Source organism: Arthrobacter glacialis (assembly GCF_002909415.1).
Lineage (GTDB): Bacteria > Actinomycetota > Actinomycetes > Actinomycetales > Micrococcaceae > Specibacter > Specibacter glacialis.
This window is the reverse complement of the sequence record NZ_PPXB01000016.1, coordinates 57,672-112,888: the sequence shown is the minus strand read 5'-3', so window position 1 is coordinate 112,888 and position 55,217 is coordinate 57,672. Positions and strand designations below refer to the sequence as shown.

The window sequence follows — 55,217 nt, the reverse complement described above, 5'->3', positions numbered from 1 at the left end:
CCGCAGGCTCCTCAAACGACAGCGGCTCGATCGACGGAGCTCCGGGAATGGGCTGCTTGGGAGTTGTCATAGTTCCTCCGTTGAATGGAGTGGATATTCTCAACACCTCCAACCATGAACGCCTCCCACGACGCCGTCAAGGCCCCCGTTCCGGTTCTTCGCCGGGCGCAGGCACTCTGACACACCGTTCCAGGACACGTTCTTCAATGGGAGCTAAAGGTCATCCAACGCCTACCGCCTGCCGTGCAGGGCGGCTGCCATCTGAGCACCCTTGCTTACCGACCGTTGCAACGCATCGAAGCTGGCCAAATACTTGATAAACTGCCTTGTTTGTTTCAGCCGGGATTCTCAATGGCTACTGGCTCAAAGTTGAATGCTTACTTCAGCCCATTCCCGCGTTGGCGGCAATGCTCCTAAGCCCAGGCAACGCAGGCGAAGTCCCTGATGCTCCGAAAAGGGCGGTACGACGACGGCGGAGGTGATTGGTTGTCCGGGGAAGCGGTATCTGTGAACTTTTTGAAGACCTGGGCGACCTCCTCGGTGGCAGGCCAACGGGTGCTGCTGGCGGCCAAAAATGCCTTGGCTGTCGGTCTTTCCTGTTTTTTTGCGCCCCACATGCACGGAGCAGTGGACGAATACCCGTGCTACGCGCCCTTGGGCGCGTTGGTCAGCATGTATCCCACTTTCATGGGTTCGGTGCGTTCGGGACTGCAGACACTCGTTGGCTTGCTGCTGGGCATCATGCTGGCCGCCGGGGTGCTGTTGTTGGGGATATCGAACATTCTCACGATTTCTTTGGCCGTGGGGGCAGGCCTGCTCTTTGCAGGTCTGCCCCGCCCGGGGCCGGCCGCGACTATGTGCCGGTGGCGACCCTGCTGGTACTGATCATTGGAGGCTAGGACGCTGACACATTCTCCGTGGGTACGGCGTCCAAATGGCCATGGGAGTACTAGTGGGCCTGGCTGTAAATGTCACCATTTTCCCTCCACTCACCTTGGATGCTGCTCGCGCCCAGATTTCCCGTGGGCGCCTAGTTCTCATCGAGCAGCTCAAGGACGCAGCCAAGACGCTCGTTCAGAAATGGCCCCGGAACATGAGGATTGGGCTGGCCGCCGACACGAACTGGCCCTCTTGGAGAACATAACCTTCTACATTCGCGATCTGTCGGAGGGGGCTCACTGCCGCCATCTGGGACGGGCCCTCGAGCTGCGCCTCCAGGCTGAGCTGCGCGAACCGTTGAGCCGCTGTTTGGATGCGACCGCGGACGTACTGCGGGCGTGGGAAGAGGGAGAAATAATTTCGGCCAATTTGGACTCCGCCAACGATGACTTGGCCGCAGTCACCGACAGCCGCGACACCGGTTCGGCAGCGCTCACACCAGTTGCCGCCGTCGTACTTGATGTGCAGCGCCTTCTGGCCGCTCTCAGACACCGGTTATGTCCTGACGGGACCAATCACCCGGATTAATGAGGCCAGGAATGAAAGTAGGGAGGCGGTCTCGCCGTCCCGAAGCCCTATTGCCAGGTCCCAAGAGTTACACAGTTTCCTTGGAAAAGGTGGGGCGTCTGACCCGCCGAAGTCGGCGGTAGCTGGAATTCCTGCTGGCGGCTCGATACTGTGGGATTACGTTGGCCGTTGAAGATCGGCCGGTTTGAGAGGAATTCTAATGGTTTCCAAGAAAACTTCCACTGCAACGTTTACGGTTCCGGGCCTATCCTTGAAGAGCGGTCACCAGGTGGCAGCCACCCTCCAAGGCAGGCTGTATGCCTTGAATGACCTGCAGCTTACGTTGAAGCATGCCCACTGGAATGTGGTGGGCCGGGATTTCATTGGTGTCCATGAGATGCTGGACCCGCAAATTGAACTCGTTCGGGCCATGATTGACGAAACTGCCGAGCGCATTGCCACGTTGGGGCTATCCCCCAACGGCCTTCCCGGCGCCTTGGTTCGTGAGCGTGATTGGGATGACTACGCCATCGGGCGTGCCTCCACCACCGAACACTTGGCAGCCCTGGATCTCGTTTATGACGGCGTAGTCTCAAGCCACCGAGATGCCATCGCAGCCACGGGGGACCTGGACCCCATTACTGAAGACATGTTGATCGGCCAAACAGCGCAGCTGGAACTTTTTCAGTGGTTCATGCGTGCGCATCTGGAAAGCAGCGCCGGCAAGTTGAGCCACGGCAATGCGCCTACCGAAAAGGCCGCGGCAGCGAAAACTAAGAAGTAGACAGCACCCCATCGGCTTGCGGCTCTCACCGGCCGTGAGGAAGCATCCCGCACTGCACATGCGCGTTCTCTCAAGGAGGAATCATGGGTTTCATCGGTTGGATCGTTTTGGGTTTGATTGTCGGATTCATTGTTAAGTCCGTCATGCCGGGGAGGGTCGATGGCGGCTGGGTCACCAGCCTTGTTCTGGGCGTGGTCGGTGCCATTGCCGGTGGTTGGATCGGAGATCTGCTCTTCGGTGGGGGCAAGATGGAATTTTGGAACCTGGGTTCCTGGATCCTCGCCATTGTCGGCGGCTTGGTCGTCGCAGGAATTTACGGCGCAATTACCGGCCGTTCCAAAACCACCGCCTAACCGGCCCGGTCCAAACCCATGTCCGCAGCTTGGTGGTGGCCCCGCCTTCCCCAACCGTCCAACGACGCAGCAAATCCAGCATTTGACCACACTTCGATGAGCTTGGATCTGAACACGGAATCTATTCACAACAGGAGGATAAGGCACATGTCCCAGAATGAAAATATTCACAAAGTCATGGAAATTATTGAGCACCATCGGATCTGCATGCTGACAACTGTGGGTGATGATGGTGCGATTATGGGCTGGCCCATGACAGTCACCAAGGTTGAGGACAATGGCGAACTGTGGTTTTTTAGCTCTACCGGCACGGGTCCCGTAGCAGCGATTGGCACCGAAGCCCGAGTGAATCTTTCCTTCGGCGGAAAGAATGAATGGCTTTCGGTTCACGGCTCGGCAGTCGTCATTACCAGCGAGCCCAAGGCCCGGGAGTTGTGGAATGAGGCCGCGGCCGCGTTCTACCCCAACGGTCCGGAATCCAAAGATCTGGTCCTCGTGCGTGTCCGTCCCGATGGGGCACAATATTGGGAGGCCCCAGGTGGAGCCATCTCCACCATCTTCCAATGGGCCAAGGCACGGCTCACCGGTGAAGTGATCGACGCCGGGGAAAGCCAAAAGGTTGAACTGTAGCCACTATTTTCTGCACCGAATCCTTTTCAACTAAGGAGAACATCATGAAAGCCAAGCTAACTTTTCTTGCCGGAATGGCCGCCGGGTACGTGCTGGGGAGCCGCGCGGGCCGGACAAGCTACGAAAAAATCAAGGCATGCGCTACGTCGATCTGGAACAAGGATTCGGTTCAGGAAACTGTCACCACCGTCCAGCACGCCGTCAGGGAACATGCCGTGGAAGCTGCGCACAAACTGCTCCAGCACACTAAACACACAGGTGCCTCCACGGAAACAGGCCATGTGGACGCGGACCCCGGCAACACTGGAGGAAAGCCGTTGGACATTGCCCCTGAAGTCTCTGACGAATTCCCCGATGCTGCCCTGTCGGGCGGAGAGGCCCAGAAATGGGGGAAGGGAAGAATGTCCGGGTCTTAGCGTCTGGAAACGGACAGCTGATGCTGAAGCCAAGCACAACCGCCGGGACAAGACAATACCGAGCCTGGCCTGGACCTTGATTTGGAGCCCCGCACTGACCGTGGCGATGAACCCTTCCTCCTTGCCGGCCGCCAGGCTTTTATCATTGGCGATGTCTGCCGAATCGGCGCCGGAGCAGTCATCGCCTTTGCCAAGGGAATGAGGCGACGTCGCCTGTCTGGTCTGGCACTCTTGCCTGACGCAGTGCTATTCGTCCAGACTTTCGCTTATACCAATTACCGCCCCGGAGTCTGCGGTACTTGACGGGGGTCCAGCTGATGCCTCTAGATTTGCTGGGGCCGCTGCAGTACTACTGAAAGGAAACAGCAATGACGGAACTGACAGCTATCGCGATCGTCTGCACCCTCTCCCCTCCCCGAAGCCCTCCAGCAGTGAGCTCATGGCGCAGCATGTCTTGGGCGAACTGAAGAAGTATGGCGTCGTGACTTCCTCGGTGCGCATTGTCGACCACAACGTTAAGCATGGGGTTCAGATTGACATGGGCGGTGGCGATGATTGGCCCGCGATCAGGACGAGGATCCTTGCCGCGGACATCGCGGTTCTTTCTACCCCGATCTGGATGGGTCACCCTTGCAGTGTTGCCCAGCAAGTGTTGGAACGCCTTGATGCAGATCTCGCTGAAACCGACAGCCAGGGCCGGCCCATCATGTTCGGCAAGGTAGCCGTCGTTGCCGTCGTGGGAAACGAGGACGGCGCCCACAAGGTCATTGCGGACATGATGCAGGGTCTGAACGACGTCGGCTTCAGCGTCCCAGCCCAGGGTGGGACTTACTGGGTTGGGGAGGCCATGCAAACTGTCGACTACAACGACCTGGAGAAGGTTCACGATGCCGTCGCCTCAGCCGTTGGGGTGCTTGCCCGCAACGCCGCCCACCTAGCACGGGTGCTGCAAAGCGAGCCATACCCGGCGAAGTAGGCCAGGGGAAACACTATGCACCGGCTGTGGTCCAAGCAGGTTCACGCAAAAATTGCTGGCTGCGGCGCAAGGGGAGGCCTAAAGTGAGGCTAGTGGGACTCGCAACAAATTCAACGAGCTTTTGATCCGCAAGGGAGGCGTAGCGTGGGCGATCCTGTACGGTTCCGTGGCTGCCGCAAGTATTGGACGTCAGCCTGGTCATGGCGACTTCTTGTTCCGGTGGTGCTGCTGGCGGCCGTGTCCGGGTGTGCACCCTCGGGAGCAGGCCCCGCCAGTGCGGCTCAAGCATTCTATGCCGCACTGGACGGCCACGATCTGGCGGCTGCGTGTGCACTTCTGGCCCCGGCGACCATCAAATCCTTGGCCAAAGACGGAGACGGTTCCTGTCCCACCGGTCTCGAGGACGCTGGACTGGCTGCCGTGGGTCCCGATGGCCGCGCCCCCTCCGCGACCCAGGTGTTCGGCCGCAGCGCCCTGGTCAGTCTCGGTGCGGAAAATGTGTTCCTGACCCAATCCGGCACCCGTTGGCTGGTGGACGCCGCCGGTTGCACCGCCGTTGAGGATGCACCGTTTGATTGTGAAATTGGGGGCGGCTGAGAGTGAAGGCACAATTTATTGGCTATCTATTCGTCGTGGTCCTGGGCTTGGCCTTCATCTTGGCCTTGGGCTGGCTGCATTGGTAGGGGAAAAGCGTGAAGACGTGGATGCATCACAACAGTCTGGGCCTGTTCTTCGGCACCATCTTTATCTTGGCCCTTGCGGGCCAGGCACTCACCGGCCATGCCTTGTTCAATCAGGAACAGGTCGCCGCCGGACTCGACCCGATCACTTTAGGCCAGTATGTTCTGTCCTCGAGCTTTGGGGTGGATGTGGCCGAAAACTGGCAGTCGGAGTATTTGCAGTTCCTGCTGTACATCAGTGTCACGATTTGGCTTGTTCAAAAGGGCTCCCCTGAGTCCAAGAAACTGGACCAATCGGGCCCGGGCACAGACAAGGACCAACTGGTTGGCCAATATGCCCATCTCGATTCACCTGCTTGGGCCCGGGTTCACGGGTGGCGCCAACACCTGTACGGGAACTCGTTGGTGTTGGCGATGGGCGGCATCTTCTTCCTGTCCTGGCTTGCCCAGTCCGTCGCAGGGGCCAGCGCCTTCAACGAACAACAACTTCAGGACTTGCAGGCCCCGATCAGCTGGGCACTGTATGTGGCCTCCCCCGAATTTTGGAACCGCACCCTGCAGAACTGGCAATCCGAATTTCTCGCCGTCGGCTCCATGGTGGTGCTGTCCATCTATCTGCGCCAGCGCGGGTCCCCGGAATCAAAACCTGTCGGATCGGCCCATGAAACCACCGGAACCACGGGATAAATCCACACCAAAAAAGCCTCAACGAGGGCTTGACTGATGAACCGCGACGGTGCCATGGTGGGGGCATGCCGTGAACCAAGCATGAAGCCTCCAATGGCCGCCCCCGACTAAGGAGTTTGCATGAGCACCAAAGATGCCTCGCCCACCGGCGGCAGCCCGCAAGGTGGCTATGGATCTCCCACTCCGGGAGACGAAATGCCGGATTCCCCAGCGACAAACTTTGACTCAGCAGATCTCACAGACGACTTAGCAGACCTGACGTCGAGTCAGCCGAGGCGCTGGTGGAGCCACTCGTTCCATCGGAGAAAGATCCACAGACACCGGCGGTTTCCGAAGCAGACCTCAGACACGCCCGGTACGTTGAAGCCCCGGACTGACAGCCTGCACCACCAACCCAAGCCTGAGTGGGCGGCAGCGAGTGCATGCCAGATGGTTACGGGTTGGTGACTGGAAAATTGCTTCCCGCTTGGCTACGGTGAAATGACGACGGTCGTTGCAGATCGACCGGTTTCGAGAGGAGTTCTAATGGTTTCCAAGAAAACTTCGAGCGCGAATTTTACGGTTCCCGGCTTGACGCTCAAGGATGGGCATCAGGTGGCCGCCATCTTGCAGAGTCGCCTTCACGCACTCAATGACCTGCAATTGACACTCAAGCATGCGCATTGGAATGTGGTGGGACGGGACTTCATTGGGGTCCACGAAATGCTGGATCCTCAAATTGAACTGGTTCGCGCCATGATCGATGAAACTGCCGAACGCATTGCGACACTGGGTGTCTCCCCCAGCGGCCTCCCTGGCGCCTTGGTCAAGGAACGGGACTGGAACGATTACGCCATCGGGCGAGCTTCCACCACCGAACATCTGGCCGCGTTGGACATCGTCTACGACGGCATCATTTCAAGCCACCGAGATGCAATAGCGGCCACAGGAGAGCTGGACCCCATCACCGAAGACATGCTGATCGGCCACAGTGCCAAACTTGAGCTTTTCCAATGGTTCATGCGCGCGCACCTCGAAAACAACACCGGCTCACTGATCCACGGCAACTCTGCGACCGAAAAGGGCGCCGCGAAGTCGGCAAGAAACTAGAGCCAAGATAGTTGTTGGGGGACAAACAAAACCAAAAAATAGGTAACTCTCTCAAGGAGGAATCATGGGATTCATCGGATGGATCATTCTTGGCTTGATCGTAGGAGCCATCGTCAAGGCAGTCATGCCGGGGAAGGTCGGCGGCGGCTGGATCACCAGCCTGGTTCTGGGCGTGGTCGGTGCCGTCGTTGGTGGATGGATCGGTGATCTGCTGTTCGGCTCCGGGAAGATGGAGTTCTGGAATCTGGGTTCCTGGATCCTTGCCATCGTCGGCGGCCTCGTCGTCGCCGGCATTTACGGGGCCATAACAGGCCGCTCCAGAACCAACACCACCAACGCCTGAGCGTACAGACCCGGCAGCGGCAGCCCGTGCCAGGATAAGTCTCTGAATGTCTCTGAGCAGGGTTCCTGTTCAGAGACATCCAGAGCACCTGGGGGGCCAACACGACCAATGAGGGGTAGAACATGAAAGGGATATTGGCATTCGCGGCCGGAGTTACCGCGGGATAGCTGCTGGGATCGCGAGCCGGACGAACAAGCTACGAGCACCTGAAAAACGCTGTCAAGTCTTTCTGGGCCGCTGACAGTGTGCAAGACGTGGTGACCACCCTCGAACACATGGGTTGGCGAGGAACCGAGAGCGCTTCGACGTCGACCGTTTCCGATGTCATCTCAGACCCGGCCCTCAACGAAAAACTAGGCCAAGACTGGGCCGGTGACGGTGGAGCCACACCGAGCGGACCGGCAACCTCTTCAAGCTGATCCAGTAGCTTTTGACCAGCACTTCACCACTGGGGCAGCCCCTTGTGGCCGGATGAACTTTACTGCCAGGTTTCCCAAGATGCCCCGCTCCAAAAGCACTACTCCGAACCATGACATGTGCGGGGGCACACGATGAACGGAGGCAGAATCCAATGCCGATTTTCACTTCCCTAGATTCCCGGGAACCGATCAGCGGGTCCCTGCTGTCCATGCTCAACACGCTTCCGGGTGAGGACCCAGATATAGGCACGGACCTGCTCTTGGATACCGTTCGCTCGGTCCGTGATGCCCCCGACATTCTCTCCGATGAAGATCTACAACTTGCGTTGCTGATTCTGTATTCACTTCATTACGGAGGCCTAGGTGACTGGGATCCGCGCTGGGAATGGCAGGCCAAACCCCTGAGTATCCGGTTGGTGATTGAGGAACGCTTCGAGAGTGTTCTGCGCGGCCTCCTTCCTGTCCCCGATCTGCCACCGGCCGAGGCTGAAGCTGTCGCCGCCGAATTGTTCAAACTCACTGCCGAGGACAGTGGCCCACGTGTCTCGAAATATGTTGCCCGGCAGGCCAGTGTGGAGCAGGCACGGGAGTTCGTCGTGCGTAAATCCTTGTATACGCTCAAAGAAGCCGATCCCCACTCCTGGGCCATCCCCCGCCTCCAAGGACGCGCAAAGGCCGCCTTAGTGGAAATACAAGCCGACGAGTACGGTGGTGGACGGCCAGATCAGGTGCAGGCCACCATTTTCGCTGGCACCATGCGCGGTATGGACCTTTCAGATGCTTACGGATACTACGTCAATCATCTTCCGGCATTGACCCTGGCCTCCTTCAACATGATGTCAATGTTCGGTCTCCACCGTCGACTCCGCGGCGCCATTACCGGCCACCTGGCTGCCTTCGAAATGACCTCTTCAATTTCCAACCGTTTCTATGGCAACGGGTTCCGTCGGCTCGGCTATGGCGCAGATGTGACCTGGTACTTCGATGAGCATGTTGAGGCCGATGCAGTGCATGAACAAATTGCCGGCAGGGATTTGGCCGGAGCCCTGGCCGAGGATGAGCCTGACCTCCTCCCAGACATCATTTTCGGTGCACAAGCCTGCCTGTACATGGACAGCCTCACCGGAGCGCATCTGCTTGATACGTGGAACCGGGAAGAAAGTTCCCTTCGACAGCCCCTGAGCGAATCTGTGGCCCTTCCGTGAGCAGCCAACAGCGCTCGTCACCGAGCATCACAGCATGCCCTGACGGACTACTACTGATTCGGGGTGACATCGAATTGCTCACAGGGACCGGGGATGAAATCACCCGCAAACGCAAGACCATCGCCCTGTGCCGCTGTGGGGCCTCGACGATCAAACCTCATTGCGACGGAACCCACAAGCTCATCAACTTCACCACCGACAACCCGCAAGAACCAGCCGCGAAGCCCACGGAAAAGTCAACCACTGGTTCGAGCACTACCGTCCTGCAGGAGACAGTAAGCGATGAACTTGGAACTGAGCGACGCACACCAAGTAGCTGAATCCATTGGAGAGATCGCAGCTGCGAAAGGATCCACGATCGCTGTGGCTGAATCGCCCACCAGCGGGTCCATCGCCATGTGCCTGGGCGCTGCCGAGAATGCCGCGCAGTGGTTTAGCGGCGGCGTCACCCCGGGCCGTGTAGCCATCGAGAAGGCCCAAGGTGTCAGCCGCCTTACCGGCGCCGACGTCAGTGTCGCCGTGACTGGTGTGGGTGGCCCTGAAACAGCCGAAGGAAAGCCCGCCAGGACTGTCTTCATTGCGGTTTGGGACGGAACCAGGGCTCGTGTGGAAGAGCATCATTTTCTCGGAGCACCCGAAGCGGTGGTGGAACAAACAGTCCTGCACGCGCTGCGTCTGCTTCGGGACGCCCTCATCAACGCTGCAGACGCCATCCCACACCAGACTGGTTAGCACTGGCAGCGTCGCCGGGCACCGTTGGTGTGGCCGACCCCAACATATCCCGCAAGTTAGCCGACCAAAGGAAGCACTGATGACCCAAGACCAGTACACCTTTCAAAACCCTGTCACCCGTTACCCGAGCATCAGCCCGCCAGAGCAAGACCAGCCCGAACCAGGCCTGGACCGCGATTTGGAACCCCACACGGATCGCGGGGAACATTCCTACCGCGGCACAGGGCGCCTTGCTGGCCGGAAGGCGCTCATCACGGGCGCCGATTCCGGGATCGGCGCCGCCGTCGCCATTGCCTACGCCCGTGAAGGCGCGGACGTCGCCTTGTCCTACCTTCCAGCGGAAGCAGCGGACGCGAAAGTAGTTATGCAACTCATTCGCGACAGCGGACAAAAGGCCGTCCCACTGCCCGGGGACATCTCCAATGCTGGAGCCGCCCGATCCTTGGTGGCGGATGCCGTGGCGCAGCTCGGCGGTCTGGACATCCTCGTCAACAATGCCGGGAAACAAATTTCAATGGACAGTCTTGAAGACCTCAGCGACGAACAATTCGAGCAAACCTTTGCCACGAATGTCTTCGCCATGTTTTGGATCACCAAAGCCGCCCTGCCCCACCTGCCCGCCGGTGCCACCATCATCAACACCACCTCCATCCAGGCGTACAACCCCTCCCCCAACCTCATCGACTACGCCGCCACCAAGGCGGCCATCAACAACTTCACCAAGGGACTGGCCCAGCAGTTGGCCTCGCGCGGCATCCGCGTCAACGCCATCGCCCCCGGACCCTTCTGGACAACCTACCGAGCTTGCCCCTGCCTACGTCTTCTTGGCCTCCCCGGAATCTAACTACGTGCTCGGTGAAACACTGAACATCAATGGGGGAACACCCACACCATAAAAATCCGATGAAACGGCACAGTCAGGTGGCAGAGCAGATATCGCTGCTCGCCTCACGTCCAAAGCCTCCGCACCCCTGGGCACCGTGGGGTCGTCGCCGGCCCCGTCGTCGTTCTGGTGCTCTGGGCACTCAGCGGATTGATTCTGGGACTCTCCGATACGTGGCGGCTCATCATCAACACCAGGACCACGACGATGGCGTCTCAGATAGTGTTTATCATCCAGTACTCACCAAACTGGGACGATCTGGCCCCCAGCCTGAAACTCGAGGCCTTGGTGCTGGACCTCAAAACTACCAACTCCAAACTCTTTGGGGCCGAAGAAGACATCAAAAGGATCTGCAACATCAAACGGAACAGCTGTGCGAAGGGACAATAGATCAAGCCGCTGACGACCAAACGGAAGAATGCGGCTGGCAACGGCCGTTCATAGGTCTGGTCACGCAATGCGGCACCCTTTTGCCGGTGCCGCCGATTCTTGGCAGGCGGCACCAGACCGGTGTGAACGCGTTCCGAAGTGGACGTTTGAAACAGAATTCCTGCCAACCAAGCTCTCCGGCGAAGAGATTCCTCGGGCATCATGCCTTCACCTTCAAAAGACTTGAGGGAAGCTGTGGTCCGGGAACATTTCGTCCTCTGGCGGGACTGTTGTGAGAGGGTCAGGAGGCGTAGGCTCACTGTCATCGACTAAAAACTCTAGGAGGAACGCCATGGGTATCGGCGACAAGTTTGATGCAGCCAAGGACAAAGTCACAGGGAAGATCAAGGAGGGCGTTGGTAAGGCCACCGATGACAACTCCATGATCGTGGAAGGCAAAGCCGATCAGGTCAAGGGGGCCGTGAAAGATAAGATCGCGGACACCAAGGCCCACCTGAAAGACGATGCCCATAACCGACACACGGACGACACCGAAGGCGGGGCGACCACTAGGGCCGGCTCGTAGGACTTAGGCCAACTACAGGAAAGCCCGACCAGCCTGAGAGCTGTGTCTCGGGCTTTCTGCGCTGTCCAGTAAGGATGATGATATGCCAGCAAGGAAGAATCCGAGCCTGAAAGACCCGGAACTTTATGAGGAGTTGCGCGAGGACGGCGCTTCACAGCAGAAGGCTGCAAGAATCTCCAACGCTGCGGCCAAGGAAGGACGCTCGACAATCGGGCGAAAAGGCGGAAAATCCCCGGCCTACGAAGAGTGGACAGTTGCTGATTTGCGCGTCAAAGCCAAGGAAATTGGTCTCACAGGATACTCCTCCCAGCGCAAGGCAGAATTGATTGAGTCACCAAGAATCTCCTAATAGCTACCAGGCCAAGTAGGGAGCTCCGGATCATATGGGATTGGATTCACCGGCAGACGACGTTGGTAAATTGGCTGCGGACAGTGGGCGGGATGAAACCCGCAATGAACAACGTGACCGCCAATGGGATGATTTGCTTCAAGAACTTAGAGTCATGCAAACGGGGACCCAAATAATTGCTGGCTTCTTGCTGACGCTTCCTTTTCAGTCACGATTCACCGAACTCGACCAAACAGCAACCATCCTGTACTTGTGCAACGTCCTTCTTGCTGCCTTAGCTACCTGCTTAATGCTGGTACCAGTGGCAATGCACCGGGAACTTTTGGGACTGCACGTGAAAGACAGACTTGTAGCCTCCGGCCACAACATACTTCGCATAGTATTGTGGCTCATCGGGTTGCTGGTCGTGGGAACCACCGCACTGGTATTTGATATGGTTCTCGGCAGAATCGAAGCAATCATCGTTGCCACCGCCCTTGCCGTTTTCCTTCTGGCTGTCCTCGCCGCCTACCCAGTGCTGGTCCGAACCAAAAAACACTAACAACGCCCACTACCCATTCACTGGCCGCGCCCAACGCACCACTGAAAGAAAAGTGCTCTGGCAGAAACCCGCCTCTGGCCCGTGCCCTACCCCAACGGTTCAGATTCCAACGGGCGAGGGTCATCCGGTCCAAGATGCCCGGCCGCCGGTTGATGAGCTGAGGACTCATTCTTGATCGCATTGGACAAGAACGCGGCGAGTCCTTCTCTACCGTGCACGGCGAAAGCTTGGCGTTGACGGTCGGCTCCCGTACCAATCAGAAGGAGCTGCTCTGCCAGGGCCGTGACGATGGCGAGATCACCTGATGCTTCCAATGCCTGGTGTGTCTCATCCAGCAGTGCCTGGATAACTACCGATGCTGGTGCCAGACTCTCGTCCACGGGATGTACCAACTGGGCGGTCAGACCGTGTCGGGCAGAATGCCACAACGCCGCGTCCAATAGTTCAGGCCCTGGATCCGGGAAGGACGTCTCAGGCCTGCCTAGGAACGTGGCGACGAGCGCCCGTCCCAGCAAGGCCAACAGCAACGTGGTGGAGGGCTCCAACTGGGCGTCTGCAACGCGTATTTCCACTGTGGGCTGGTGGTGTGAAAGCCGAGCCGACCACGAAATGGAACCCTGATCCGGGGTGACACCGATACCGATCAGGGCTTTGGTTCTGCGATCATAATCTGCAGCATCGAGAAACCTGGGCGGGCATCCCGCCGTCGTCCATCGCCGATACTGAATACCACGCCAGCTGGAGAACGTGGTGTCCTCACCACACCAAAACGGCGAATTGGCAGACATCGCCAACAAGACCGGCAACCACCGACGCAGATAATTCAACGCACCAATGGCGGCTTCCCCTTCCGGGACTCCCACATGGATGTGGAGACCGTTTAAATGGTGCTCGAATGCCAGTGCCCCGATGCTGCCGGCAATGTTCTCGTACCGACTATTGTCGGTCACCATGGCACCGTTGGGGTTCGTGAACGGTGTGCCGACGCCCGCTGCCAAGACTCCATGGTCCTCAGCACAAGACGTGAGTGCTGTCCGGAAACTCCACAACGCTCCGGCGGCCTCCTCAAATGAGCCGAGCACTGGTGAAGCGTATTCCACCTGAGAGCGGAGAAACTCACTGCGGACCACACCCCCGGCGAAATCAAATTCTTGGAGTTCTCGTTGAACATCGGCCGAGACAGGGACCGGTGTTAGTGTTGCGCGGTCAAGAAAAACGAACTCTTCCTCAATCCGAAACGTCAGCATCTTCGACCCCGCTTCCCATTCAGTCCTGCCTGGATCAATCAAGGAATGGATTGCCGAGCAACTCACTGTCCCCCAAACAGGTCATTGACGGCCGCTAACTCACCAAAGATTCGTCCTGCCTAGTCCGGTATGAGCATTTGAAAACCACAGCGGCATCGCAGCACAACCGTGGGGATATGAACCTCAAGAACGTTGTGGAGATCATCGTCATCACTCCCGACACCGGTGACTCGCAAGCCAAATGCTTCCATGGGTTCACCGCAATGAATGTAGTAGCGACCGAATCTCAACACTCCCGGTTGCGTATCAGAAGTAGTCAGGAAGCGCGCCACTGCTTGCACCGAAGCCTCATGAGCGTAGAAGGATTCACACTTCCCGCAGCTATATTCCACCATCACCCAACCGTCCGTTCTCGGGACCACGGGTTCAATGGATTCGATAGTTAGATCCTCAGAAGTGTTGCAGTCAATACAGGTAATCTGAGGGCCAGCTATGACAAGGTTTTGCTCGGCTCTCACTGGACTGGGATCGATAGTCATTATCAGCTCTCCGACATCAGCTCGATGCGCGTCCGGGTCGCAGAACCACGGCTGCGCGACAACACCAACAGATTCAATCCACACCATACTGTTCAGTTCCGCACCGCCCCAATGACATACATACCGCGTGCCAAGGAACCCGACCAGCAGATGATGAGAAAAATGCTAGACCAGTTCACACGAACTGTCTACGACTTCCACCTCGGGAACCATGACTACGGGCTGCGAACCGACCGCCGCCCCGATCGTCCTCACGGATGAAAATGGGGCGCAATGTCGCAGATTCACATGAAAGTCCAATCGCTTCACCACGTCAGCCGTTTGTCGATGATCGCAGTCTCTTTGGATGCAGCAGATTCGGCCCAAGAATATTCTGCAAAAAATGCGTCCGTGGAGATGGTGTGCGAGAATTCCAGGCGCCCACACCTTTACCACCTTCATCGTGGCGTTAATACATGGCTCTAACTCGCGGTGAGTGGTGGGTGCCGCGCCTTCGGTGCCGTCCGTGTGCCGGTTATCGGCATCGTCTTTCAGGTGGGCCTTGGTGTCCGCGATCATATCCTCACGGCACCCTCGACCTGATCGGCTTTGCCTTCCACGATCATGGAGTTGTCATCGGTGGCCATACCAACGCCCTCCTTGATCTTCCCTGTGACTTTGTCCTTGGCTGCATCAAACTTGTCGCCGATACCCATGGCGTTCCCTCTGGTGTGATTGCTCGTTCTTCGTCACCCGGAGTAGTCAACTGCGGGTTCCGGGAGAAGGAATGGGTCATTCTTTTGCTAGGCCTTTCCTTCGTCATTAGTGGTAGCCATGAGTTCGGGATCGACCTGGTTCTTCAGTGCGTCCATTGCGCGGCGGGTGGGTGGTTCGTCAATGGCTGAACGGTCGGCATCGCCAAACACGGCACCGAGTCCCTTGGAGTCCTCAGTTGCTTCACCAGCGGGAATGGCCTCGCCATGGCCGCGTGAATTTTCTGCCTCCGCCACGATGCTTTGGCACATGTCAGCGCAGGTGCGAACACCCTCATGCCGCCAACTGACTTTGACGTTCGCGCCGCCGTCGTCCGGAGTTTCGACGGATGTCTCGATTTCATGATCGGCTGCGCCCATCTCGCGCAGCTTTTGTTGATAAAAGGACACCAACTCTGCCAGTGAATCCCGGGTCCACTCCCCTAGACGCATGCGCGTGGATATCTCCACCGGTTCACCTGAACGCTCGTTCATCTAAGCTTCCTTGGTTGATCGACAATGGCCGCGTTGGAAATCCGCGGCATCTTTCTGTGCCTTCACATCTATCAGCGGCAGCGTGGGGCTAAATCATTGAGGGCGGAAGATAGGGCGGTACCTGGACCCCGGACTGCGGCCGTGTGTCTCCATCAGCGTGGTCTGTGGCGTCTGCGTGGGCGATGGTCTCGGAGGCCACCAGAATCTTTTCGATGGTGGCTTTTTTCTGCGCCAGGGTTTGCGTCAGCAATTCAACGACCCCTGCGGCACCGAGCGCCTTGGCTTGAATGACGAGGGTTTCATAAACAGCCGACGCGTAATGGTCCACTTCCAACACCCCTGCAAGGATCACGGCGTCCACGAGGGTGCTGTCGGTCTTGGCCATGAAGGCATTGGATTCCTTGGCCAGTCCCTTGCTGGTGGGAGACGGCGTCTGATGGACGTCAACGCCCAGCATGGAATAGCAACGCTGCAAAAATTCTATTTGCTGGCGGGTTTCATGGGTGTGCTCATGCAGCAATTCCCGGAGGTCGCTGCGCATAGCGCCCTTTTCCATGGCTGCGATCATTTCCAGAGCATCGTACTCCATGGTCAGGGCCGCACCCAGCCTGTAGTGGAGGATCTCATCGGGCGTGGTGAAATGTTCAAACATGGTTTTTCCTCCGCATTCGCGTTGGTCAACGTGGCAAAACATTCGGTCGGATGGATAGTGCGTTGGATGCTTCATCCGCCACTTCGACTCTAGCGAGGAGCAATCAAAAAATCCACGACGGAAAGCACCGTCCATGTCGATGGCTGTCATTGCTACTGGAACCGGGTTGCCCATCACCAAAGTTGTGGACGGACAACTGCCAGCTCGCTACCATGGAAATCGTCCACCCATCCCCTCAACAACAGCGGCCATACCCAGTTCTTCCCCCATCTAGCCACCACGAAGATGTATCAACGAGAGGCAAGAAAGATGAATGAGCACCAGCCAACAGAGCCGCAACCCCTGGCTCCTGAACCGTTCCCCGCCACTCCCCATCCCGATTCCCCCACGGAACCCACCGAGCCCATCGATCCGCACCAGCCGGATGATCCAAGCGAACCCATTCCTCCGGTGCCGGCACCAAGCACCCCCAACCATCCTGACCCGTTCTTCCCATCAGCTCCGCAAGTGATCTAAACCTTTCGCGGTGGTTGTCTTTCTACACTCCTTCGGGGTTTGCTCCAGCCGCATGGTGGCCTGCCGCCCCAAGCGTTGGGTGAATGCCTGGATGACAGCACCTGCCGCAGCAGCTGCCAGCGCAAACACCAAGGCCCCCGGCAGTGAAATTCGCAAGTCACCAGCGTCCTTGGGCGGTTCACTTCCGGTACGGTTCCTCCAGCCGGCCTCGAGGGCCTTGCGTGCCACGGCACCGGCCGCCAGGCTCGCGCCGATACTCAAAAGTCGAATAAGGATGTTCATGGCATCATCTCCAGATTCTGTTAAGAATTGTCCTTATTGCCCTTCATACTGTTCCCAACCCTGAGGGGTTTCGCAAGGACCAATCAGTGGTCACAGTGAAAACAGCAAGGCGGGCAGCCACGGACCCAATGAACATCTGTCCCAGCCATCAAAGGAGCGCTCCATGATCAATAACGATCCAGCCGACGATGAAATGCCTGACGATGCGGCCACCAATCCGGGCTCGCCGGATCCAACCTTGCGAGGTCAGGAAAGCGACCAACAGGCGCTGGGTGACGACAAAAGCTTGGGCGCCCCGGACCGGAGCTTTTTTCAGGACGAGGATGCCGGCAGCGACGGCGAACCAGGAGCCGGGCCGCTTGGAGGCACTGATGATCAGCACCGCGAGGAGCTTGCACGTGCAGATACGAATGCTTCGGACACTCACACGGACGATGACGCAATGAGTCCCGGTGAATTTTGACCATTCATACCATCCCTTTATCTTTTTTTCAGGATCGCTATGGCAACCTATTCATCTACCGAGAGCTCGTCCAGCAAGCACCCTGCCGATTGGGGCCGGGCCATGGCGGTGGCTTTGACGCGCGTTGTTGCACAGGGCCGAGCTGATGGCCACTACATTGAACACGACAACCTCTACGGCGCTGATCTGCACCTGACAATTGCCGAAGCCGCCCATGGAGTCCAGATCACGCTCTGCTGGAGCCCTGACGAATTAGAGACCACCAAACTAGCAAAACCCCCAGTAGACGATCAGTGAGGTGTACTACTCCGAAAACAGCCCAATCATAGTAAAGTAGATCCCTGATCTTCACGTCATAAATTCGTTGGTGCCAACTGTCATGCAATCTATGTACGCTTGCACCGTACGAGTGTTGAGTCAACCAGCTCGATCCGTCCCGCTCAACTTTCCATCCTTTAAATGGGACTGCCCCGGGTTTCGTTGACTCTCGGGGTTAGGCGGCCAAGTCGTCGTTGTCGGCGTTTGCGGTGGTAGGTTTTCTCGATCCAGGTCACGATCGCCAGCCGCAGCTCCTGCCGTGTGGTCCATCGTTTGCGGTCCAGGACATTCTTCTGCAGCAGCGCAAAAAATGACTCCATGGCAGCGCTGTCGGCGCACGCGCCCACCCGGCCCATCGATCCGGTCAGCCCTCTGGTCTTCAGGGTCCGAATGCACCACCGTTCCCAGCGAGGACCTCAGCGACACTGCGTTACGCAGAGCGGCAACGGCGAGGGACGCCTTCATGCGTGAGTCGATCGAATAGCCTTTCGATCCGGTTCGAATGGACGTCCTTGATCGCGCACAAGTACAGCTTGCCCTCGTCCGTGCGGTGCTCGGTGATGTCAGTGAGCCAGAGCCGGTTGGGTGCCGTTGCGGTGAAGTCCCGCTTGACCAGGTCGTCATGAACGGGCGGGCCGGCCTTGCGCGTCAATCCGCGTTTCTTGGCGAACACAGACCAGATTCTCTGGCTGCTACACAGCCGCTGGACCCGGTTCTCACCCGCGGCCAGGCCCTGCTCCTTCAGCTCGTCTGCAATGAACCTTTAGCCGAACGCCGGGTCGTCCCGATGCACATCTAGCGCGGCGTTGATCAGATGCGCATCAGCCCAATCCCGGTCCGTCACCGGAGTCGCCTTCCAGGTGTAGAACGCCTGTTTGGAGAAGCCGAGCACCCGGCAGGCCACCGCGACGGGAACCCCGTCGCACGTCTTAATCAAGGACCAGCGGGAACCTCATTTTGGGGGCAGCTCACGGGCGAAGAACGCCGCGGCCCGACGCAGGATCTCATTCTCCTGCTCCAGTAGCCGGATGCGTTTCTTCGCATCCCGTAGCTCGGCCGCCTCAGCAGCGCTCACACCCGGGCGGTTGCCGTCCTCGATATCGGCTTTCTTGAGCCAGTTATGCAACGTCGCTTCTCAAGATCCCGAAGTCCCTAGCGATCTGAGCGATAGGGGCTTCATGCTTGCGAGCCACGGCAACTTTCGTCGCGGCGGAACTCGGCGGGGAAAGGCTTAGGCATATCAATATCCTTGCTGCAAGGAACGTATCCTCACAAGTCAGGAGTCAAGCAAAGCCAGGGCAGTCCCAACGAGTCCACTCTCCCCGTCCCCATGCCCTCATCAAGCGTGTCCGCATCGTCACTGGATTCTGAAATTAGTCCGCACGCCAAGGGAACCACGCTTAAATTCGAATGCGACAATCCCATCGGGGCTGGGCTAACAGCAGCCGATCTTGGTGCAGGGACGGAAAAGCCAGGAGTACCAGAAGTCCTCTACATCAACACCGCCTCCACCGGAATAGGCCCAAACCAGTGGGGCGACGGAGTTACCTCCGACGGGCTCCAATTCCAAAAGATGGGCCTCGTCATGAAGGCAGGCACCGCTTTCACGTTAAGCGTCCCCACAGAAGAGCGCGGCAGGACGAAGATCGGCTGGTCAAATTCCGGCTACACGCTCGCCGACGAATTAGTGATTCCCGGTTGTACATCCGCACAAGCCAACGCAAACTGGCTTGTCTACCGCGGCGGGTTTTGGCTCAAGGAACCAGGAGGCGTTCCCCTCGAGGCAACAACGGACCAAACAACCCAGACCATCTACAGCCCAATCGGCAAGACCTGCTCCTGATCGCATGTCCGACCGTTCCAGTAGCCCTTCCCCATCTGGGGTTTTGGTGGGCATTTCTACGATCGAGAGGTCCATCTGCATTGGAGCAATTACCCGCCACTGTTTCCATGCATCCGCGCTGGACTATGATCTGGGAAGTCTTCTTCGCCTATGCCTCCGGCCGCATAGAACGACTCCAGGAAGGATCGAGCCTCCTCAACCAGGGCATCCCTGGACATCCGTGAAGCACTGTCTGGATCGTTTGGCGCAGCCTCGCCACCACTACGCCCAATCGTGAACCCGCAGGTTCCGTCCGCCGGCCCATTGAGCCATTGAGCCATTGAGCCATTGAGCCATTGAGCCATGAAAAGTCGTAGCTGAGCCTCCCGTCAGGCTGGTACCTCTCGCTGATACGGAACCTGCCGTCACTGACACGCCTCGTCGAGGTCCCACGGCTTAGCGTCCCGGAATCCGACCGGCTTGCGGGACCGCTTGGCGGCGTCTATACGGGACACCCCCAACAGGACGACACCACTGATTCGGTAGCCAAGAGGAATGCTCAACCTACCGAAGGATGAAGAGAGTAGCGTTACGTCGCGGTTACAGATGTTCGGGATCAACTCCCGTTGCCGCCTCCAGTGTCCCGCTTTCGGAGCTTGAGGATTTTTGCGATAACAGTCCCTAGAAGGACAAGACACAGGATGATTCCCCCACCATAAATCACCTTCATAGTCATAGTGGTCGCCTCGGTGAAAAAGGATATGAAGAGTACAGGCAAAATGATGAACAGTGTCGCCTGGAGTCGAAGGGACCGCCTGTTGGACAAATCTTTCGGTTCATTGATCGGTGTACCTCAAATTCATCGGAAGCTTCACTAGTAAGTCCCGCTCACTGTATCGCCATAGCTGATGGCATTGCATGCAGCAATTGCGCATCAGTTGCCGTTCCCCTGCGGGACATGCAGTCACTGACGTTCCTCGTCCATGTCCCACGGCTTGGTGTCCCGGAATTCGACCGGCTTACGGGACGGACAACAGCGTCGGCGCGTAGAATCCCAAGCATGGCTGAAAACTCTGCACACACCCATCACGCGCTCGACTACATCGAGATTGGAGTGACCGACATCCACGCCGCCAAATCGTTCTACAGCAGCGCCTTCGGATGGACGTTTAACGATTATGGCCCCGCGTATGTCGGAATTCGAGGCAAGGGAGTCGCGGATGAATCGGAGGTCGGCGGTTTTCGTTTGGATGCCGAGGTGAAATTGGGAGGACCGCTCGTTCTGCTCTACTCATCAGATCTAGAGGCGAGCGTAGAAGCGGTCCACAATGCCGGCGGCGAGGTGACCCAGACCCCCTACGATTTCCCGGGCGGGCGACGCTTTCACTTCCAGGACCCCAGCGGAAACGAGCTCGGAGTCTGGTCCTCGAGCTGACTACCCGGCTGCTAGCAGGCGAATCATCACCTATGAGCATTCAGGGCTGGTGGCCACTACTTGGCACTTCAACCCAGCAATGGTTCCCCCAACGGACGTATAGATATGGACATTTTTGTGGCTCGGAAGCTTGCCCGCAGGGTGTGTTCATTGGTCGGCAAGCGGATGTTCGGTCGGGCTAGACTCAGGAAATGAATTTTACCGACGCGTCATTGCGGGAAAGCCAGTTCGTTCGGCTCGAACCGCTTTCAGCGACTCACCATGAGGACCTTGCGGCGGCTGTTGAAACCGATGAACTGTGGAAGCCCTGGTACACGCACATCCCCTCTCCCTCGACGATGGAGGGGGAAATTGAACGTCGGCTTAACTTGCACACCGAGGGTCGGATTGTTCCCTGGGCGATCATCGACCCGGTCACTTCACGCGCGGTTGGAAGGACCACGTATTTGACTCTCGAACCAGCCAACCGACGTTTGGAAATCGGGTCAACCTGGGTCGGGTCGAAGGCCCAAGGGACGGGGATCAACGCCGCTGCCAAGATGCTGTTACTTCAGCGAGCGTTTGAGGAACTGGGTTGCATTGCCGTGGAGTTCCGCGCTCATTGGCACAACCACCAATCCCGCCGCGCGATCGAGCGGCTCGGTGCCAAACAAGATGGCATTCTGCGCAATCACACGATCTTCGAGAATGGCACCGTTCGCGACACTGTGGTGTTCTCCATAGTTGAAGCCGAACGGCCAACTGTGAAATCCGGGCTGGTCGAAAGACTTGGCGCTCTCCAAAGGTAGCCTCATCATGTGGCGCAACGGCCGTGTGATGAGTCCCGTAGAGGGTTCCTCAAACGGAAACTAACGATGGCCACTGGCATTGCCCGACTGCACAACTACGAGCACACGTGGACAAGAGGGATGTCACGTGCTGATATGTAGTTATGCAGCCTTCGGTGCGGGACAAGCGGGTCCGAATCGGTGCAGGGCTGGCCGCGATGGCTCTGGCGGCCCTTTCGGTGTTCATGGTCTTTGGCTCCGGCTACAGCCGTGGGAGAGATATTCCGCTGGGTTTCTTGTACGGTCTCTATGCGTTATGCGTGTTTGGTGCGGGCTTTTACCTTGCGGCGGGCCGGGGCAAGGCGAGTGCCATGGTCTTGCTTGCGCACCGGGGACGCCTGATTGGGCTTGGCGTCTTCGCCCTGGTCGGAGTTGCCGCCGTCGTCTTTGGATTTGCGGCTGGGCCCGAGGCACTTGTAACCACCGCGTTGTGGCCCAACATGGTGGCGTTCTGGATCCTGCTGCAGTTCAGAACTATGTCCGGGCGGTTTGGCCGCACAGAACAATGGACGACTGGGTTGCCCCTCGCTGGCGCATTGGAATCCATTAGCGGGGCATTCCGCCAGCCGGGGCTAAGCACGACGATGGTAGGCCAGGACGTTTGGGTCAAGATAGGGCAGGAATGGACGGGCGGGACCTGGCTCCACAAGGATGCAGCCCGCTACATAAAATCCGTGATCGGAATCCATTTTCGGCTCGATGAAATCGATGGCGAAACCCGCATCACGGCCCGTAGTGGCGACCGGACAGTGACAGGCATGTACGACGTGCTGAAACTCTCGGACGAGATGAGCGCGACAGCGGTAGAAATAGCCAGGCAAGTAACCACCCACCATCTCGACGGACCGGAACCCTAAAGCCCGTCCCGCAGGAGGTTCCGGTGGCGGGACAATCACTTCTCAGACATGACTTTGCGGTTCACTAGTCTGCGTCTGGCCGTTGTTTGCGTTCCCGTACGGCCGCCTTACCCATGGGTATCGTAATCACCAGAAGAATCAGGACCGGAGCCCCCATAGTGACGAATGGACTGATTTGCGGAGGTATCGCTATGAGCCCACCTATGAAAATGGACGCCAAGCCCCCAATCCAGACGACTCGCGTGTAACGCTTGGCCACAGGGCAGACGTTGTGTGCCATGGGTCAACTCTAGTGACTGAATCGGAAGATTGATGGGCAGGACCGCAGAAGAAACTGCCCGCTAGAGGTCCGGTTATGGGACAGCCGTCGGTCGACGGCTGAGACAATCTGTGCGTCCATTTCTGTGTCTTGCCACACTCACTGTTCCTGGAAATGCTGGGTCCGAAGGTGGTCGGCCAGTCGCTGCCAGCCAACGGGCCCGGAGAACGAATTAGGGCTCGGCCTTGAACTGCCGCTTCCTGGACCTGAGCCAGAACCAGATAGCAACCGCAAGAATCAAGCAAAGCGCCGCAATGGGCTCTAAAAGGGAAACGACAACACCGTTGCCGAAGACTGCAGCCACTATTGCACTAGAACCCAGAACAATTCCTACCAGGGCTAGTCCGAGGCTGACCCACCACCAGTTCCGGCCATCATGTTCGCTCAGCGCCGCCGCGGTGAACGCTGCCGCGGCTTCCGGCTCAAACAACTGTGCCACAGTTCCACCCAGAATGGCCGGCACCATTGCCATGATCGGACCACTGCCGGGGCCTTTGGGCAGGACAGCAACAACGATCACGGCAACGACGATGAAGAGGACAACAGCAAATCTCCACAAGCGCCTCGTCAGAACCAGCTGACTCGTCAGAACCAGCTGACCGGCCCGGGTCCTGCCTACCAAAACGGCAATCCCCAGCAGGAACGCTCCCGCTGCCGCGAAACTCACCAGGACCTTAAGCCCCAGCCCCGCAGTCTGACCCCAAATCATGGCCAGAGAAATCAGGCCAAGGACAACGGCCAGCGATCCTAAAGCGATCCGGAGCTTCTTCGCTACTTTTAGGGACGCCATGAGCCAAGTCCACTCCTCCCATCGATCTGGTGTCAACCGAGCACCTCAACCACCCGATTGCTCAAATGTCGAGTGCACAGCTAGGCCCACGGGATCTACGAACGCCCCACAGTGGGTTCCGCTGCGGGCACTAGTGGGCTGTGCCGGCGATTTCCGCAAATGCCTGCTCAGCGCGGATCCAGCACATGTACCGTTGGACAATGACACGCAACTTTGACCTGCGTCGCGCTCAGCCCGCGGACGCGCCAAGCATGGCGAAAGTTCACGTGGACTCGTGGCGTGAAACCTACCGGGGATTGATGAGCGACGTCGTTCTGGACGATCCAGCGCTGCTCAGCTGGCGCGAGAGGTTCTGGGCCGCGGCCCTGACCGATCCAAAATACAACCAAAACAACATCGCCGTAGCTTCGTATGAAGGCACGATCGTCGGCATCGCTATGTCGGGGCCCTCCCTTGACGACGACGCCGAGCCGCAGATACAGCTACACGTGCTTTACGCATATGCCGTCTTCCATGGTTCGGGTGTAGGCACGGCACTTCTTAATGAAGTCATAGCTGCGACTGCGCCCGCTGCACTGTGGGTCGCAGACCCCAACCCGCGTGCACAAGCCTTCTACCGAAAAAATGGCTTTGTTAGCGATGGAACTTTAAAAACAGGGGATGGAGTGAATGAGGTCCGAATGGTTCGAGCAACCTAAATATGAAACCTTCTTCGAAAGATTCTTGATCAGGACAACATCACGACCACCAGGGTTCGATGGATCCGTCCCACATAACGTTCGGCTTGCGAAACGACGACGCTTCGTGGGCTCGTTGCCCTCGGCCCTGACTTGGGGGTTCCTACGCGGTGCCGAGACGTACGGGATAGCCTTGTGAGATGGAAGAGATTCTCCTGACTGGCGGCAACGCTTCAGAGGGTGTGATGCGCGCAGGCTCGACGGTCCGCAAACCGTGGACGGCCGCGACCCCGAGTGTGCTCGCTTACATGAAGGCCGTCAATGACGCCGGCGTTGATGTGCCCGCCGTCTATGGGCAGGACCCCCAAGGTCGCCAAGTGACAGAGTTTGTCCCCGGCCGCCTTGCCATGGACTCGGCCCCACTGACACTCTCCGGGCAGCATCGGGTCGGCTCCCTCGTACGCGCTATTCACGACGCCAGCGCCACTTACGAACCCGACTCCGACTCAACCTGGATCACCCATATTCCGGCCCCAGGAGCCGAGCTGATCTGCCACAACGACCTGGCACCCTGGAATCTCCTCATCGGAGAGCGATGGGTATTCATCGACTGGGACGCGGCATCACCAAGCACACGCCTCTGGGATCTCGCGTACGCCGCGCAAGCATTCACGCTAAACGACGCATCGGCCAACCCACGCACTGCGGCACGAGCGCTGGCGGCCTTCATTGACGGCTATGGTGCCAACGACGAGCTACGGGCCACACTACCCACCGCCATGTGGCAACGTACAACGGCCATGTATGAACTGCTCAAGACTTCCCATGATGCCGGAACCGAACCGTGGGGGACGATGTTCACAACCGGCCATGGAAAACACTGGCACAGCGTGACCCGGTTTGTGAAGAACAACGAGTCACTCTGGCTCGAGGCGATCCGGGCTGTCCGGTAGACGTTCCTCGATAAGACATCAGTGCTGCAGAGCATAGTCCCTAGGGCTTGTAGGTTATCCGTCCAAGTGCTTAGGCTAGTTACCTGCGACAGTAGCTGCCAATAGTTGGGGTGGAAGTTGGCTAGAACAGAGACAACCTCGATGTACAAGCGAACTCTACGAGCAGGAATTATCGTAGGCTCGGCAGGTTTAGTTATCACGCTCTTCTCAAGCGTGTTCTTGCAGAACTTCGGTACCGTCACTTTTAGCGGCACTACCAGCTTCTCGTCCGGGTTGACGCAGATCTATTTGCTCACTCTCTTCGCTTGCTTGGCCTTTTCAGCGGCTCTTGTTTCGGCCGCTCTCGTGATGCGCCACTTGGATGCTGCTGGTGACCGACAGGCCGATCGCCAACCATTGGACGAACGACGCACCTAGAGAGCCAGCCCAGTCACGCTCGTTGAATGACCGCCAGGTGATGTTGGCTCAGAGAATAGCGCATCCAATTCGAGATGCGAGCGGAAACTCTTCCCAGTAGGGGTTCGACTTACGCGACACGAATGCCGCCACTCTCAATCCGAAATCAGAGCGAACCTCGCCATTCAGCGCGTCCAGCGATTTCGGTAGCGGCCCCAACGAACCCAGGCCATGGCTGCGCCACCTGCGAAAAATAAGTCCGCGAGCAGAAACCAGGTGAACCCTCTGCCGTGTTCAACGAATATGACAACGGTATAGAGAGCCACGAAAGCAGATGCGACTACTGCCCGAATTAGCAATTCAGTCGAGGTCGAATTCTCAAGTATTTTGGCCTGGCGGCGAGGGCTGTCGGTCAGGCCGAGAAAATCGGTAACCCTACGTCTGAAGGAAACGCCTTCGTCCATGCTCACATTCACAGTTTAAGACGTGGGTGGGTGGCTCACTCTGGCCACCGCCACACTATCCCGAGCACACACTCTCCTCAAGGCAAAAAATGTACCGCAGAGGGTTCCTTCAGTGGGTATCGCGATCAGCGTGACTTTCCTTTCACGGAACCTATTTCATGTACATTTCAAAATGCTGGATGTACAATTTGAATATGTCCACTGTCAGCGTCGCAGACGCACGCAACCATTTTTCAGACGTCATCGATCGCTCGAAGACCGAAGCGGTGTTCATCGAGCGCCGCGGTCATCGCGCCGCCGTGGTGGTCAGTCCTGAGCGCTACGAGCAGATGCTTGAAGCTCTGGAAGATGCCGAAGATGTCACCGCATTCGATGAGGCGATGGCAGAGGAGGGCCCCAATATCCCTTGGGCTCAAGTGAAAGCAGATCTGGGCTGGGTGTGACCTACCAAGTCGAGTTGCGTCCTGCCGCAGTTCGAGCGTTGAACCGCATTGACCATCAGGATCGCGACCGCATTCGTGGAGCGATCGCGCTCCTCGGTGAGGATCCACGACCTCCAGGCGCCAAGGCCCTCCAGGGGCGTCCCGGTCTCAGAGTTCGCATAGGGGACTACCGCATCGTCTACACGGTTGACGACAACATCCTAGTTGTAGCAGTGATCACGCTTGGCCATCGCAGCAACGTCTACGAACGCTGACTGCCTGCCGATGAATCAGCTTTTGGTCACCCCGTGTCCCGTAGAACGTTCGGCTTATGGCGCCCCTGATAGGTTGGCAGACCAGTTGCCTGGAAGTATCGCCCGGTGTGGGCCAAGGCGAAGATCTTGACTGCCCCTCCGGCGTTTCGTCCGTTCCAAAAGAAGGATGACCGCCATGGCGGGTCCAACGATCGCCGGCCAATAATCCATGATGGCACCACCCGTCAGCCGCTACCCCTTCAGTATCCTGGAAAGCAGTCGTGGAACTGCTCCAGATGAAGACCTGGAACTTACTGTCTGTTTTGGGCCCGTCGCGGGGCCAAGTACAGTCCGTCAAGTCTCGCGACGGCCAAGAATCCGCCCGCCCACAAAAGCGTTGAGGCAAAAATCAAAGAATTCACTAGGGTGCCAGCGTCGGCAAGAATGGCCAGCACTGTCCAGACCGTGGCACCAATCGCTGCCACACAGAGAACCATTGCCACGACAATCATGGATCGCCGCGTCGGCAATCGAGTTCCTTGATTGACAGGGGGCTGCTGTTCTTCCCGGAAGAGATTCCCCAGGAACAGGCCAGCGAATGCCGGGTAGTACGCAAAACCTGCGCGGGGTTCGAAGAATTGTATGGCCACCGCTATAAAAATGACGGCACCGACGACGGCGTAAAGGAAGCGCGAGGTGCGGCGCACCCATTTCACGGCAAAATAGTCGCCACGGAGAAAAACGATGGCCCTAGCGATCACAGCCCCGACAACAGCATCCCAACGACCACGCCCACGGCCGTATCACCGCCGGACTTCGGCAAGACAAGCAACAAGACCAGTGTAGACAATGACAGCAACGCCATCACGAGGGCAGCGCCAATCCTGAACCGCGCCTCTCGCTTTGGCCTCATGCCCCATGCTCGCCACGAACCATGGCACCTGTCAACAATTATCGGCAATGACCAAGCACGAAATTCAGCCACGTCAATGAATCAGCGGCCTGCAAAGGGTTCCCCTTACGGAACACCCGGCGCCCGGACACGAATCAACCGGACACGCTGCACGTTGAGGCAGTATTTGAGGTTTCGGTCCGACTGTAGTGAGACAACTGCAGCACATTCGAATCTCTACAGTCGGACCATTCCGCTAGCTTCCGCGCTTTTCATGGTCCAACCTAAATGAGACGTGACAGCAATCCCAACTTAGTTGAAGCATTGGCCTAGTACGTCTCACGTTAGCTGACTCAGCTGAACCGTGGCCGGTACAAAGATTCACGCTATAGGACCCTCAATCGCGGCGTCCGACGCTCTCGCTGGGCACCATGCCCCAGCAGGCACCCTGATGTCCAGGGAGCAATCCACTAGCACCTCAGCAACCTCCCAACTGGCTGACTGCTGACTGGTGACTGGTGACTGGTGACTGGAGGATGATCCCGTTGGAGCATGCCCAGCCCATTCGTGCCCACGCTGCGTTCAAGGGCCAACGTAAATTCGCGGGCCTCTGTTGGTGCACCACAAATCAACGCCATATCGGACATAGGGACTGTATCCGTGGAATTCTTAAGGCGCATGCTTCACCGCTGTTTGTGTCCACGCCGCCAGAACAGGCGCAGGGTCGATCCTGGCAGGGCGGCCACGACGATTGCGGCCAGTGTGAGCAAGGTGCCGAGCACGGTTTGCAGATAGATGACACTGCCGGCAACCGGCAACAGCCAGTCCATCAAGAGGGCACCGATCAGCTGCCCGGCGATCATGCTCAATCCGGTCAGCAGCACCCCAATACGCCGGATCAGCAGTGCACTGAGCACCAGGTTGATACAGCCCAACACTCCGCCTGCATACAACCACGGATCAGTCGGCAATGTGGGCTGCCCCCCGGTGAAGGCCAATTTGAGAATCCAGATTAGCCCCAGCGCGACAGTTCCGACCGCATAGTTGATCAGAGTCCCCGGTATTGGCGAACGGACCTGTGCGGCAATCCTGCCGTTAACTGCGTGCTGAAAGGTCATCAGCACCCCCGCCAGGACAACCAGCGCCAGTGGGAGCAGCATGGCGGCGGGGTTCGGCGTTCCGGAAATCCGCGGCGACACGGCCCAGAACACCGCGCAAACTGTGAGCAGGACACCAAGCACCCGCAGTGCCGTGATGGCTCGCTTACCGCCGGGGCCTAAACCAATCCGGTCCACAGCGAGCCCGCTGACCGTCTGGCCGGTCACCACGGCCACCGTATAGATCGCAATTCCTATGCTTGCGACGTAGCTGGTCTGCGCAAAGATGAAGTAGGCGCCGATCAAACCGGCCGCATGAAAATACCACGGCACCTTCCGCTTTCGAGTATCCGCAAGGAGTTGGGCGAATGCCGCGCGACCGCTGGGAATGACCAGCGTAGCAACTGCCATGACCAATGCTGCTCCCCCGAAGCTGAACAACCCCGCCAGCAGCGGATCATGCAGTCGCACACCCAACTCACCGTTGATCCGAGCCTGGATCGGCAAGGTCAAGCCAGCAGCCACGGCCAACGGGACGCCCACGGCCAGTACGCGAACCGGAGACTTAAGTTGCGGAACAGCTGTGGTGCCCACGGTCGAGGCCATATCAGCAGACCACCGGGAGGACCATGACAAGCCCCTGCGCTACCGGCCGAGACGAGTTTTTCGCTTGCCTAACTCGATGAACGTCGCATCCGAGGTGGTGGCTGGTGTGCAGCAGAATCAAGGTGTTCTCCAAGAGGCAGGTCGAAGTGACTAAGAAATTGTCCGCATCCTCCGAGGCCGTCAGTGCCGGACAACAGTGCCGCAACGATCAGATCCTTGCAGGTTACTTGCGATACAAAATTTATGACAACCGGTTGCCCGTATAGATCTCACGCAACCACAATTGAGGATTCACTAGTGGGTAAAGTCCATAAGTACTGAACCCAGTCAACAATAAATGGCGAAAATACAACTGCAACCGCTTGCCATTGCAGCTTTCAACTATAGCCCCTGCCACGTAGTTGAAGGGTCAGCCCCTGTCGATGACGAGGTCTTGAGGCTGACAACCCATCAACGTGCCCGGTCAACGTTCCTTCTGTGGGCGGTTGAACTGACAGCATCCGATGCCACTGAACGAGAATGATACTGAGTATCGGGTTAGGCTCACTTTATGAAGGCCCAATTCATTGTCATGCTTGCCGTCGGTGCTCTAGCCTCAGCGCAAGCTATTGCCGCCCTGGCAGGACTGATACCTGGCGTCAATCGGGCATGTCCAGCAATCGGATACTCATATGTAGGTGATGTGGAGCTGGCCTTTCCGGTGACCGTATCTCCCGTACCCTGCCCATAGAAACGGAATCAAACGGGGAGCAACCCTACGGACCCCAATGCGGAGGACCATCCAAGTTCATGCCTGTGCACGTGCTCCTTGACTGAAGGCGCCAACCTCGCTCAGATCTTCAACAAGGTGCCAACCGTCGCGAAATGTAGGACACCTGCCACAGCAGAAATCAACGGAGCGTCCCGGCACAGGGAGCTCATTCCTTGTGCCATTGCCATACTGGAACGTCACGAAAGGAGTGGCCGAACGTCCAGACGTGCCCCTTCCGAGTCCGTGGCCGGGAGTCGCCTCTCCCCCGTTGCCGTGGCGCATCTCGGCGTGGCTTATATAGCCGCCCGGGTCGTTGGGGCACCCCTCACCCAGCCCTGTTCCGGGCGTGACGGCATTCTCCGCGCAAGGTCCGCCCTGGGCGCGGGCCCCTGCCTCTGGTCCTCTGTTTGCTGGCGCTTTTTGATTGTGGTGAAAGTTCTTACCGGTCAAGGTGAAGGCTTCCAAAATCATGGACTACTCCGTCGCACTCCCACAGCAGCTCGTACGCACCCGGGACACGACATCAAACATGGTGGCCATCAGTGCTTCCCGTGAGCGGCCTTGCGCCAGCCATCAATCGCGTCCCAGGTTGCGATGGCAACAATGGAGAAGCCGGTGATCAATGCAAGGGTCCGCTGTGCGTCTGCGTCCACGCCGTTGCTCAAGGCGTAGGCGATTGCTTCCGGGTTGATTAGTTCTCCCCTGGCCAACAAGGACACCGCCAGACTGACGAAAAGCACCGCCAGCACGGTGTTGACGATGGCCAGTCCCGTTGTCCAGCGTCCCGTGAAATAGACCGAGACGGCAAGGGCTGCTTCGGCGGCGATCAGTAGGAACAGCCCGCTGATCGACCATGGCCACAGATCCGGATTCATGATCGGCAGCGGTTCGCCATTCGGGCGGAGGAAACCCTGGAACCGATCCCAGAGCAGCGCACCTGCCGATACAGCGAGGAATAGCAGCGAAGCCACCACTTCACCCCGCCCCACGCCTGCCGATTTCGGCTCCGGCAGCTGGTCAACGTCCCACCGGACTCCCGTATCAGCGCCGGTGCGCTCTAGGATGGCGAAGACCACGGTCACCCAGAAGGCCACGTGCATTACCGTGGAGATGCCCACCCCCACTGCTTGGCCGATGATCTCGCCCATGGGCGCTTGAGCCAATGACTGGGCAATGACCACACCGATGACGGCTGTGGCCGGAATTATGGCAAGCAAGAGTTTTAGCAACCGCCACCATGTGAGGTAGTACCGGGGTCCAATCAAGTGCAGGGCGCGATCGGCAAATCCGGCGGCGAGGGCACCAGGATCGCCGAGTTCGGTCAACACGGCGCGTTCAGCATCCGCGCGCCCCTCCCCCTCTTCAATGCGGGCCTCAATGGCATCCGCAATGGAGGCCTCGAGTTCAGCTCGAACATCCATTTCCGATTCCGGCGGCAGGCTCTTAATCGTGGCAGCTATATAGCGTTCAGTGAGCGTGGCAGTCATCTCAAATCTCCTCTGTGGTCAAGGCGGCTATCACTGAGGTGAGCGCGAGCCATTCGTTGGTGAGAGTGTCGGCGAGCCGCATGCCATCAGACGAAGTGTGGTAAAACTTCCGCGGCCTTGCCTCCTCTGTGTTCCATTCGCTGGTGAGAAACCCTTGCTTCTCCAGCCGGCGCAGCAGCGGATAGAGGGTGTTGGCGTCGACAGCAAAGCCGCGTACGGCAAGCTCCTCGAGCAGTTTGTAGCCGTATTCGGCCGTGCGCAACAGCTGCAGGCATGCGAGCACCACTGTTCCGCGGCGCAACTCCTGCAGATGTGTGTCGAGAGCGCCGGTATCGTTCATGCTGAATACATTACTGTGTGAGACACACTATTGTCTACGGTACGCATTGAATGGCACCCTGAGCTGTGAAGAGGTGGGCTAATTCCGTCTGCTCACAGGCTTTTGCTCGGATTTGGCACAGGATCACCACATCCCGCTCGCAAGCAAGGCTCCCTGGCCTTGGTATCAACCACATCCCGGATGACTGCCGCCAGTTACACGGGGCGGCTATTCTTTCCATCCAGCCATAGCTCGGTGGATTCATCCCGGTGGGTTCCGTCTGAACCGACGTGTCCATTTTCCTGCTGGTCAGCTGGCTGACTCAATCACCCGACGGCGCTGTAGCCAGACGGGTCCTGGCGGTGGACAGCACTTTCAAGGCGCAGCTATGTGCGCTCACGGTAGGCGTGCAGGACTTGATCCGGCAATGAGCGTGTGGCACGAGCGGCCTGTTCCGCAGCCGCCGCGCGTTGCTTGTGAAGCTGGCGTTCGTTGATGGCCACGGATGACACAGGCCATGCAAGGATGACGAACTTCGCCCCCAACGGCAGGTCAACAAAGTACACATAAGCTACGGCAGCAACCAGGATGACCACCAATACATGTCGAAATGCTTGCATGTGAAGAAGCTATCAGAGCGGCTCAGGAGCGCGGCGCATCATAGTCGCCGGCCCCGTGTGCCACTGCCAACCACCAGCACCCAACTCGTGGTGCCCGGGTTGACCAGGGGCCTGCCGTATACGGAAATCCCTTGTCTGGGCAGTCAGTGGGTGAGCTATGGCTCCAAGGGTCCGTGGTCCGCCGCCACCCGGGCCGGGCAGCTGTCCAACCTTGGATACGCTGAGGCGTCCTTTGCCGTGGCGGCCATGGCGCGCAACAGCTTCCGCCCTTCCATGGTGTGGAACGACGTCGAACCCCGCCCAGACAGCCACGGACCATTCCGGCTCTTCACAGAAGCGTCAGAGCAATGTTGCGACCTGGCGCAACCATCGCCGCTGACCGGGGGTCTCGACGGCGTGCGGGTGATAGTGCTCCCGAACCCAGTCCATCGCGTCGGTACCGGCAATTCCGGCCATCATGGCCAGCAGTGCAAGAGCCGTGCCGGTTCTCCCGACACCGCCACGGCAGACAATCTCAACCCTCTCCCCCGTAGACCGCTCGAACGCCTCCTGCAACGTACCAACAGCATCCGCGCTCGACGCCGGCACGCCGAAGTCCCGCCACTTCACCCAGTGGTAATCCCCCAATGGGTGGCTGGGGGCGCGGCCCAGCAAGTAGACAGTGAAGTCTGAATGTTCGGTTGTTCGGCGGGACTCGCGCAGACTTGCTCCGCGTATGCGCCGGCCATCAGGGAATTCCACCACTGACGCTTGATCACTCCACGTGTTCATGGCACCACGGTACGTCAAAGAGGGATAAATGAGTAAGGCCCGCGGCAGACGTGCGCCGCGGGCCTTACCGTCCGACTATTGGGGCTAGCTCTGGCCGGGGCCCAACGGCAGCGGCTCAATCGGCTGGTCATTTGCCGTGAGATCAATCCCGAAGTCCTTGGCAAAGACAACTCGGGTGTCCTTGTAGATGCCGGGGTGGTTCTCATCCAACTCAAACACGCGCGCGCCGCGCAGGCGGTTCCGCTCGGCACCGGGCAGCCCATAGGCCCCGAATCCTGTGCCGGGTGCGTAGCCGAGCTGCACGCCGTAGTAGTTGCCCACATAGGTGTTGACGTGGTCGTGACCCACAAAGTAGCCCTTCACATCCCCGCGCTCCAGGAACGCGTTGAACAATCCGGAGTTGATGGGGCCGGGGCACTCATCCTCGTTGCGCTCCCCGACGATGCTGTGACGGGTGAGCGCCCGGGCATGGTCTGAGTCGTTGCGGGAGTCAATGCTGGCAAACCACATGTTGCGGTGTTCGTGGAGAGCAATGTGGCCCCACATCAACGAGGGCACCTTCTGGCCGTACTTGCGCTCCGTGGCAATGGACATCTCGCGGTACCAGTTGACCTGGTCCATGCGCACCCAGTCCCACGTGGGGTAGCCCTCAAAGCTCTGTCCATCGATGGCGCCGGGAGCGTACCGGCCAGTGTCGATGAGCCACAGGCCGAAGGCCGGCGCCTTGGAGGTGGCGGACTTGATGAGCAACTGCGTGTTGGAGGTTCCCGTGAGGCCCGGGGTGGAGTCGGCGTTGACGTTGAACGCGTAGCTCTGCAGGAAGGCCAGCATCTTAGCTTCCGTCATCCCCGTGCGTGCCAGGGAGTCTTCGTCATGGTTGCCGAAGGTCACAGCCCACGTAATCTTGCGATTCTCCATGGGCAGCACCACATGGTTCAGGGCTTGCTTAACCTCCAGCTCGGTGTCGCATCCCCCGGTGATCACGTCACCATTGATGACAACAAAATCGGGCTTCTCCGCATCAAGGGTCCGCTCCATGAGCTCTATGGTGCGGCGGTCGGTGCGTTCGTCGTCCTGGGTGTCATTGAACTGGACAATCTTGAACGTACCATTGGGCCGGAACGCGAGGCTCGGCTTGGGTGGCTTGGCCCCCGGCGCTGCCTTGCTCTCGGCTCCCGCCGCCACGGTGATTCCCAGGGCGCCCAGTGTTCCCGCGGCAGCCAAGGCCGCCCTCCGGCTGAGTTTTGCCTGGTTGATGCTTGCCGTCATTGCTGCCTCTCAAAGGGTGATGCAGCGCCTGTTTGGGCCGCAGTTGCACCACGACAGTAGAGAACCCAGCTGGCTGGGGCGGCAACATGAGGGGTCCGGGGTGGAAACTGTGAGTGAACGGCCGGTACGACGGCGGGCCCGCACCTTTACTCTCAAAGGTGCGGGCCCGCCGTCGTACTTCAAAAAGGAAGACTAGCCCATCAGGGCTGAGCCGACAAAGGGATCCACGGCCAAGGACAGGAAGACCAGTGTCAGGTAGGTGATGGAGGCGTGGAAGACCTTCATGGCGTTCTTCTTGGTCACCAGGTTCTTCTTGGAGTTGCTGTACAACTTGTGCGCTTCAAGCAGGAACCAGATGCCGGCAACCGCCGTGGTCACGGTGTAGACAATGCCGGCGCCGCCCAGCGGGATCATGAGCAGTGAACAAGCCACCATGGCCCAGGTGTAGAGCACCACCTGAACGGCAACCGTGCGCGACCCGGCAACCGCGCCGAGCATGGGAACGTTGACTGCGTTGTAGTCGTCGCTGTAGCGCATGGACAACGGCCAGTAGTGCGGGGGCGTCCACAAGAAGATGATCATGAACAAGATCACGGCGGGCCACTGCACAGTATTTGTTACAGCCGCCCAGGCAATCAGTACCGGCATGCACCCTGCTGCCCCGCCCCACACGATGTTCTGGGATGTGCGGCGCTTGAGGATCAGTGAGTAGACAACCACGTACAAGAAGATGGCGCCAATGCCCAGGATGCCTGTCAGCGGGTTGATGCTCCACAGCAGGACCACAGCCAGAACTGTCAGGATCCAGGAGAACACTAGTGCTTCACGGGGAGTAATCACGCCGGTCACCAAGGGGCGCTTGGAGGTGCGGTTCATGATCTTGTCAATGTCGCGGTCAATGTAACAATTGAAGGCGCCGGACGCGCCTGCTGCCAACGCCCCGCCAACCATGGTGGCCACCATGAGCCAAAGGCTGGGTACGCCGCTCTTGCCGCTGAAGCCGTGCGCATAAAACATGGTGGGCAAGGTGGTCACCAGCAGGAGTTCCACAACCCGGGGCTTGGTCAGAGCCAAATATCCCTTGGCCTTTTCAGCAAAACCCACTGCAACCTTGGCTGGGGTTTCGGTGGTGGGGGTATGCATTGCACTCACGTGTACTGTCACCATGTTTTCATTGTTGATTCGGCGCTGTGGCTTCACCGTCCGACGCAACAAGTGCACGGAAGGCAAAGCTATCCCTATAATAGCCGTCCGAACCCTCAGAGAGCGAAAATCCGTAAAGTCAAGTGTGCGCTTCCGAGTTCTCAACATGTGAAAACCAATCACGGATGTGGGCGGGAGTCGTGTAACTTTAGAATCGCCTGACTGCGTGTGATCAAGCCACTCACGGCACCCGTGAGACTAAGCTTGATATAGCTGAAAGAAATACCCCAGGGCAGGGCCCTGAATCAGCAGCCAAAGATTGTCTAAAATTCCTAGGCGCGCACGCTTGCCCTGCAGCTGCACTATTTTGCCCATAACGAGAGGGACCTGTCAGTGTCACATCTGGATTTGCCAACATTCACCTGGACCGCCAACGATCAGCGCGCAGTGGACACTGCCCGAATTCTGGCCGCTGACGCAGTAGAGAAGGTGGGTAACGGCCACCCGGGTACAGCCATGTCGCTGGCGCCTGCCGCTTACTTGTTGTTCCAGAAGGTCATGCGCATTGATCCCAAGAATCCTGACTGGATTGGTCGCGACCGTTTCATTCTTTCCCCGGGCCACACCTCCCTGACGCTGTATGTACAGCTTTTCCTGTCCGGTTACGGCCTGGAACTTTCTGACCTCGAAGCCCTGCGCACCTGGGGTTCCCTGACTCCGGGCCACCCCGAGTACAAGCACACCGCCGGTGTGGAGATCACCACCGGCCCGCTTGGCCAGGGCCTGGCCTCGGCGGTTGGCTTCGCCTACTCCCAGCGCCGCATGCGCGGTCTCATGGACCCCGACGCCGCTCCCGGTACCAGCCCGTTCGATCACACCGTCTGGGTCATTGCCTCCGACGGCGACATGCAAGAAGGCGTCACCAGCGAGGCCTCCAGCCTTGCCGGCCACCAGGAGCTTGGCAACATGGTTGTCATCTACGACTCCAACCACATCTCCATTGAAGATGACACCAACATTGCCTACTCCGAAGACGTGCTCAAGCGCTACGAAGCGTACGGCTGGCATGTGCAGCGCGTCGATTGGACCAAGACCGGCGACTACGTTGAAGACGTTGCCGAACTGCACGCAGCCCTGGCCGCGGCAAAGGCTGAGACCACCAAGCCTTCACTGATCTCCCTGCGCACCATCATTGGCTTCCCGTCCCCGAAGAAGCAGAACACCGGCGGAATCCACGGTTCAGCCCTGGGTGGCGCAGAGGTTGCGGCCCTGAAGGAAGTTCTGGGCTTTGACCCGGAAAAGAACTTCGAGGTTGATCCGGCCATCCTGGACCACGCCCGCGAGCTGGTTGCCCGTGGCGCCGACGCCCGTGAAGAGTGGAACGTTGGCTTCTCGGCATGGCAGAACGCGAACCCGGAATCGGCAGCACTTCTGGAGCGCATTGAGAAGAAGGAACTCCCGGCCAACTGGGAGGAAAACCTGCCCGTCTTTGAAGGCGGCAAGGAAGTCTCCACCCGCGTTGCCTCCGGCAAGGTCCTGAACGCCATTGGTGGTGTACTGCCCGAGCTTTGGGGCGGTTCCTGTGACCTGGCCGGTTCCAACAACACCACCATTGAAGGCTCCGGATCCTTCGTGCCTGCCTCCAAGCAGACAGACACCTGGTCAGGTGGCCCCTACGGCCGTGTCCTTCACTTTGGTATCCGTGAGCACGCCGCCGCCTCGATTGTGAACGGCATTCACTTGGGTGGCCCCACCCGTGCGTTCTCCGGCACGTTCCTGATCTTCAGCGACTACCAGCGCCCGGCCATCCGCCTCTCCGCGTTGATGGGTGTCCCCTCCATCTACGTGTGGACCCACGACTCCATCGGTTTGGGCGAAGACGGTCCCACCCACCAGCCCGTGGAGCAGCTCTCGAGCCTGCGCGCCATTCCGGGCCTGGACGTTGTGCGCCCCGGTGATTCCAACGAGGTTTCGGCCTCCTGGAAGAAGATCCTGGAAACCACCAGCAACCCGGCCGGTATTGTGCTGACACGTCAGAACATTCCCACGTACTCCCGCGGCGCCGGTGCTGCCACGGCAACCGAGTTCGGTTCCGCCGAGGGTGTTGCCCAGGGCGGTTACGTTTTGGCTGAGTCCGTGTCCGACGGCGCAGTAGTCACCCCCGCTGTCATCCTGATCGCCACCGGCTCCGAGGTGCAGCTGGCTGTTGAGGCCCGCGAGGCATTGCAGGCCGAAGGCATCGCCACCCGCGTTGTCTCCATGCCGTGCGTTGAGTGGTTCAACGCCCAGCCTGCAGAGTACCGCGAGCAGGTTCTGCCCTCCGCCGTCAAGGCTCGCGTCTCCGTCGAAGCCGGTTTGGCTTTGGGCTGGCGCGAGTTTGTTGGCGACGCCGGCCGTTCCATCTCACTGGAGCACTTCGGCGCTTCGGCTGATTACAAGATCCTGTTCAAGGAATTCGGCATCACCACCGAGGCCGTCACAGCAGCAGCCAAGGACTCATTGGCTGCCGCCAACTCCTAAGCAACACTCTTCTAAGCAGTACCGGCCGGCAGGAGCCACGGGATGGTTCCTGCCAGCCGCTTAGTCTTCACACCGGTTTCCTCGCCTCGCACGCCGCGGCGTGCGAGGCGAGGAAACCGCAACAATACTCCTGCGCAGTGCTTTGAGGCAGGGCCTTCATCTTAAGGAAGTAGCAAAATGACTCATTCAACTCCCACAGCAGCACTTTCCGCAGCCGGCGTCTCCATCTGGCTCGATGACCTTTCCCGCAGCCGCATCAGCAGTGGCAACCTCACTGCCTTGATCGCTGAAAAGAACGTTGTTGGCGTTACCACCAACCCCAGCATCTTCGAAGCTGCCATCACCAAGAGCGATGACTATAAGGCTGAACTGAAGAAGTTCTCGGCAGCCGGCGTTTCCGCCGAGGAAGCCGTCTTTGAATTGACCACCGCGGATGTCGCCGATGGTTGCGACATCTTCGCCGGCGTCGCCGACGCCACCAAGGGCGTTGACGGCCGCGTCTCCATCGAAGTTGATCCGCGCAAGGCCTGGGACACCGCAGGAACCTTCGAGGAAGCCAAGCGCCTCTACGCCAAGGTTGACAAGAAGAACGTCCTCATCAAGATCCCGGCAACCCTTGAGGGCCTGGCGGCCATCACCTCCACCTTGGGCGAAGGCATCAGCGTCAACGTCACCCTCATCTTCTCCCTGGACCGCTACCGCGCCGTCATGAACGCGTTCCTGAGCGGTTTGGAACTGGCTAAGGCTAACGGCCACAACCTGGCTGACATTCACTCCGTGGCCTCCTTCTTCGTTTCCCGCGTTGACTTGGAAATCGACAACCGCCTCGACGCCATCGGCACCGAGGAAGCTGCCTCCCTGAAGGGCAAGGCCGGTCTTGCCAATGCACGCCTGGCCTACCAGGCCTTCGAAGAGGTCTTCTCCTCCGAGCGCTGGGCTTTGCTGGCCGACGCCGGAGCACTCCCCCAGCGCCCCCTGTGGGCTTCCACGGGTGTCAAGAACCCGGCCTACCCGGACACCCTGTACGTGACCGAACTGGTAGCCGTCAACGTGGTCAACACCATGCCGGAGAAGACCCTCGATGCAACCTTTGACCACGGCGTTGTCACGGGCGACACCATCACCGGCACGTACGAAGAGGCCAACGCCCTGCTGAACCAGCTCGAGGGCCTGGGCATCTCCTACAACGACGTTGTGGGCATCCTGGAGACCGAGGGCCTGGACAAGTTCGTTGCCAGCTGGAAGGACCTCCTGAACCACGTCCAGGAAGCCTTGGACGCTGCAGGCTCGGAGGGCTAAGCACCATGACATCACTGGCATTTGCGGCCACAGGCGCCGCCAAGGAAGCTGGGGAAACGCAGCTGCTGACCCTCGTGGCGGACCAGGTGGCTTCGCGTCTCTTCGCAAAGGACGCCACACTGTGGGGCCCCGAGGCGGAAACCGAATCAGCCATTCGTCTGGGCTGGGTTGAAGCCGCCGAGGTGTCGGCACCTCTCGTTGAGCAGATCGCTGCCCTGCGCGCCGAACTTCAGGCCGAGGGCGTCAACCACATCGTGCTGTGCGGCATGGGCGGCTCCTCCCTGGCACCGGAGGTCATCACGGCCACCGCAGGCGTTGAGCTCACCGTCCTGGACAGCACTGATCCGGACCAGGTGCGCGCAGCAGTTTCCGACCGCTTGGCAACAACTGCCATTGTGGTGTCCTCGAAGTCGGGCTCCACCCTGGAAACCGACTCGCAGCGGCGCATCTTTGAAGCGGAATTCACAGCCGCTGGCATTGATGCCAAGGCCCGCATCATCATTGTCACCGACCCCGGCTCACCCCTGGACGGTTTTGCCCGTGAGGCCGGATACCGCAAGGTCTTCAATGCCGACCCCAATGTGGGCGGGCGCTACTCAGGCTTGACGGCCTTTGGCCTGGTCCCCTCGGGCCTGGCCGGTGCCGACATTGCTGCGCTGCTGGATTCTGCTGAAGAAGCCGGCGAAATGCTTCGCGACGACGATGTTGACAATGTTGGCCTGCGGCTGGCAGCTGCCCTGGGCGGCACCAACCCCTTACGCAACAAGATTGTTATTGTGGAGGACGGCTCGGGCATTGTCGGTTTCGCCGACTGGGCCGAACAGCTCATTGCAGAGTCCACCGGCAAGCTGGGCACTGGTGTTCTGCCGGTCGTGGCCGACACCAACTCCCCCGAGGTGGTTTCGGGCGCCGCTGACGTTCTGGTGGTGCGGCTGGTAGCCGGGGACTCCGACGTCGAACTTGGCGAAAATGAGGTCAGCATCGCCGGGGACCTGGGCGCCCAGATGATGGTGTGGGAATTTGCCACAGCCGTCGCCGGTCGTCTGCTCGGCATCAACCCCTTTGATCAGCCGGACGTGGAGGCAGCCAAGTCTGCTGCCCGCGGACTGCTGGATGCCACTCCGGCACCAACACCGGCATTGTTCACCGATGGTGCCATTGAGGTTCGCACCGCCAACCACGACGCCGAATGGCTGGCTGGCGCTGGCACGGTGGAGCAGGCCATCACTGCCCTGCTCGGCACCCTGGCGGCCGACGGCTACCTTAGCGTGCAGGTCTACCTGGACCGCTTGGCCAATGCACCGCTGGCTGATGTTCGCAACGATCTCGCTGCCGTCAGCAACCGCCCCGTCACCTTTGGCTGGGGACCGCGCTTCCTGCACTCCACCGGCCAGTTCCACAAGGGCGGCCCCGCAGTGGGAGTGTTCTTGCAGGTTACGGGAGCGGCGCAACAGGATTTGGCAATTCCGGAACGGCCGTTTAGTTTTGGGGAGCTGATTTCTGCTCAGGCTGCCGGTGACGCAACCGTGCTGGCTGATCACGGACGCCCGGTTCTGCGGCTTCATTTGACTGACGTGGCCACTGGCGTTGCACAACTCAAGACTGTGGTGGCCACACTCGCTGGCCAGCACTCCGACGCATAAGGTAACTTCTCAACAGATGCCCACCTCCGCTGCAACACAAAATGAAAACCCGCTCCGGGACAGTCGGGACCGCCGACTGTCCCGGGTTGCGGGACCGTCGTCGCTGGTGCTCTTTGGAGTGACCGGTGACTTGGCGCGCAAGAAGCTCATGCCCGCCGTATACGACCTCGCAAACCGCGGTTTGCTGCCACCTAGTTTTGCTTTGGTTGGGTTTGGCCGCCGTGCCTGGACTGATAGCGACTTCGCCGCCCAGGTGAAGACGTCCGTGCAGGCCCATTGCCGCACCCCCTTTGACGAGAACGTGTGGAACCAACTCAGCGAGGGCATTCGTTTTGTCCAGGGCGAGTTTGATGACCACGCCGGCTTTGAACGTTTGAAGACCACTTTGGCCGAACTCGATCAAACCCGGGGCACCAGGGGCAACACCGCCTTTTACCTCTCCATCCCGCCCAAGGCATTTGAACTCGTATGCCGCCAGCTGTCCGAGCACGGCCTGGCTCAGGGTACGGATGAGAGCTGGCGCCGCGTGGTCATCGAGAAGCCCTTTGGGCACAACCTCGAATCCGCCCGTGCACTCAATGACATTGTGGAGCAGGTGTTCCCCCAGGACGCCGTGTTCAGGATCGACCATTACTTGGGCAAGGAAACCGTCCAGAATATTCTGGCGCTTCGTTTTGCCAACCAGTTCTTTGAACCGTTGTGGAACGCCAACTATGTGGATCACGTGCAGATCACCATGGCCGAGGACATTGGCACCGGCGGTCGCGCTGGATATTACGACGGCGTGGGTGCTGCCCGTGACGTCATCCAGAACCACCTCCTGCAACTGCTCGCCCTGACCGCCATGGAAGAACCCATTTCTTTCGACGCCGATCATCTGCGTGCCGAGAAGGAAAAGGTCCTGGCAGCCGTCAAGCTTCCCGAGGATCTCTCCAATCACTCTGCTCGCGGCCAATTCTCCGGCGGCTGGCAGGGTGGTGAGCATGTTCTTGGCTACCTGGAGGAAGAAGGCATTCCTGCCGATTCCACCACCGAAACGTTTGCCGCCATCCGCTTGGACATCCACACACGCCGATGGGCCGGGGTGCCGTTCTACCTGCGCGCAGGCAAGCGTTTGGGCAGGCGCGTCACGGAGATCGCCGTTGTCTTCAAGCGCGCACCAAATCTGTTGTTCACCGACCACCAGGAAGATGACTTTGGCCAGAACGCCGTAGTGATCCGCGTGCAGCCTGATGAAGGTGTCACCATCCGGTTCGGTTCCAAGGTTCCCGGCACGCAGATGGAAGTCCGCGACGTCACCATGGACTTTGGCTACGGACATGCCTTCACCGAGTCAAGCCCCGAAGCGTACGAGCGCCTGATCCTTGACGTTTTGCTGGGTGAGCCGCCGCTGTTCCCCCGCCACGAAGAAGTTGAACTGTCGTGGAAGATCCTTGACCCGTTCGAAGAATTCTGGGCCGCCGAAGGTAAACAGCCCGAAGCCTATGAACCCGGCAGCTGGGGTCCGGCGTCGTCAGATGAACTGTTGAAGCGTGATGGAAGGACGTGGCGCAGACCGTGATAGTTGAACTCCCCGACACAACAACGTCCAAGATCACCAAGGAGATCGTCAAACTGCGCGAGCAGGGCGGCGTAGTTGCCCTGGGCCGTGTTTTGACGCTTGTTGTCATCACCCGAAGTGGCAAGGAAGAGGAAGCCATTGAGGCAGCCAACTTGGCCAGCCGTGAACACCCCTGCCGGATCATTGTCTTGGCGGCAGGATCCGCGCACGCGGAAACCCGCCTCGACGGCGAAATCCGTGTGGGCGGCGACGCCGGCGCCTCCGAGGTGATTGTGCTGCACGGTTACGGTGAACTGGCTGCGGAGAATGAATCCCTGGTCTCAGCACTGCTCCTGCCTGATGCGCCCATCGTTGCCTGGTGGCCCCATGGTGCACCGTCCAAGCCCAGCGAATCTCCCGTGGGCCGCATCGCCCACAGGCGCATTACTGACTCGGCCAATGCGCTCGATCCCCGCAAGGCACTCAAGCACATTGGTGAAACGTACGCGGCTGGCGATACCGACTTGGCCTGGACACGCCTGACCAATTGGCGGATCCAACTTGCGGCGACGTTGGACAGCTATGACGGCTCTGACCCCATCACAGGGCTGCAGGTGGAAGGCGCCAGCGACTCCCCCAGCACTTTGCTGTTGGCTTCCTGGCTGCACAAGGCTCTCAACGTGCCCATCCAAGTACGTGAGGATCCCAGCGGAACAGGCATCCGCACTGTTGTCATTGAACGCAGCAAGGGCAGTGTTGTGTTGACCCGCCCGGGCACCATCGACGCATTCCTGACCCAGCCCGGACAACCCGACCAGCAAATCTCACTGCCGCGCCGTTCGTTGCAAGACTGCCTTGCGGAAGAACTGCGACGTTTGGACCCTGACGAGGTATTTGGTGAAGTAGTCACCCTCGGTCTGCAAGAGTTGTTCGCAAAAGAGAAGGCTGATCAGTCATGAGCTCCAACGTTCGCATCACCAAGCATCCTTCCTTCGACGTCTTGGCGGCAACCACGGCTGCCCGGTTGATCACCCGCCTGCTTGACGTTCAAAGCGAACGCGGCGAAGCCACGGTGGTTCTCACCGGCGGCAGTGTTGGCATTGCAACACTGCGTGAGATTGCTCAGTCCCCTGCCCGCCTGGCAGTTGATTGGAGCAAGGTCAACTTTTGGTTTGGGGATGACAGGTTTGTGCCCGCCGATTCCGCCGACAGGAATGCCGGCCAGGCCGCGGAGGCACTACTGAACCACATTGACGTTGATCCCGCCCGGGTTCATGTCATGCCGGCTTCAGATACCGTCGCTGACCTCGAAGAAGCTGTCCAGCAGTATGTGGATGAACTGGCACAAGCTGCCCGGCATGAATGGGAAAACAGCGACGATTCCGCCGAGCAGCCACCCACCGTTCCGCGCTTCGACGTACTGCTGTTGGGGCTTGGCCCCGACGCCCACATTGCATCGCTCTTCCCGGACATGGCTGGCATCCGCGCCACCGGAAGCAACGTGGTGGGTGTGCGCAACTCCCCCAAGCCGCCGCCGTCGCGCGTGTCATTGACACTGGAGGCCATCAACTCGGCCTCGGAAATCTGGATTGTTGCAGCCGGTGCCGACAAGGCAGCAGCCGTAGGGCTCGGCCTGGCCGGGGCCAACACGGTTCAGGTGCCAGCCTCCGGCGCCCAGGGCAGGAATAAAACCTTGTGGTTGCTCGACGAGCTGTCTGCGGCAAAGGTTTCAGCACAGCTGCTGCGCCGGGAGCACTGACCAGGCAAAGAAGAGGTCCCGCCTGGCAGTTGCCGGGCGGGACCCTTTTTTGCTGTTTCTTGTACTGCGTGGCGCTTAGCTGTAGGACATGATCAGGCCCAGGCCAATGATCACTACGCCCCAGGTGATGCCCAAGATGACTGTGAAGCGGTTCAAGTTACGCTCGGCAACACCGGAGGAGCCAAGGTTTGAACTCATGCCGCCGCCAAACATGTCCGAGAGACCGCCGCCACGGCCCTTGTGCAGCAAGATCAGCAAGGTCAGCAGCAAGCTGGTGACACCCAAAAGGATCTGCAGGGCGATTTGTAGTGTTTCCACGAGGGGCCTTTCAGCATGGTTATGGTGTAACTCAAAAAAGTGGGTTACATGGGTGCGTGCCACCATAAATTGCTGGTGAGGGGCACGCCATGTTCGCACCCAAGTCTATCCGTGTCCACCCGCACATGGCGAATGGACACGAAACTTGGGTGCCTATTCGCTACTTCGTTACGAGGTGGCTCTCAAAGCGGGCAATGCTGGCGAATTCGCCGGCATCCAGGCTGGCACCGCCAACCAAAACACCGTCAACATCACGCTCGGCCATGATGGCGGCAACGTTGTTGGCCTTGACTGAACCGCCGTAGAGCAGGCGGGTCTTGGCGGCCGTCTCGGCGTCGAACAGTTCCACCAGCTCGGCGCGAATGGCTGCGCACATTTCCTGTGCATCTTCGGGACCGGCAACTTCGCCGGTGCCGATGGCCCAAACGGGCTCATAGGCAATGACAAGTGTGGCTGCTTGCTCTGCGGTCAATCCGGCAACGCCTGCGCGCACCTGCGCGAGCGTGTGCTCAACGTGGGTCCCGGCCTGGCGGATGGCCAAACCCTCACCGGCGCACAGTACGGGGGTGACCTCGTTGCGGTAGGCGGCCTTGACCTTGGCGTTGAGGAGCTCATCGCTCTCGTTGTGGATTTCACGGCGTTCACTGTGGCCCACCAAAACGTAGGCGCAGCCGAGCTTGTTCAGGAATGCACCGGAGATGTCGCCCGTGTACGCGCCGGAATCCTTGTCGGAAAGGTCCTGTCCACCGTAGGCAAGCTTGAGCTTGTCACCCTGGACGAGTGTCTGGACTCCGCGAAGGTCTGTGAACGGCGGGAATACTGCAACCTCCACACGGCTGAAGTCGTGGCGTGCATCGGAGAGTGTCCAGGCGAGCTTCTGCAGCAAGGTGATGCCCTGGACGTGGTCCATGTTCATCTTCCAGTTGCCGGCAATGAGCAGTGTCCGGTCGAAATTACCGTTAGTTGAAGTCGTCATCGGTGTCTCGTTTCTTGCGTAGCTAAATCAAAAACTTGAAAAATTTGCGCCAGGTGGCGCGAGAAAAGGCGGCGGCAGGAATATCCTGCCGCCGCCTTTTGGTTTAGCGCTCTAGTGCGCTCAGTCCCGGGAGTTCCTTGCCTTCAAGGAATTCGAGGCTGGCTCCACCACCGGTGGAGATGTGACCGAATTCAGTGTCCGCGAACCCGAGGGTACGTACGGCCGCGGCAGAATCGCCGCCGCCAACCACTGTGAATCCGCCACTGGCACTGTTGGCACTCAAGGCACCGGCCACTGCACGGGTTCCCTCGGCGAAGGCTGCAAACTCGAACACGCCCATGGGGCCGTTCCAGAACACAGTCTTAGCCTGCGAAATGGCTTCCGCGAAGGCCGCACCGGACAACGGACCAATGTCCAGGCCCAGTCCGCCGGCCCCAAAGGAGCTTTCTTCAATGGCATCGGCAGCAACCACTTCGTGGCTGGCATCAGCGGAGAAACCCGAAGCAACCACAACGTCAGTCGGCAACACAAAAGTGGTGCCGGCAGCAGCTGCACGGTCCAGATAGTCCTGAACGACGGGGATCTGGTCAACTTCCAACAGTGAAGCGCCAACTTTGTGGCCCTGTGCTGCCAAGAAGGTGAACAGCATGCCGCCACCAACCAAAATGGTGTCCGCCTTGCCAAGGAGGTTGTCAATGACAGCCAACTTGTCCGAAACCTTTGAACCACCCAAAACCACTACGTAGGGACGCTCGGTGTTGGTGGTCAGCTTGCGCAGGACCTCCAACTCGGTGCGCACCAGATCGCCCTGGTAAGACGGCAAAAGCTTCGCAATGTCGAAGACACTTGCGTGCTTGCGGTGGACAGCACCAAAGGCGTCATCCACATAGGCGCCGTTCTGCCCCGTCAACGCAGCCAGCTCGGCGGCAAATGCCGCGCGCTCGGCATCGTCCTTGGAGGTTTCACGGGCATCAAAGCGGACGTTCTCCAGCACCAAAACGGAACCGTCAGCCAATGCTGCAGCAGCAGCCTGTGCGCCGGGACCTGTGGTGTCAGCGGCCAGGGTGGCGTTGAGCTCGGGAGCCAACTCCGCCAGGCGGGCCACGGCGGGAGCCAAGGAATACTTGGCTTCCGGGGCACCCTTGGGGCGGCCCAGGTGAGCGCTGAGCAGAACTTTGGCGCCGGCGTCGGCCAATGCCTTGATCCCGGGCAGGGAGGCCTTGATGCGACCGTCATCGGTGACTGTAGAGCCGTCGAGCGGCACGTTCAAATCACTACGGATAAGAACGTACCGCCCACGGACACCTTCATCGATGAGTTCGCTGAGGGTGTGAAGTGTCATTTTTAGCCTTAGAGCTTGGAGGCGACGAGCTCGGTCAAGTCGACCAGGCGGTTGGAGTAGCCCCACTCGTTGTCGTACCAGGAAACAACCTTGACCTGGTTGCCAATGACCTTTGTCAGGCCAGAGTCAAAGATGGACGACGCCGGGTCGCCAACAATGTCCGAGGACACGATCGGGTCTTCGGTGTAGGTCAAGTAGCCGGCGAGCTTGCCTTCAGCAGCGGCAGCCTTGTAAGCGGCGTTGACTTCCTCAACGGTTACTTCGCGGCTAACAGTTGCGGTCAGGTCAGTTGCTGAACCTGTGGGGACGGGTACGCGGATGGCGTAACCATCGAGCTTGCCCTTGAGCTCCGGCAGAACCAGGCCAATGGCCTTGGCTGCACCAGTGGACGTCGGGATCATGTTCACGGCTGCTGCGCGTGCACGGCGGAGGTCGCTGTGCGGGCCGTCCTGCAGGTTCTGGTCGGCAGTGTAGGCGTGGATGGTGGTCATCAGGCCACGCTCCAAACCGAAGTTGTCGTTCAAAACCTTGGCCAGCGGGCCCAGGCAGTTGGTGGTGCATGATGCGTTGGAGATGATGTGGTGTGCAGCCGGATCGTAGAGATCGTCGTTCACGCCCAAAACGATGGTGATGTCTTCATTCGACGCCGGAGCGGAGATGAGGACCTTCTTGGCGCCAGCATCAATGTGCTTCTGAGCGTCGGCAGCCTTGGTGAAGAAGCCCGTGGACTCGATGACAATGTCAACGCCCAATTCGCCCCAAGGGAGGTTTGCGGGATCGCGCTCAGCCAGAACGGTGATGGTCTTGCCGTCAACTACCAGGTGGCCGTCAACAACCTCAACGGAAACGGACAAGCGGCCGTTTACGGAGTCATACTTGAGCAGGTGTGCCAAGGCCTCGGGGCTGGTGAGGTCGTTGACAGCAACAATCTCAATGTCGGCGCCCTGAGCGAGTGCGGCGCGGAAGTAGTTGCGGCCAATGCGGCCGAACCCGTTAATACCAATACGAGTAGTCACTTAGTTCTCTCCTTGGTGCTCTTACGAACACACGTAGTCAGGTTGAAGGTCACCTTCAACCATTGTTTCCCGCACGACGTTGGGCAGAGATTCTTTCGATGGCGCGCATCGACAAGCGCGCGCCGTGATCTATATTACGTTCTATGGTGCCCGCCCCGTTAATCGTACGGGGCGGGCGTCCACATATTGGTCAGAAACACCGCTGAAACATGGTGTTTGCTAGGCCAGGTTTTTCACGCAGCTACGGCAGGATCAGGCCGGTGGCGTTCTTGCGGGCTGCCTCAAAGCGCTTGGAGACATCCGCCCAGTTCACAATGTTCCAGAAAGCCTTCACGTAGTCAGCCTTGACGTTGACGTAGTCCAAGTAGAAGGCGTGCTCCCACATGTCCAGCATCAACAGCGGGGTGGTGGCTACGGGGATGTTGCCCTGCTGGTCGAAGAGCTGCTCGATCAGCAGGTTGCCGCCGAGGCCTTCGTAGGACAGCAACGCCCAGCCGGAGCCCTGGATGCCCATGGCTGCTGCGGTGAAGTGGGCGCGGAATGCGTCGAAGGAACCAAACGCATCATCGATCGCTGCGGCCAACTCGCCTTCGGGCTTGTCGCCACCCTCGGGGGACAGGTTGTTCCAGAAGATGGAGTGGTTGGTGTGGCCACCCAGGTGGAATGCCAGGTCCTTGGAGAACCTGTTGACGTTGGCGAAGTTGTTGGTCTCGCGAGCTTCGGCAAGCTGTTCCAGAGCCAAGTTGGCTCCTGCAACATAGGCAGCGTGGTGCTTGCTGTGGTGCAGTTCCATGATGCGGGCGGAAATATTGGGCTCCAGGGCAGCATAGTCATAGCTGAGTTCTGGGAGTGTGTACTTAGTCACGGTTCCTCCGTTGCGATTCTTCTATTTGTTTTGCCAGCGTAAATATCTAGCAAGGTTAATCCGTCTGGAACAGGCGGCTCATCCTCTACTCTTTCATACTAGGCAGCTTAGGTATCGAGCATGTCGAAAGTGACATTGGACTCAGTACCGGGAATGCCTAAATCTTTGGCTTTTTTATCCGCCATGGCCAGCAGGCGGCGAATGCGCCCGGCGATGGCGTCCTTGGTCAGGGGCGGGTCAGCCAACCTGCCCAGTTCATCCAAACTGGCCTGCTTGTGGGCCACACGCAGGGCGCCGGCGTACTTCAGATGATCCGGGACGTCGTCGCCCAAAATCTCCAGGGCTCGCTCCACCCGTGCGCCCGCTGCCACTGCGGCCTGGGCTGAACGCCGCAGATTTGCATCGTCAAAGTTGGCCAGACGATTGGCTGTGGCGCGAACTTCCTTGCGCATGCGCCGCTCCTCCCATACCAGGAACGTGTCATGGGCGCCCATGCGGACCAAGAGCGCGGCGATGGTGTCCCCGTCGCGGATGACAACCCTGTCAATGCCGCGTACGTCGCGGGCCTTGGCCGCAATGTCCAGACGACGCGCGGCCCCCACGAGGGCCAGCGCGGCTTCGGGGCCCGGGCAGGTGACCTCCAGGGCCGATGAGCGGCCCGGTTCGGTCAGGGAGCCATGGGCCAGGAAGGCGCCACGCCATACGGCTTCGGCGTCGGCGGTGGAACCGTTGACAACCACAGAGGGCAGGCCCCGGACTGGCCGGCCGCGGGCGTCCAACAACCCGCTTTGGCGGGCCAGGGCTTCGCCGTCGCGCACCACCCGCACCACGTAGCGGTTGCCTCGGCGCAGCCCGCCACCGGAGACAACAATGATCTCGCTTTGGTGGCCGTACATTTCGGCGATGGCAAGGCGCAAGCGCCTGGCGGTTGCCGCGGTGTCCACCTCGGCTTCGATGACAATTTTGCCGGAGATGATGTGCAGCCCGCCGGCAAACCTCAAAAGCGTGGAAACCTCGGCCTTGCGGACGGAGGATTTCTTGACGTCAAGCCGAGACAATTCTTCTTTTACTGCCGCAGTTAGCGCCATGATTCAGCCTCTACTTTCACGTTCATTAATGACCCCCAAAGATATCGCGGTACGCAGCTGCCAACCGTAGCGGATCGTGGACAGCGTTGCCACCGGAACTCCCCACCTTACCGAACACCACCTCGGCACCGATCATTGCGGCCGCTTGTGTGAATTCGCCAACATCGCCAATGGATGAGGGATCCGCCAGCACCACGTCAACATTGAACTCCGGTGCGTACCGTGAAATGACGTGCAAGTGGTCCGCCGCGTTCATGCCATCGGCCTCTGCATCGTTGACGTCCAGGTTCATGGTGAGCAGGCGCTTGGCCTTGGTGGTGCACAGGGCTTCACGCATCTGTGGCAGCAACAAGTGCGGCAGCACCGAGGTGTACCAGGAGCCGGGCCCCAGAACCACCCAGTCGGCGTCGTGAATGGCCGTCACGGCTTCCGTGCAGGCAGGCGCGTCAACGGGCAGCAGGCGCACCTCCTCCACCTCCCCTGCCTTGGCCAGCAGGGACTGGCCACGGATGAGGCGGCCGGGCAAACCGGGAACCTTCACCAAGCCCTCGATGGTCAGGGGCACGCTGGCCATGGGCAGCACTTCGCCCCGGGCACCCAGCAGGGCCCCGGCCCAGCGCAGGCCGGCCACGGGGTCGCCAAGCAGTTCCCACAGGGTCACAATCAGCAAGTTGCCCAGGGCGTGGTTGTCCAGGGATCCGGTGACACCTTCACGCGAGGTGAATCTGTGCTGCATGACATCGCGCCAGGTCCTGCCCCAGTCAGTGTCGTCACAAAGCGCCGACAGGGCCATGCGCAAGTCTCCCGGCGGGAGGACACCCAACTCTTCGCGTAGGCGGCCGGAGGAGCCGCCGTCGTCAGCTACTGTGACGACGGCCGTAACATTGCCCGTCACCAGGCGCAGCGCGGAGAGTGATGCGGCCAGTCCGTGCCCGCCGCCCAGGGCTGCCACCTTGGCTCCGGTGTTCAGGGTGGGCAGTTTCGCAGCGGACGGCACTATAGGCAGAATTCCTGTGTACACGCTTACTCCCGGCCCAAATCGCGGTGCCGAATACTTGTGGTGACGCGCGGCAATTGGCTCAGGCGCTTGGCAAGTTCAATGGCAACGGCCACAGAACGGTGCTTGCCGCCTGTGCAGCCAACCGCAATGGTTGCGTAGTGCTTGTTCTCGCGGCGGTAGCCCTCAAAGACTGGTTCCAGGGCGTGCACGTACCTGTCCACAAAGTCGGCTGCGCCGTTGTCGTTGAGCACAAAGTTGCTGACGGCCTCGTCCTGGCCGGTCAGCGGGCGCAGCTGCGGGATCCAGTGCGGGTTGGGAATGAAACGGACATCCGCCACGTAGTTGGCGTCCACGGGCAGGCCGTACTTGAACCCGAAGCTCATGACCGTCAGGCTCAAAACCACCGGACCCGACTCGGAAAACAGCTCCGTGACGGCAGAGGCCAGCTCATGCACGTTCATGACGGAGGTGTCCAGGATCATCTCCGCCTGGTTCTTCATTTCCGCGAGCAGCAGGCGCTCGGCGGCGATGCCATCGAGGATCCGGCCGTCCTCCTGCAAGGGGTGGGGGCGCCGGCCCTGCTCGAAGCGCCGCACCAGCGTGTCGTCACTGGCGTCCAGGAACAGCACCCGGTAGCTCACGCCGGCGGATGAGAGTGCGTTGAGTGATTCGCGAATGTCTGCAAAGAGAGCCTTGCCGCGGACATCGACGACGACGGCCAGCTTGGGCAGCGCTGCCGGCATGCGTGAGACCAGCTCCGCCAGCGTGCCCAGCATCTGCGGTGGCAAGTTCTCGATGACGTACCAGCCATGGTCTTCCAGGGCGTTGGCAGCGGTGCTGCGGCCGGCGCCGGACATGCCCGTTACCACCAACAGTTCGGCTTCAACCGGTTTAACCGCCGTCAAGGATTCCTCGCCGCTGCCGGTCGTGTCTTGCTCTTGGTTCATTACGTTTCCCTGTCAATTATTTGTGTGAAACCCAAGGGTTCCGCCGCCCAGCCACGGCTACAGACTAAGCCTATCCTCCGAGGGACCCGGAAAGGCGCGAAGCGGCTTACCGGGAGGAGGCCGCCAGGCGCGTTCGCTAGTCGAGTATTTCGCCGGTGGTCATGTTGATTGCCGGTGCGGGCGTCAGGTTCTGGTCGCTGGCGTTCACGGTGTCATGGATGGCTTGCGCCAGCACGGGCCCCACACCCTTGGCCTGCGCCAATTCCTCCACCGTGGCGGCACGGACCTTCTTGAGTGAACCAAAGTGGGCCAGCAGCGTTTTCTGTTTGGCGGCACCAAGCCCCGGCACGGTATCCAAGACTGAGGCCACCATGGCCTTCCCGCGTTTTGCCCGGTGGAAAGTGATGGCAAATCTATGGGCCTCATCACGGATCCGCTGCAGCAGATACAAGCCCTCCGAGGAACGCGGCAAGATGACCGGGAAGTCACTTTCGGGCACCCATACCTCCTCGAGGCGTTTGGCCAGGCCAATTACGGCAACGTCGGTGATGCCCAGGTCGGCCAATGCCCGCGCCGCAGCGTTAACTTGGGGTATGCCGCCGTCGACCACCACCAGGTTGGGCGGGTAGGCGAACTTGGACTTGGGCGCCTCAACGGTGTCCTCATCGTCTCCGGCCATAAGTTCACCGCTGGCGAGGGTGCCCTGGGCGCGCGTCTCCTTCTCCGCGAGGTAGTTGCGGAAGCGGCGGGTGATGACGTCATACATCGACGCGGTGTCATCGATGGCGGCTTCACCCGTAATCGCGAACTTGCGGTATTCGCTCTTCTTGGCGATGCCGTCCTCCACCACCACCATGGAGGCCACCACATTGGTGCCTTGGACATGGGAGATGTCGAAGCATTCAATGCGCAGCAGCGGCATGGGCAAATCCAGGGCCTCCTGGAGTTCCTGAAGCGCCAGTGAGCGCGTTGTCAGATCCCCTGCCCGGCGTGACTTGTGCAGGGCCATGGCCTGGCGGGCATTGATCTGGACAGTGTCCATCAACGCAGCCTTCTCGCCCCGCTGGGGCACCTTGATGGAGACCTTGCCTTGGCGCAGCTCACCCAGCCACTGGGCCAGGTATTCATGGTTGGCAGGCAGCTCGGGGACAAGGATCTGGCGCGGGATGGCGTCCTGCTGCTGTTCCTCTCCGCCATAGACCTGCTGCATCAGGTGCTCCCACAGCTCGGCGTTGGAGGCGTCCTCGACCTTCTCCACCACCCAGCCTCGCTGGCCGCGGATGCGCCCGCCGCGGACAAAGAAGACCTGCACTGCAGCTTCAAGGTCATCCTGCTCCACAGCAAAAATGTCCGCGTTGGTGTCTTCGGTCAGGACCACTGCGTTGCGTTCAAAGACTTTGCGCAGCGCAATGATGTCATCGCGCACCCTGGCGGCCTGTTCGTAGTCCAGCTCAGCCACGGCGGCTGACATGCGCTTCTCCAGGGTGCCGATGAAACGTTTGGCTTCCCCGCCCATAAAGTCACAGAAATCCTGGGCCAGGGCCTTGTGGTCTTCGATGCTGATGCGGCCCACGCACGGGGCAGCGCATTTGTCGATGTAGCCCAGCAGGCAGGGGCGGCCGCTGCGTTCGGCGCGGCGCAACACGCCCGTGCTGCAGCTGCGCACGGGAAACACCCGCAGCAGGGTGTCCATGGTTTCGCGGATGGCACCGGCTGTGTACGGGCCAAAGTATTTGGTGCCCTTGCGCCGTTCACCGCGCATCACCTGGACGCGGGGAAACTTCTCACTCATGGAGACGGCGAGATACGGGTACGTTTTGTCGTCCCTGAACGCAAGGTTGTACCGGGGCGCGAATTCCTTGATCCACGTATATTCCAGCTGCAGCGCTTCCAGCTCGCTGCCCACAATGGTCCATTGCACACTTGCCGCATGATGAACCATGGCATGGGTTTTGGGCAGCAAGGTGGCCGGATTGGCGAAGTATGAATTCAGCCGGGATCGGAGGTTCTTGGCCTTGCCCACATAAATAATGCGTCCGTGTTCATCACGGAAACGGTAAACACCTGGGTCCGTGGGAATTTCGCCGGGCTTGGGCCGGTAACTTGCTGGATCTGCCACATCATCATTCTAGGGTGGGCCCGTGCGTCCGGGGCGACGTTCAGCGGGCTTGCACGCTGTGGGCGGACGCGGGTGGGGCCTATTCGATGCTGGGGCTCTGGTTGTATTTGGCGCTGCGCTCCTGGCCAGTGAGTTCGGCAATGGCATCCATGATGGTGTCAGTGACGTGCCGCCTGGCGGGCAGGGAATGGTCCGGGCCCGTTTTTTCAAAGTACAGCGGCTTGCCGAAGCGCAGCGTGAACTTTGCCGGCCGGAAGCCCTTCCCACCGGCTGGCTGCAACTTTTCGGTGCCAATAATGCCTACGGGGACCACTGGGGCGCCCGTTGTCAGGGCCAGCCAGCCTACGCCGGTGCGGCCGCGGTACAGAACTCCATCACGTGAGCGTGTGCCCTCGGGATAAATGCCCACGCCCTCATTGCGGCCCAGAATCTCCAGCAGCGTCTTCAAGGCCTGAACGCTGGCAGCCTGTTCGCCGCGTTCCACCGGGATGGAGTTCACCGACTCGAAGAATGACTTCATCAGTTTTCCCCTGATGCCCTTGCCGTTGAAGTATTCGGCCTTGGCGAAGAAGGAAACCGGCCGGGGCGTCAGCGCCTGCACAATGACCGAGTCAAAGAAGGACAGATGGTTGGGCGCCACGATGAACGGCCCGTCGGTGGGCACATTCTCCAGACCTTCAACGGTAGGCCGGCACAGTGCGCTGATGGTTCCGCGTGTCAGCCCACGGGTCATGTCATAGAGCACCATCGCGAGCCTCCAAGAAAGTCTGAGTCAATTCTTGGGCAAGTTCGTCGGCAGAGTGCACGACGGCGGTCACGCCTGCCGCCGCCAGCTCGCCGTCGGCGGCAAAGCCCCACGAAACGCCAATGCAGTCAAGGCCGT

Annotated in this window: 60 protein-coding genes and 3 pseudogenes (1 of these 63 only partly in view); 36 read left to right on the top strand and 27 right to left on the bottom strand. The window is 59.5% G+C overall.

Going from position 1 to position 55,217, the window contains the following annotated elements:
• Positions 1–507: 507 nt before the first annotated feature.
• The 19 genes and pseudogenes from CVS28_RS17010 to CVS28_RS16920 all read left to right on the top strand — a co-directional run bounded on the left by CVS28_RS17010 (position 508) and on the right by CVS28_RS16920 (position 12,488).
• Complete coding sequence (locus CVS28_RS17010; RefSeq protein ID WP_133159182.1) at positions 508–885, top strand: FUSC family protein; 378 nt, start codon at positions 508–510, stop codon at positions 883–885.
• A gap of 195 nt (positions 886–1,080) precedes the next feature.
• A complete protein-coding gene (locus CVS28_RS19525) occupies positions 1,081–1,467 on the top strand; it encodes a hypothetical protein (RefSeq protein WP_133159181.1) in 387 nt (128 codons plus the stop codon).
• A 199-nt stretch (positions 1,468–1,666) separates the two neighbouring features.
• Positions 1,667–2,230 (top strand): Dps family protein, encoded by a 564-nt coding sequence (locus CVS28_RS17000; protein WP_103466886.1) that lies wholly within the window; start codon positions 1,667–1,669, stop codon positions 2,228–2,230.
• A gap of 83 nt (positions 2,231–2,313) precedes the next feature.
• Positions 2,314–2,583, top strand: coding sequence for a GlsB/YeaQ/YmgE family stress response membrane protein (locus tag CVS28_RS16995; RefSeq protein ID WP_103482237.1), 270 nt, complete (start codon positions 2,314–2,316; stop codon positions 2,581–2,583).
• 147 nt (positions 2,584–2,730) lie between these two features.
• Complete coding sequence (locus CVS28_RS16990; protein ID WP_165788190.1) at positions 2,731–3,213, top strand: pyridoxamine 5'-phosphate oxidase family protein; 483 nt, start codon at positions 2,731–2,733, stop codon at positions 3,211–3,213.
• A gap of 44 nt (positions 3,214–3,257) precedes the next feature.
• Positions 3,258–3,629, top strand: coding sequence for a hypothetical protein (locus CVS28_RS16985; RefSeq protein ID WP_103466883.1), 372 nt, complete (start codon positions 3,258–3,260; stop codon positions 3,627–3,629).
• Between the two features lie 439 nt (positions 3,630–4,068).
• Positions 4,069–4,605 (top strand): flavodoxin family protein, encoded by a 537-nt coding sequence (locus tag CVS28_RS16980; RefSeq protein ID WP_479768596.1) that lies wholly within the window; start codon positions 4,069–4,071, stop codon positions 4,603–4,605.
• Between the two features lie 144 nt (positions 4,606–4,749).
• The gene (locus tag CVS28_RS16975) at positions 4,750–5,202 is read left to right on the top strand and encodes a hypothetical protein (RefSeq protein WP_133159180.1); all 453 of its coding nucleotides are present in this window, start codon (positions 4,750–4,752) and stop codon (positions 5,200–5,202) included.
• Positions 5,203–5,309: 107 nt separating this feature from the next.
• Positions 5,310–5,972 (top strand): DUF6766 family protein, encoded by a 663-nt coding sequence (locus tag CVS28_RS16970; RefSeq protein ID WP_165788189.1) that lies wholly within the window; start codon positions 5,310–5,312, stop codon positions 5,970–5,972.
• Between the two features lie 525 nt (positions 5,973–6,497).
• Positions 6,498–7,061 carry a Dps family protein gene (locus CVS28_RS16965; RefSeq protein ID WP_103466880.1) on the top strand — a complete coding sequence of 188 codons (564 nt, stop codon included), beginning with the start codon at positions 6,498–6,500 and terminating at the stop codon, positions 7,059–7,061.
• A gap of 64 nt (positions 7,062–7,125) precedes the next feature.
• The gene (locus CVS28_RS16960; RefSeq protein ID WP_103466879.1) at positions 7,126–7,404 is read left to right on the top strand and encodes a GlsB/YeaQ/YmgE family stress response membrane protein; all 279 of its coding nucleotides are present in this window, start codon (positions 7,126–7,128) and stop codon (positions 7,402–7,404) included.
• Between the two features lie 571 nt (positions 7,405–7,975).
• Positions 7,976–9,028, top strand: coding sequence for an iron-containing redox enzyme family protein (locus CVS28_RS16955; protein WP_243399945.1), 1,053 nt, complete (start codon positions 7,976–7,978; stop codon positions 9,026–9,028).
• Complete coding sequence (locus CVS28_RS16950; protein ID WP_341476421.1) at positions 8,968–9,348, top strand: CDGSH iron-sulfur domain-containing protein; 381 nt, start codon at positions 8,968–8,970, stop codon at positions 9,346–9,348. The genes CVS28_RS16955 and CVS28_RS16950 overlap by 61 nt, the downstream gene beginning before the upstream one ends.
• Positions 9,311–9,760: a CinA family protein gene (locus CVS28_RS16945; RefSeq protein WP_103482232.1), complete on the top strand. Its 450-nt coding sequence runs from the start codon at positions 9,311–9,313 to the stop codon at positions 9,758–9,760. The genes CVS28_RS16950 and CVS28_RS16945 overlap by 38 nt, the downstream gene beginning before the upstream one ends.
• 79 nt (positions 9,761–9,839) lie before the next feature.
• Positions 9,840–10,656 (top strand): annotated as a pseudogene (locus tag CVS28_RS16940) (SDR family oxidoreductase).
• Between the two features lie 89 nt (positions 10,657–10,745).
• Positions 10,746–11,033: pseudogene (locus CVS28_RS16935) on the top strand (low affinity iron permease family protein); the annotation flags it as partial.
• Between the two features lie 331 nt (positions 11,034–11,364).
• A complete protein-coding gene (locus tag CVS28_RS16930; RefSeq protein WP_103466875.1) occupies positions 11,365–11,598 on the top strand; it encodes a CsbD family protein in 234 nt (77 codons plus the stop codon).
• A gap of 82 nt (positions 11,599–11,680) precedes the next feature.
• Positions 11,681–11,947, top strand: a complete 267-nt coding sequence (locus tag CVS28_RS16925; RefSeq protein WP_103482230.1) for a DUF7218 family protein — start codon at positions 11,681–11,683, stop codon at positions 11,945–11,947.
• A gap of 34 nt (positions 11,948–11,981) precedes the next feature.
• Positions 11,982–12,488 (top strand): DUF6328 family protein, encoded by a 507-nt coding sequence (locus tag CVS28_RS16920; protein ID WP_103482229.1) that lies wholly within the window; start codon positions 11,982–11,984, stop codon positions 12,486–12,488.
• Between the two features lie 86 nt (positions 12,489–12,574).
• Here CVS28_RS16920 and CVS28_RS16915 read toward each other — a convergent pair whose 3' ends face one another.
• The 4 genes from CVS28_RS16915 to CVS28_RS16890 all read right to left on the bottom strand — a co-directional run bounded on the left by CVS28_RS16915 (position 12,575) and on the right by CVS28_RS16890 (position 16,152).
• Positions 12,575–13,735, bottom strand: coding sequence for a carboxylate-amine ligase (locus CVS28_RS16915; RefSeq protein ID WP_103482228.1), 1,161 nt, complete (start codon positions 13,733–13,735; stop codon positions 12,575–12,577).
• A 1,093-nt stretch (positions 13,736–14,828) separates the two neighbouring features.
• Positions 14,829–14,969, bottom strand: a complete 141-nt coding sequence (locus CVS28_RS16900; RefSeq protein ID WP_103466870.1) for a CsbD family protein — start codon at positions 14,967–14,969, stop codon at positions 14,829–14,831.
• An 87-nt stretch (positions 14,970–15,056) separates the two neighbouring features.
• Positions 15,057–15,500 (bottom strand): hypothetical protein, encoded by a 444-nt coding sequence (locus CVS28_RS20220; protein ID WP_243399943.1) that lies wholly within the window; start codon positions 15,498–15,500, stop codon positions 15,057–15,059.
• Positions 15,501–15,588: 88 nt separating this feature from the next.
• On the bottom strand, positions 15,589–16,152 hold the full coding sequence (locus tag CVS28_RS16890) for a YciE/YciF ferroxidase family protein (RefSeq protein WP_165788188.1): 564 nt from the start codon (positions 16,150–16,152) through the stop codon (positions 15,589–15,591).
• Positions 16,153–16,461: 309 nt separating this feature from the next.
• Here CVS28_RS16890 and CVS28_RS19515 point away from each other — a divergent pair, with 309 nt between their 5' ends.
• Positions 16,462–16,668, top strand: coding sequence for a hypothetical protein (locus CVS28_RS19515; protein WP_103466868.1), 207 nt, complete (start codon positions 16,462–16,464; stop codon positions 16,666–16,668).
• Here CVS28_RS19515 and CVS28_RS16885 read toward each other — a convergent pair.
• Positions 16,648–16,950 (bottom strand): DUF4235 domain-containing protein, encoded by a 303-nt coding sequence (locus tag CVS28_RS16885; RefSeq protein WP_103482224.1) that lies wholly within the window; start codon positions 16,948–16,950, stop codon positions 16,648–16,650. The genes CVS28_RS19515 and CVS28_RS16885 overlap by 21 nt on opposite strands.
• A gap of 163 nt (positions 16,951–17,113) precedes the next feature.
• Between CVS28_RS16885 and CVS28_RS16880 the strand changes: the two genes are divergently transcribed.
• Both CVS28_RS16880 and CVS28_RS16875 read left to right on the top strand, forming a co-directional pair.
• Positions 17,114–17,413 (top strand): hypothetical protein, encoded by a 300-nt coding sequence (locus tag CVS28_RS16880; protein ID WP_103466866.1) that lies wholly within the window; start codon positions 17,114–17,116, stop codon positions 17,411–17,413.
• 39 nt (positions 17,414–17,452) lie between these two features.
• Positions 17,453–17,710 carry a hypothetical protein gene (locus tag CVS28_RS16875; protein WP_103466865.1) on the top strand — a complete coding sequence of 86 codons (258 nt, stop codon included), beginning with the start codon at positions 17,453–17,455 and terminating at the stop codon, positions 17,708–17,710.
• A 158-nt stretch (positions 17,711–17,868) separates the two neighbouring features.
• On the opposite strand, the pseudogene CVS28_RS16870 reads toward CVS28_RS16875, so the two are convergent.
• Positions 17,869–18,970 (bottom strand): annotated as a pseudogene (locus tag CVS28_RS16870) (IS3 family transposase).
• Between the two features lie 91 nt (positions 18,971–19,061).
• On the opposite strand from CVS28_RS16870, the gene CVS28_RS16865 reads away from it, so the two are divergent.
• The 4 genes from CVS28_RS16865 (at position 19,062) to CVS28_RS16845 (ending at position 22,672) form a co-directional block, all read left to right on the top strand.
• Entirely contained in the window at positions 19,062–19,574 is a 513-nt protein-coding gene (locus CVS28_RS16865) for a hypothetical protein (RefSeq protein ID WP_133159179.1), read from the top strand.
• A gap of 1,039 nt (positions 19,575–20,613) precedes the next feature.
• The gene (locus CVS28_RS16855; RefSeq protein WP_103466861.1) at positions 20,614–20,988 is read left to right on the top strand and encodes a VOC family protein; all 375 of its coding nucleotides are present in this window, start codon (positions 20,614–20,616) and stop codon (positions 20,986–20,988) included.
• 191 nt (positions 20,989–21,179) lie between these two features.
• On the top strand, positions 21,180–21,776 hold the full coding sequence (locus CVS28_RS16850) for a GNAT family N-acetyltransferase (protein ID WP_103482222.1): 597 nt from the start codon (positions 21,180–21,182) through the stop codon (positions 21,774–21,776).
• 143 nt (positions 21,777–21,919) lie between these two features.
• Complete coding sequence (locus tag CVS28_RS16845; protein ID WP_103482221.1) at positions 21,920–22,672, top strand: hypothetical protein; 753 nt, start codon at positions 21,920–21,922, stop codon at positions 22,670–22,672.
• Positions 22,673–23,163: 491 nt separating this feature from the next.
• On the opposite strand, the gene CVS28_RS16835 is transcribed toward CVS28_RS16845, so the two are convergent.
• Positions 23,164–23,781, bottom strand: coding sequence for a hypothetical protein (locus CVS28_RS16835; protein ID WP_103482219.1), 618 nt, complete (start codon positions 23,779–23,781; stop codon positions 23,164–23,166).
• A 200-nt stretch (positions 23,782–23,981) separates the two neighbouring features.
• Here CVS28_RS16835 and CVS28_RS16830 point away from each other — a divergent pair, with 200 nt between their 5' ends.
• Positions 23,982–24,479: a GNAT family N-acetyltransferase gene (locus tag CVS28_RS16830; protein ID WP_207797243.1), complete on the top strand. Its 498-nt coding sequence runs from the start codon at positions 23,982–23,984 to the stop codon at positions 24,477–24,479.
• A gap of 179 nt (positions 24,480–24,658) precedes the next feature.
• Entirely contained in the window at positions 24,659–25,411 is a 753-nt protein-coding gene (locus tag CVS28_RS16825) for a phosphotransferase (protein WP_103482218.1), read from the top strand.
• A gap of 581 nt (positions 25,412–25,992) precedes the next feature.
• Here the strand turns inward: CVS28_RS16825 and CVS28_RS19510 are convergent.
• Positions 25,993–26,277 carry a hypothetical protein gene (locus CVS28_RS19510; protein WP_133159178.1) on the bottom strand — a complete coding sequence of 95 codons (285 nt, stop codon included), beginning with the start codon at positions 26,275–26,277 and terminating at the stop codon, positions 25,993–25,995.
• Between the two features lie 188 nt (positions 26,278–26,465).
• On the opposite strand from CVS28_RS19510, the gene CVS28_RS16815 reads away from it, so the two are divergent.
• Both CVS28_RS16815 and CVS28_RS16810 read left to right on the top strand, forming a co-directional pair.
• On the top strand, positions 26,466–26,714 hold the full coding sequence (locus CVS28_RS16815) for a type II toxin-antitoxin system Phd/YefM family antitoxin (RefSeq protein WP_103482246.1): 249 nt from the start codon (positions 26,466–26,468) through the stop codon (positions 26,712–26,714).
• Positions 26,711–26,968, top strand: coding sequence for a type II toxin-antitoxin system RelE family toxin (locus CVS28_RS16810; protein ID WP_103482217.1), 258 nt, complete (start codon positions 26,711–26,713; stop codon positions 26,966–26,968). The genes CVS28_RS16815 and CVS28_RS16810 overlap by 4 nt, the downstream gene beginning before the upstream one ends.
• A gap of 290 nt (positions 26,969–27,258) precedes the next feature.
• On the opposite strand, the gene CVS28_RS16805 is transcribed toward CVS28_RS16810, so the two are convergent.
• The 8 genes from CVS28_RS16805 to CVS28_RS16760 form a co-directional block, all read right to left on the bottom strand.
• Positions 27,259–27,663, bottom strand: a complete 405-nt coding sequence (locus CVS28_RS16805; protein WP_165788187.1) for a hypothetical protein — start codon at positions 27,661–27,663, stop codon at positions 27,259–27,261.
• A gap of 859 nt (positions 27,664–28,522) precedes the next feature.
• The gene (locus tag CVS28_RS16800; protein ID WP_103466852.1) at positions 28,523–29,542 is read right to left on the bottom strand and encodes a DMT family transporter; all 1,020 of its coding nucleotides are present in this window, start codon (positions 29,540–29,542) and stop codon (positions 28,523–28,525) included.
• Between the two features lie 1,290 nt (positions 29,543–30,832).
• A complete protein-coding gene (locus CVS28_RS16795; RefSeq protein ID WP_103482216.1) occupies positions 30,833–31,780 on the bottom strand; it encodes a permease prefix domain 1-containing protein in 948 nt (315 codons plus the stop codon).
• Position 31,781: 1 nt separating this feature from the next.
• On the bottom strand, positions 31,782–32,120 hold the full coding sequence (locus tag CVS28_RS16790) for a PadR family transcriptional regulator (protein ID WP_103482215.1): 339 nt from the start codon (positions 32,118–32,120) through the stop codon (positions 31,782–31,784).
• Between the two features lie 365 nt (positions 32,121–32,485).
• The gene (locus CVS28_RS16780; RefSeq protein ID WP_133159177.1) at positions 32,486–32,719 is read right to left on the bottom strand and encodes a hypothetical protein; all 234 of its coding nucleotides are present in this window, start codon (positions 32,717–32,719) and stop codon (positions 32,486–32,488) included.
• A gap of 339 nt (positions 32,720–33,058) precedes the next feature.
• Entirely contained in the window at positions 33,059–33,490 is a 432-nt protein-coding gene (locus CVS28_RS16770; protein WP_103466848.1) for a protein-tyrosine phosphatase family protein, read from the bottom strand.
• A gap of 84 nt (positions 33,491–33,574) precedes the next feature.
• The gene (locus CVS28_RS16765; RefSeq protein ID WP_103482214.1) at positions 33,575–34,759 is read right to left on the bottom strand and encodes a metallophosphoesterase family protein; all 1,185 of its coding nucleotides are present in this window, start codon (positions 34,757–34,759) and stop codon (positions 33,575–33,577) included.
• 192 nt (positions 34,760–34,951) lie between these two features.
• Positions 34,952–35,923 (bottom strand): heme o synthase, encoded by a 972-nt coding sequence (locus tag CVS28_RS16760; RefSeq protein WP_370739523.1) that lies wholly within the window; start codon positions 35,921–35,923, stop codon positions 34,952–34,954.
• Positions 35,924–36,295: 372 nt separating this feature from the next.
• Between CVS28_RS16760 and tkt the strand changes: the two genes are divergently transcribed.
• The 6 genes from tkt (at position 36,296) to pgl (ending at position 44,663) form a co-directional block, all read left to right on the top strand.
• The gene (tkt, locus tag CVS28_RS16755) at positions 36,296–38,422 is read left to right on the top strand and encodes a transketolase (RefSeq protein ID WP_243399942.1); all 2,127 of its coding nucleotides are present in this window, start codon (positions 36,296–36,298) and stop codon (positions 38,420–38,422) included.
• A gap of 177 nt (positions 38,423–38,599) precedes the next feature.
• Positions 38,600–39,721: a transaldolase gene (tal, locus tag CVS28_RS16750; protein ID WP_103482213.1), complete on the top strand. Its 1,122-nt coding sequence runs from the start codon at positions 38,600–38,602 to the stop codon at positions 39,719–39,721.
• A gap of 5 nt (positions 39,722–39,726) precedes the next feature.
• The gene (locus CVS28_RS16745) at positions 39,727–41,364 is read left to right on the top strand and encodes a glucose-6-phosphate isomerase (protein WP_103482212.1); all 1,638 of its coding nucleotides are present in this window, start codon (positions 39,727–39,729) and stop codon (positions 41,362–41,364) included.
• 16 nt (positions 41,365–41,380) lie between these two features.
• The gene (gene zwf / locus CVS28_RS16740; protein WP_103466843.1) at positions 41,381–42,925 is read left to right on the top strand and encodes a glucose-6-phosphate dehydrogenase; all 1,545 of its coding nucleotides are present in this window, start codon (positions 41,381–41,383) and stop codon (positions 42,923–42,925) included.
• Positions 42,922–43,863 (top strand): glucose-6-phosphate dehydrogenase assembly protein OpcA, encoded by a 942-nt coding sequence (locus tag CVS28_RS16735; RefSeq protein ID WP_103466897.1) that lies wholly within the window; start codon positions 42,922–42,924, stop codon positions 43,861–43,863. Before zwf ends, CVS28_RS16735 begins: the two co-directional genes overlap by 4 nt.
• Positions 43,860–44,663, top strand: a complete 804-nt coding sequence (gene pgl / locus CVS28_RS16730) for a 6-phosphogluconolactonase (protein ID WP_103466842.1) — start codon at positions 43,860–43,862, stop codon at positions 44,661–44,663. The genes CVS28_RS16735 and pgl overlap by 4 nt, the downstream gene beginning before the upstream one ends.
• Positions 44,664–44,738: 75 nt before the next feature.
• Here the strand turns inward: pgl and secG are convergent, their stop codons facing one another.
• The 11 genes from secG to CVS28_RS16675 form a co-directional block, all read right to left on the bottom strand.
• Positions 44,739–44,981 carry a preprotein translocase subunit SecG gene (secG, locus tag CVS28_RS16725; protein ID WP_103466841.1) on the bottom strand — a complete coding sequence of 81 codons (243 nt, stop codon included), beginning with the start codon at positions 44,979–44,981 and terminating at the stop codon, positions 44,739–44,741.
• Positions 44,982–45,141: 160 nt separating this feature from the next.
• Positions 45,142–45,957 (bottom strand): triose-phosphate isomerase, encoded by an 816-nt coding sequence (gene tpiA / locus CVS28_RS16720; RefSeq protein ID WP_103482211.1) that lies wholly within the window; start codon positions 45,955–45,957, stop codon positions 45,142–45,144.
• Between the two features lie 103 nt (positions 45,958–46,060).
• Positions 46,061–47,299, bottom strand: a complete 1,239-nt coding sequence (locus CVS28_RS16715; RefSeq protein WP_103466839.1) for a phosphoglycerate kinase — start codon at positions 47,297–47,299, stop codon at positions 46,061–46,063.
• Positions 47,300–47,307: 8 nt separating this feature from the next.
• Positions 47,308–48,315: a type I glyceraldehyde-3-phosphate dehydrogenase gene (gene gap / locus CVS28_RS16710; RefSeq protein WP_044572117.1), complete on the bottom strand. Its 1,008-nt coding sequence runs from the start codon at positions 48,313–48,315 to the stop codon at positions 47,308–47,310.
• A 241-nt stretch (positions 48,316–48,556) separates the two neighbouring features.
• Positions 48,557–49,180: a superoxide dismutase gene (locus CVS28_RS16705; protein ID WP_103466838.1), complete on the bottom strand. Its 624-nt coding sequence runs from the start codon at positions 49,178–49,180 to the stop codon at positions 48,557–48,559.
• A gap of 107 nt (positions 49,181–49,287) precedes the next feature.
• Positions 49,288–50,268: a DNA-binding protein WhiA gene (gene whiA, locus CVS28_RS16700; protein WP_103466837.1), complete on the bottom strand. Its 981-nt coding sequence runs from the start codon at positions 50,266–50,268 to the stop codon at positions 49,288–49,290.
• A 25-nt stretch (positions 50,269–50,293) separates the two neighbouring features.
• Positions 50,294–51,289 carry a gluconeogenesis factor YvcK family protein gene (locus CVS28_RS16695; protein WP_103482210.1) on the bottom strand — a complete coding sequence of 332 codons (996 nt, stop codon included), beginning with the start codon at positions 51,287–51,289 and terminating at the stop codon, positions 50,294–50,296.
• Positions 51,290–51,291: 2 nt separating this feature from the next.
• On the bottom strand, positions 51,292–52,215 hold the full coding sequence (gene rapZ, locus CVS28_RS16690) for an RNase adapter RapZ (RefSeq protein WP_103466835.1): 924 nt from the start codon (positions 52,213–52,215) through the stop codon (positions 51,292–51,294).
• A 136-nt stretch (positions 52,216–52,351) separates the two neighbouring features.
• Positions 52,352–54,334 (bottom strand): excinuclease ABC subunit UvrC, encoded by a 1,983-nt coding sequence (uvrC, locus tag CVS28_RS16685; RefSeq protein ID WP_103482209.1) that lies wholly within the window; start codon positions 54,332–54,334, stop codon positions 52,352–52,354.
• A 79-nt stretch (positions 54,335–54,413) separates the two neighbouring features.
• Positions 54,414–55,082, bottom strand: a complete 669-nt coding sequence (locus tag CVS28_RS16680; protein ID WP_103466833.1) for a lysophospholipid acyltransferase family protein — start codon at positions 55,080–55,082, stop codon at positions 54,414–54,416.
• A protein-coding gene (locus CVS28_RS16675) for an HAD hydrolase-like protein (RefSeq protein ID WP_243399941.1) crosses the window boundary here: on the bottom strand, positions 55,069–55,217 show its 3' end. It continues 607 nt past the right edge of the window; only the last 149 of its 756 coding nucleotides appear in the window; its start codon lies beyond the right edge, outside the window — the gene reads right to left on this strand; it ends in the stop codon at positions 55,069–55,071. Before CVS28_RS16675 ends, CVS28_RS16680 begins: the two co-directional genes overlap by 14 nt.

Bases quoted from the DNA above. Each gene is read 5' to 3' on its own strand.
- CVS28_RS19525 (WP_133159181.1), top strand. From the start codon at position 1,081: ATGGCCCCGGAACATGAGGATTGGGCTGGCCGCCGACACGAACTGGCC.
- CVS28_RS17000 (WP_103466886.1), top strand. From the start codon at position 1,667: ATGGTTTCCAAGAAAACTTCCACTGCAACGTTTACGGTTCCGGGCCTA.
- CVS28_RS16995 (WP_103482237.1), top strand. From the start codon at position 2,314: ATGGGTTTCATCGGTTGGATCGTTTTGGGTTTGATTGTCGGATTCATT.
- CVS28_RS16990 (WP_165788190.1), top strand. From the start codon at position 2,731: ATGTCCCAGAATGAAAATATTCACAAAGTCATGGAAATTATTGAGCAC.
- CVS28_RS16985 (WP_103466883.1), top strand. From the start codon at position 3,258: ATGAAAGCCAAGCTAACTTTTCTTGCCGGAATGGCCGCCGGGTACGTG.
- CVS28_RS16980 (WP_479768596.1), top strand. From the start codon at position 4,069: ATGGCGCAGCATGTCTTGGGCGAACTGAAGAAGTATGGCGTCGTGACT.
- CVS28_RS16970 (WP_165788189.1), top strand. From the start codon at position 5,310: ATGCATCACAACAGTCTGGGCCTGTTCTTCGGCACCATCTTTATCTTG.
- CVS28_RS16965 (WP_103466880.1), top strand. From the start codon at position 6,498: ATGGTTTCCAAGAAAACTTCGAGCGCGAATTTTACGGTTCCCGGCTTG.
- CVS28_RS16960 (WP_103466879.1), top strand. From the start codon at position 7,126: ATGGGATTCATCGGATGGATCATTCTTGGCTTGATCGTAGGAGCCATC.
- CVS28_RS16955 (WP_243399945.1), top strand. From the start codon at position 7,976: ATGCCGATTTTCACTTCCCTAGATTCCCGGGAACCGATCAGCGGGTCC.
- CVS28_RS16945 (WP_103482232.1), top strand. From the start codon at position 9,311: ATGAACTTGGAACTGAGCGACGCACACCAAGTAGCTGAATCCATTGGA.
- CVS28_RS16930 (WP_103466875.1), top strand. From the start codon at position 11,365: ATGGGTATCGGCGACAAGTTTGATGCAGCCAAGGACAAAGTCACAGGG.
- CVS28_RS16925 (WP_103482230.1), top strand. From the start codon at position 11,681: ATGCCAGCAAGGAAGAATCCGAGCCTGAAAGACCCGGAACTTTATGAG.
- CVS28_RS16920 (WP_103482229.1), top strand. From the start codon at position 11,982: ATGGGATTGGATTCACCGGCAGACGACGTTGGTAAATTGGCTGCGGAC.
- CVS28_RS16915 (WP_103482228.1), bottom strand. From the start codon at position 13,735: ATGCTGACGTTTCGGATTGAGGAAGAGTTCGTTTTTCTTGACCGCGCA.
- CVS28_RS16900 (WP_103466870.1), bottom strand. From the start codon at position 14,969: ATGGGTATCGGCGACAAGTTTGATGCAGCCAAGGACAAAGTCACAGGG.
- CVS28_RS20220 (WP_243399943.1), bottom strand. From the start codon at position 15,500: ATGAACGAGCGTTCAGGTGAACCGGTGGAGATATCCACGCGCATGCGT.
- CVS28_RS16890 (WP_165788188.1), bottom strand. From the start codon at position 16,152: ATGTTTGAACATTTCACCACGCCCGATGAGATCCTCCACTACAGGCTG.
- CVS28_RS19515 (WP_103466868.1), top strand. From the start codon at position 16,462: ATGAATGAGCACCAGCCAACAGAGCCGCAACCCCTGGCTCCTGAACCG.
- CVS28_RS16885 (WP_103482224.1), bottom strand. From the start codon at position 16,950: ATGAACATCCTTATTCGACTTTTGAGTATCGGCGCGAGCCTGGCGGCC.
- CVS28_RS16880 (WP_103466866.1), top strand. From the start codon at position 17,114: ATGATCAATAACGATCCAGCCGACGATGAAATGCCTGACGATGCGGCC.
- CVS28_RS16875 (WP_103466865.1), top strand. From the start codon at position 17,453: ATGGCAACCTATTCATCTACCGAGAGCTCGTCCAGCAAGCACCCTGCC.
- CVS28_RS16865 (WP_133159179.1), top strand. From the start codon at position 19,062: ATGCCCTCATCAAGCGTGTCCGCATCGTCACTGGATTCTGAAATTAGT.
- CVS28_RS16855 (WP_103466861.1), top strand. From the start codon at position 20,614: ATGGCTGAAAACTCTGCACACACCCATCACGCGCTCGACTACATCGAG.
- CVS28_RS16850 (WP_103482222.1), top strand. From the start codon at position 21,180: ATGAATTTTACCGACGCGTCATTGCGGGAAAGCCAGTTCGTTCGGCTC.
- CVS28_RS16845 (WP_103482221.1), top strand. From the start codon at position 21,920: ATGCAGCCTTCGGTGCGGGACAAGCGGGTCCGAATCGGTGCAGGGCTG.
- CVS28_RS16835 (WP_103482219.1), bottom strand. From the start codon at position 23,781: ATGGCGTCCCTAAAAGTAGCGAAGAAGCTCCGGATCGCTTTAGGATCG.
- CVS28_RS16830 (WP_207797243.1), top strand. From the start codon at position 23,982: ATGACACGCAACTTTGACCTGCGTCGCGCTCAGCCCGCGGACGCGCCA.
- CVS28_RS16825 (WP_103482218.1), top strand. From the start codon at position 24,659: ATGGAAGAGATTCTCCTGACTGGCGGCAACGCTTCAGAGGGTGTGATG.
- CVS28_RS16815 (WP_103482246.1), top strand. From the start codon at position 26,466: ATGTCCACTGTCAGCGTCGCAGACGCACGCAACCATTTTTCAGACGTC.
- CVS28_RS16800 (WP_103466852.1), bottom strand. From the start codon at position 29,542: ATGGCCTCGACCGTGGGCACCACAGCTGTTCCGCAACTTAAGTCTCCG.
- CVS28_RS16795 (WP_103482216.1), bottom strand. From the start codon at position 31,780: ATGACTGCCACGCTCACTGAACGCTATATAGCTGCCACGATTAAGAGC.
- CVS28_RS16790 (WP_103482215.1), bottom strand. From the start codon at position 32,120: ATGAACGATACCGGCGCTCTCGACACACATCTGCAGGAGTTGCGCCGC.
- CVS28_RS16780 (WP_133159177.1), bottom strand. From the start codon at position 32,719: ATGCAAGCATTTCGACATGTATTGGTGGTCATCCTGGTTGCTGCCGTA.
- CVS28_RS16770 (WP_103466848.1), bottom strand. From the start codon at position 33,490: ATGAACACGTGGAGTGATCAAGCGTCAGTGGTGGAATTCCCTGATGGC.
- CVS28_RS16765 (WP_103482214.1), bottom strand. From the start codon at position 34,759: ATGACGGCAAGCATCAACCAGGCAAAACTCAGCCGGAGGGCGGCCTTG.
- tal (WP_103482213.1), top strand. From the start codon at position 38,600: ATGACTCATTCAACTCCCACAGCAGCACTTTCCGCAGCCGGCGTCTCC.
- CVS28_RS16745 (WP_103482212.1), top strand. From the start codon at position 39,727: ATGACATCACTGGCATTTGCGGCCACAGGCGCCGCCAAGGAAGCTGGG.
- zwf (WP_103466843.1), top strand. From the start codon at position 41,381: ATGCCCACCTCCGCTGCAACACAAAATGAAAACCCGCTCCGGGACAGT.
- pgl (WP_103466842.1), top strand. From the start codon at position 43,860: ATGAGCTCCAACGTTCGCATCACCAAGCATCCTTCCTTCGACGTCTTG.
- tpiA (WP_103482211.1), bottom strand. From the start codon at position 45,957: ATGACGACTTCAACTAACGGTAATTTCGACCGGACACTGCTCATTGCC.
- CVS28_RS16715 (WP_103466839.1), bottom strand. From the start codon at position 47,299: ATGACACTTCACACCCTCAGCGAACTCATCGATGAAGGTGTCCGTGGG.
- whiA (WP_103466837.1), bottom strand. From the start codon at position 50,268: ATGGCGCTAACTGCGGCAGTAAAAGAAGAATTGTCTCGGCTTGACGTC.
- rapZ (WP_103466835.1), bottom strand. From the start codon at position 52,215: ATGAACCAAGAGCAAGACACGACCGGCAGCGGCGAGGAATCCTTGACG.
- CVS28_RS16680 (WP_103466833.1), bottom strand. From the start codon at position 55,082: ATGGTGCTCTATGACATGACCCGTGGGCTGACACGCGGAACCATCAGC.